Below are 57,671 nucleotides of genomic sequence, written 5' to 3' on the forward strand. Positions count from 1 at the left end.
CAATAGGGCGCACCGATCACATCACTTGGAAAAGCCTTCGCGTCATCCCGCCAATTTTCGACAGCCCCGACATTGATATAACAAATCGGATACTGCCCGGCCGCGCGCCAAGCCGCGACCTGATCGGCGGACACATCAAAAAGATCGGCCCCGACAATGCGGATGGCGTCATCGACATCAAGCGTGCCTTGAAGCTGCCAGAGAAACGGACCGTTTGGGACGGGTGTCCATTCTTTTGTGGTATCCGCCTGTGCGGTTTGCCCATGCAATAGCAGGCCGAGGAGGATGCCTGCCCACAGACAAAATGATTTGGGAATTGAGTTTTTCACGCGATGCATCTGCCCTGAAGTGTTGGGCAGTGAGTTTGCCCGCGCAAGCAAACCAAGACAATCCCGCAAACAAAAAGCGCGATCCAAATGACCGCGCCTTTTGCTCTTCTTGATCAATCAGGTCTTACCAATTGGCGCTTTGACCTGTTGTCAGGCCAAGGTCACTGGTCACCAGATCCGCCCATTTATCGGGTTCGCGCATGTCGATATTGCGCAATTCCGGGCGGCGCATCCGGGCCTTGTTAAACAATTGCAAGCGATCCCCGGGCGACATGCGGCGCAGGCGGTCCAAGGCCTTTCGCACGGCCTCGTTGCGCGCGCCGGCCGGGCTTTGGAAGCTTTTCTCGATCACCTCAAGGCGCTTTTCCAGCCAGTCACGGCTGATCGCGACCTGTTCGATCAGGGTTTTGAATTCACGCACCACCGGGAAATGATCCAGACGAAGATGGGCCACCGCAATAGCCGTGCGCCAAACCTGACGTTCGACCCCTTGCAGGTAGCGCCAGTAAATCTTCACCTTGGCATTGATTTCGAACTTGGTTTGGTCCGGACCCGGAAGGTGATGGGCAAGCTCTGTCATGCCGGCATGGAATTCATCAAACGTTACCGGCCGATGCACGCCGTTGAAACGTTCACGAACATCCAGAACTGCGCGAATGGCACCGCGCGCCGGGCGATAGCGCCCGTTGCCGTGCAAATCTGCACGCAACCATTCTGGCATGTTGAAATCAGAAAGCAGGGAGTTGACGATATCTGCATGCCTGTCATGGGCAGGCATTGGAGTTTGCAGATAATCTGGCAAACGAACGTTGGTCTTGATATCCATCGCGGCCTCCGATCTGTTCAATCAACCTGCTTCCCATGCAGGCGATCCGATAGGGGTGCCCCGTCCCTCACAACTTATTAACAGTTGGTTAATTGAGATATGGTGCGAAAACGTAACGTTTCAACTGCCCGGTTTGTTCCGACGGTAAAATTCCCGTGATTCCAATAACAAGCAACAGTTGACGCGTTAGCGTCCCAGATCGACGGAAACACTGTTGCGACGCGGCTGCCAAAGGCCGCGCTCGATCGCCTCATTCAGGCGGTCCTTGATGTCTTGCAACGCATCGGGATTGTGATCGGCGATAAATTCGCGCACCTCGGCATCGCCGAGATAGGCATCATAGACCAGATCGAAGTGATGATCGGCAACGCAGCGCGCGGTCGCGGCGAAAGCAAACAGATAATCGACTGTTGCCGCCATTTCGAACGCGCCCTTGTAGCCATGGCGCATCACACCCTTGATCCATTTGGGGTTCACGACACGCGCCCGAACGACACGGGCAATTTCCTCCTCCAGGGTGCGGATTTTCGGGCTTTCCGGGCGGGAATGATCACTGTGATAAACTGTGGGCTGTTTGCCGGACAGACTGCGCACAGCAGATGTCATTCCGCCTTCGAACTGATAATAGTCATCGGAATCCAGCAAATCATGTTCACGGTTGTCCTGATTGTGGACAATCGCATCGACCTTGGCGAGGCGGGTTTCAAACAGATCGCGTGCCGCCGTGCCCTCGGCGCCATTGCCATAAGCATAACTGCCCCAGGCAAGGTAGGCATCAGCAAGATCGTCTTCGTCTTCCCAGAGTTTTTCGTCAATCATCGCCTGCAAACCGGCCCCATAGGCCCCCGGCTTGGAGCCAAACACCCGGAAACCGGCCTGCCGCGCCGCCTGATCCGCATCCATTCCCTTAGCGCGAAGTTTCTCGGTTTCGGCCCTGATCCGCACGGCAATCGGATTGAGATCATCCGGCTCATCGGTTTGCCCGGCCACCGCCCTTACCGCACTGTCAAACAGGTCAATCAGACCGGGAAAGGCATCGCGGAAGAAGCCAGAAATACGCAGGGTGACATCAACACGCGGTCGGCCCAGAACCGATGCCGGCATAATCTCAAAGCCAGTCACCCGGCGTGACGCACTATCCCAGGTCGGGCGCACCCCCATCAGGGCCAATGCCTGTGCGATATCATCACCGCCGGTGCGCATGTTGCTGGTTCCCCAGACAGACAAACCAAGCGCGCTTGGCCATTCGCCGTGATCCTGCACATGGCGTTCCAGCAATAGCTCAGCCGATTTCCACCCCAACTGCCAGGCGGCTGGCGTCGGGACAGTACGGGTATCAACCGAATAGAAATTTCTGCCAGTTGGCAAAACATCCGGGCGGCCACGGGTCGGCGCACCGGACGGGCCAGGTTCGACGAACTTCCCGGCAAGGCCACGCAAAAGACCCTCGATCTCGGCCAGACCGCAACCAACAACGGCCGGGCGAATAGTCGTTTCGATATCAGAAATAACTTCACAGACGGCCGACCACGCCGGATCGGCCTTCACCGTTCCGTTGACCAGATCACGTGCCAAAAGCTCGATCCGTTCCACAGTATCGCCGGTGGTGCGCCATGGTCCGATATCTTCGCCGTCATAATGCGCGAGAATTTCGGGCTTGGATCCCGGCCAGAATTCGGCAAAGGCACAATCAAGCGGATCAAACGCCGGATCATCAAGGATATCCTTGGCAATCGCGCGATGCAGGGATGCCTTGGGCCCACTGTCCGACCCGCGCGGCAGGCGTGCCAATGCGACCAGAAGATCGGTCAGAAGGTCACCCTCAGGCGCCTTGCCGTAAATATGCAGACCATCACGGATCTGAAGTTCCTTGAGCTCGCACAAATAGTTATCAAGCTTGGCCAGTGCGCTTTCTTCGTCCTCGTCGGGCTCGATGCCGCAATCACGGTCAAGGCCGATGCGGATCGCCAGTTCAAGGATGTCACGTTTCAGGATCACAAGGCGACGGGGATCAACCGCGGCCGCGTCATAATATTCATCGACCAGCGCTTCGAGATCCTTAAGCGGCCCATAACTTTCCGCCCGGGTCAAAGGCGGGGTTAGATGATCAAGGATCACCGCCTGGGCGCGGCGCTTGGCCTGTGTGCCTTCGCCCGGGTCATTGACGATAAAGGGATAGAAATGCGGGGTCGGGCCAAAGACCGCCTCCGGGAAGCAATCCTCGGAAAGCGCCAGTGACTTGCCCGGCAGCCATTCCATATTGCCGTGCTTGCCAAAATGAATGATGGCATCGACGCCAAACACATGGCGCAGCCAGATATAAAAGGCGAAATAGTTGTGTGGCGGCACCAGATCGGGCGAGTGATAGCTTTCAAGCGGATCAATGTTGTAGCCACGCGCGGGCTGTAACCCGACCACCACATTGCCAAGCGGCAGGATCGATAGCGCAAAGGCATCCTGACCCGCCAGATAAAACGGATCGTTCTTCGGGTCGCCCCAGGCCTCAAACACCTGATCCCGGATGGCCGGTGGCAGCGCATCAAACGCCTTTTGATAGTCTGCACGCGGTAAAGTCACGCGAATTTTGCGACCGGCAAGGGATTTGAAATCATTGGTCGGCCCGACCTTGATCGCAGCAATCAGCGCATCGCCATCTTTTGGCAGATCACTGACCCGGTATCCTTCGCCCTGCATGGCGCGGAGTGTTTCGATCATGCCGGCCGGGGTATCAAGCCCAACGCCGTTGCCAAGGCGAGCATCCTTGTTGGGATAGTTCGCCATAACCATCGCCACCTTGCGCGCGCTGGTATCTGATTTGCGCAAGCGCACCCAATTGGCGGCAAGTTTGGCGGTAAAGGCCACGCGATCGCGCACGGGGATGTATTTCACCAGATCAATCTGGGTCAGGTCATCCTTGCCAGCCGATCCCTTGAACGACACCGCACGTGATAGGATACGGCCATCAACCTCGGGAAGCGCCACATTCATCGCAATATCGCGCGCGGCCAGACCATTGACACCGTCGCGCCAAGCGTCCTCGCCACCGCCTGACAGCACCACCTGAAAGACCGGGGCATCGACCGCGTCAAACGGACCATTTTTTCGTTCTGATCCCGGAACAGATATCGCAAAGCCGGTGGTATTCAGGATCAAATCTGCACTGGTTTCTGCCAACCAGTCCTCAACCAATGCCGCTGCCAACGGATCCTTGAGACTGGCAACAAAAATCGGCAATGGATTCAGTCTATTGGCAACCAATTCCTCAACCAGCGCGTCAATAACATCGAGGTTGGCGGCCTGCACCAGAGACCGATAGAAGACAATCGGCGTAACCGGTTGATTTGCAATCCAGTTAACCCGGATTTCATCAAGGCTTGCCTGCGCCTTGCCGGGCCAATAGCCCCCGGCCTTGACCAGGGGGGCCGCTGGTGACCAGTTCCAGTTCACGCTTGAATTTAAGTTTTCGTATATAAGACGAAGTAAATTCTCGGAATTTTGCGGTCCGCCTTCGATCAGGTAACGCCAGATATTCTGATATTCGCGCCCCTTGACGGTCGAAAGCGTCAGAAGCTCCGCATCGGGTTGATCATCACCGGGCAACAGGACCAATGGAATGTCCTTGGCACGTGAAAGCGCAACCAGTTGTTCGATGCCATAATCCCAATAACCGCGCCCGCCCAGAATGCGCACGATGATGAATTTGGCATCGCAAAGTACATCGTCGATATAAAGATCGACCGACATGTTGTGGCCAAGCTGCAGCAAACTTGCCAGACGCAGTGACGGGGTTTCGTCGCCAAATGCATCGACCAGACGCCCTTGCGCCCCTGCAAGACAGGCAAGTTCGGACTCGGCCGCAGACAGGATCACCACATCGCCGGGTTGCTGTCCAAGGTCGACGGCCTCACTGCCATCTGTGACCATTCCGGGCTGGGCTGCCAATAGATGCATCGCGGGATCCGTATCCTTATGCGTTTGGTCTTAAAACAGGCTGAAACCGGATGATTTTTAGCATCCGGTTTCAGGTGGCTTGATCAGGTTAACTTGGATCAGGCGGCTTTGATGGCGGCCTCGATCGCAGTGCGGTCCAGACCATGCAGGCCAATCACCACCAATTCCGAGCGGCGGGTTTCGCCATCCGCCCACGGACGGTCGAAATAGCGCTGAAAACGTTCACCAACCCCCTGAACCACATGGCGCATCGGTTTGCCCGGCACATCAACGAATCCTTTGATGCGCAGCACGTCAAACTGACGCACGACATCAATCAGGCGCTTCTCAAGGTTGGCCGGATCACTGATCGCATCAAGCGATACGACAAAACTGTCGAAATCATCATGATCATGTTCGTGGCCATCGTCATGATGGCTTGGGCGACTATCAAGGTCATCCTCGGCGGCAGCCCCCAGACCAAGCAGGATGGCGTTTTCAACCCGTGAATGTTCGGTCGCGATAATCTTGACTGACGGCTTTTTCAGCTCTGCACGGATATCGGCTTCGACCTTGCTGCGTTCGGCATCGGTCAGAAGGTCCGTCTTGTTGAGAACCACCATATCGGCACAGTGAAGCTGTTCTTCGAACAGTTCTTCAAGCGGGCTTTCATGATCAAGATTTTCGTCTGCTTCGCGTTGCGCCTGTACCGCGTGATGATCATGGGCAAACAGACCATCACGCAGGGCCGCGCCATCAAGAACCGCCACAACGCCATCAACGGTCACACGCGACCGGACTTCGGGCCAGTTAAACGCCTTTACCAACGGTTTTGGCAGGGCAAGACCAGATGTTTCGATCACGATATGATCAGGCGGCGTTTCACGGTCAATCAGGCCCTGGATGGTAGGCAGGAAGTCATCAGCCACGGTACAGCAGATGCAACCATTGGCCAGTTCAACAACGTCATCTTCTTCGCAGCCTTCAATGCCACAGCCATTGATGATGCCTCGATCCACACCCAGATCGCCAAATTCATTGATGATCAGCGCGATGCGTTTGCCATTGGCATTTTCCAGCATATTGCGGATCATGGTTGTCTTGCCAGCGCCCAGAAAACCGGTAATGACGGTTGCCGGGATTTTGCCCAATTGTGCCATTTCTGAAATCCTTAAAATTCAATAATTTATGTTGTTATTTGACCGACATCGGAATGCCGGCCACCACAAGGGTGACCTTGTCTGCAATCTCTGCAATGCGTTGATGCAGGCGTCCGGCATGATCGCGAAAGGCCCGCGCCATCGCATTTTCCGGCACGATGCCAAAACCAACCTCGTTTGAGACAAAAAGCACCGGCACGACAAGGGTTGGCACCAGATCACAAAGAGCTGCGATCTCGGCATCAATGTCGCGGTCTTCAAGCATCAGATTGGTCAGCCACAAGGTCAGACAATCAACAAGAACAGGCTTGCCGCCTGTGACATTACAGGTCTGCAGCGCCGAACAAAGTTCGACCGGTTCCTCGAGTGTCTGCCAAAGATCGCCGCGTGATTTTTTGTGAAGATCTATGCGGTTGGCCATTTCGTCATCCCAGGCACGCCCGGTTGCGATATATGTGCCACCGCCCGCCTGATTAATGATGTTTTCGGCAAACCGGCTTTTGCCGGATCGCGCCCCGCCAAGGATCAGATGCGTCCCGCCAGAGGGGCCGTCAGGGGGTAAAGTCTGGGTCATCCCGTTTCTTCCTCGCCATGGCCTCCCACCGAGGCCCGATTGCGTCGTCACCTTCCTTCGAATAGTGACACCTTCGGCAGGTTTCCTGGCTGCGGGCATGAAAGCGATCCGCCTTCCCGGTTTCCCGGTGGCTGGTCTGGCGCGTTGGCACCGACCCGGATCTCCCAACCCGATACAGTTGCGGGGGCAGCATCGGCCTTGCACCGATTTCCCATCACCGAACGATGCGCCGAACCTAGCAGGTTTGCCAAAAATGCCAAAGGTCATTCTCGGCACTTAACCCTTCGTTACCACCCCACCCTAATCGGAAGGTCAGTATTTGTAAGAATTGTCTGCTTGAGAGGTCATACCATTTCAGCCAACATCAAGCCGTTGCGCTGGAACTAGGGTCAGGACCTATTAATTTGATTTGAATGGCAGACGTTATATTTGCGAAATCCAAGGAAAAGCCCGCCGGGCGGGTTGGTATCCCGCACAAGGGATTTGACGCTGGAGTTTGCAAATATAACGTCTGTCCTTCGGATTAATCGGATTTGCACGGACTACTTTGTCGTAAAACCTTGAAAGATAAATATCTTCCTGCAGTTTTACTCCGCGTATCCGCGCAAATCTGTTTAACCATTCAAACCAAATTAATAGGTCCTGACCCTAAAGACGGAACAATCCGCAATCTGGCGAAAACCCGGGAAGTAGACTCATCACCCGGATGGCTGCAGGAAATACTGCAACCGAAACTCTTGGGGTAATCTGGATTTTTCAAGACCAATGGCAATACGTTCTCACCTATCCAAAATCCGACAGATGAACGCGCCAACCTGGACCACATCGTCTCGCAAGGACATGTGGCTGGGATTGCTGGACCGTCTGAACAGTCCTGATCGGTCATTTCAGGATTTTCTTGAACAGCGCGCAGCCGATGGCGAGATCACTCTGGCACGCCGCGATGTGCGTGACATCTTTGCCGAGGATGCCTCAAAGGGTGTAATCGCAACCATCATCTGGTCCCATGAACGTGGCATTCGCGTCAATGCGCTTTCGTTGCTTGTGCGCGATATGCCAACCCTAGTGACCCTGATGTCGATCTCGGATTTCGGACAGGACGAGTTGAACGAGCTGCTTTCCCAGCCGGGCATTTCCGTTCCGACTGCCAGCAAGATGTTGTCTGCCTGCGGCAAGACTTATTGCGGAATGCCGGCTGCCATCATTGATGACACCATCATCCAGGTGATTGAAAACGCATCCTTTGCCAGTGATTTCCCGAATGTCGCCAAATTGCGAAGCAAATCACGCAGCCGCCCGGTGCCCTATTATCAGGCCTATCTGCGCGATGTTTTCGACATCTGCGAAAAACATGATCTGAATCCGGATATGGTTGACCGCTATCTGGCAGAACACGCGCTTGATGACATGGCATCCGATATCGAGCTGGCCTCTGCCTGACGGAACATGCCTTAAGCTCCTTAAAAGCGCTGATTGACAGCGGTCACGCGCCAGCCCGGTTCGTCGACACCGTCGATATATTCAAGCGTGGTCAGACCCAACGTGTCGATATGAAATGCCAATGCGGTTTCAAGGGATAAACCCAGTGCATTGGCAAGCATGGCACGCACTGTGCCGCCATGAACGACAGCGACAATGTCGCGCCCGGCCCAATCCGCACTCAATCGGCCAAAGACGGGTCCGACACGGGCAACCACATCGGCAAAGCTTTCACCCTTTGGGGGGTGTTGGCGGGCAAAGTCGGTCCAGAACCGTGTTGTTTCCCCCTTGGGCAAATCATTCCAGTTCTGCAATTCCCAATCACCAAAATGCTGTTCGGCAAAGCCGCTTTCAGCCTGCGGCGCTATGTCTTTATCCATGAACGCCTGCAGACTGCGCGCCGTATCATGCGTACGTGACAGATGGCTGGTTACCCAGACGGCATCACCCGGCAGTTGCCCGGCAAGGGCAGCCAGTGCCTTTTCATCGGAAAGGTCGGCAGGCATGTCACTTTGGCCATAGACCAGCCGTTTCGGATTTTGGACGGGCGCGTGACGCACCAGCCACCAGCGGGTTATTTTCAAACTGCTCACGGCATTCCTTCTTGTTGCTGTGCTGGTTGATCAAAGGGCGGCAATAAAGGCGATACCAACAAACAGTTCGGTCACGATCTGGGTTGCCCCCAGGACATCCCCTGTCTGGCCACCGATCTGCCATTTCGCGACCGCCGCAACAATACCCACCGCCAAAAGTCCACCCATTAGAATGGCCATCGTCGCAAACAGACCCGATAAAACAAGCGACAGGATCAAAGCAAGGCCAACACCCAAACCGACCATCATCAAATTTGGCGTTCCGGCCCCCTTGCCCAAACCATCGGCGCGCGCCGGAGGCAGGATATGCATCACGACTGGCATTGCCGCCCGTGATGTTATTGCCATCACCAGAAACAGGATCGCTGCCTGCCCGGCATCGCCCGCCGCAGAAAGTAAAATCAGACGCAGGCCAAAACACAGGATCAGGGCAACAACGCCATATGTACCGATCTGGCTGTCGCGCATGATTTCAAGCTTGCGCGCATGCTCAAACCCGCCGCCAAACCCGTCGGCACAATCTGCGATGCCATCTTCATGCATTGATCCGGTCAACAAAACCATGCCTGCCAAGGCAACAATCGCAAAAATCAGGATATTGGCTGTCAGGGAATAGACCAGCATCGCCGGTAGCATGGCAAAACCAGCCAGCAACAAACCGACCAACGGCCAAGACCAGACCGATCTTGCAATCACCTCAGCGCGGAAATCCTCGATACCCTTGACCGGAACACGGCTAAGTAACGCCAGGGCGCGCCAGAAATCGGAAATAGGCGAAACCTCGACGGGGGCATCTGTCGCTGTGTCTGGGCCGGGTTTGTCAGATGAATCCGAGCTTTGCATATTTGTTTCGTTTTGGTTATGATCTTTGGATAGCATAAATTTCCGATTTTCAAACTGGCAATCTGTTGCGCACAGGCCTAGTTTGGCCCGACTTCCTGAACCGCCTTACAAAATTGGTTTCCGAGCCTAATCCTTACCACCCCGGAAGCCAAGCGGAACACTAGTTAGGCACCTTTGTCGCCAGCCGGAGACCAAAATGTTCAACCCGAAACATCCGCCCCAAAATCTTGAGGAAATTCGTGCGCTTCTCGCCGAACTTCCCGAAGTCGATCAGGAAGCGCAGGCCGCCGTGGCCCAGCGCGAACCAACATTGACCAAGCCTGCCGGATCGCTTGGACGACTTGAGGATTTCAGCCTTTGGCTGGCAGGATGGCAAGCAACATCACGCCCACGCATGTCGCGGCCGCGCGTTACAGTTTTTGCCGGCAGTCACGGTGTCGTTGCGCAGGGCGTTTCGGCCTTCCCGGCCAGCGTGAACCAGCAGATGGTGGAAAACTTCATCAATGGCGGGGCTGCGATCAACCAGATTTGCAAGTCTGTCGATGCCGAACTCCGCGTCATGGAGGTCGCCCTTGAAATCCCGACCAACGACTTTTCCCATGAACCTGCGATGGACGATGAAGGCTGTGCCGAGGCGATGGCCTTTGGCATGAGTGCGATTGAAAAGGGACTGGATCTTTTTGTTCCCGGTGAAATGGGCATTGGCAACACCACATCGGCGGCGGCAATTTCCCATGCACTTTATGGCGGGAATGCTGCGGACTGGACCGGCCGGGGAACAGGGATCGATGACACTACCCTTGACCGCAAGACGCGCGTCGTAGGTGATGCCATCATCCTGCATAAAAACCAGATGCATGATGGATTGGATGTTCTGCGCTGTGTTGGCGGACGCGAAATTGCTGCTATGGCCGGTGCCATCATTGCAGCGCGCTTTGCACGGGTTCCGATATTGCTTGATGGTTATGTATCCTGTGCGGCGGCCGCTGTTCTGGCTGCGATGCGTGCCGATGCACTCGATCATTGTCTGGTCGGGCATGTATCGGCAGAACCGGGACATGCGCGGCTGATTGAGAAACTGGGCAAGGAAGCACTGATCAATTTCGGCATGCGCCTTGGAGAAGGATCGGGTGCGGCACTTGCCATCCCGCTTTTACGCGCAGCCGCAGAATGCCACACTGGCATGGCGACCTTTGAAAAAGCCGGAATTGATGGCAAGGAAGAGGCCTGATTCCCAGCCTTACAAGTGAGCCCACCCAATAGCGTCAGCAATCTGGCGCTATTTTTTCGTCCGTTCGTTCATCAGGTGCTCGACATGGCGGCCCTGGAACATGGTGATATTGATTGAATGACCAAACTTGATGGCGCGTTCGTCATCACAACGGCACAAAATAACGCGGGTATCGCCGGACTCTGCCACAGCGGCGCGCATGGCTTCACGATGCTCTTCATCCATGTTTTCCATTTCCGGATCCCAGAGCATCTTGATCATATCAACGCCAAGCTTGTTACGGTTGATATAGGGAAGCGACAGATAGCTGATGCCATCGATACAGATGCGATAACCGCGATCACGACAGAAGTCGCGCGCGAAGAAGAATGCCCCAAGGTCTGCAAAGATATCGATCTTCTGAAGCTCAAGAACGATTGTCCCGCGCTGCCCAGCCTTGACGTTACTATCAAACGTCAGGAAGTCCGGTGACAACAATGTCGAGACGTTCAAATTGATGCTGACAGAGCCGGTCACCGATGCGTCATTTGATCGGGTCAGAAGCGACAACATGCGCCGATCCAGAATTTCGGTCAGATGCTGAAACAGCCAACGGTTCGAGAGAACATTGACATCTGGCAGCAGCGTATCCTGCAAATCCTTGATCGAGATGAACAATTCATGGAAAACCGGCGTCGGGTTCGCATCACCCACCACGGCACAAATGGCCTGTCGACGCATCAGGTTGGACAGATCCGCACGCCGCAGCGACTCATCAATGCGCCCCAATATCTTCGGGGTCAGCGGCGCGCGATCATCGCTGAGTTCGGGATGGTCATTGTGGCGCTCGGCTGCCTTGCTGACGATTTTGGGTCGATTGGCGTTGGCGCGGACCAACAACTGTGTCAGATGCAGGAATTCTTTGTATTGCTGCCCGACATCGAAATAGTCGGTAAAGGTCGCGGGCGCGCCGCTTTCATCCTTGCCATCACTGATCAGCGGATCGTCGTTGAACAGGAACTTCAGCCGGAAAATGACAGCATTCACCTCGTCCATCTCTGCGGCATCAAAGATGAAAATCAGATCCTGGTTGGACAGGGTGAAAATACGCCCGGTGACTTCCGGTACGATCTCTTCAAACGCCGTAATCGCCGTACGGATGTGATGGTCACGGCGGTTAAATGGCAGCAATTTGGAAAAATGCACATGAATCGCACCAACGCCGTCCTTGCGCCGCTCAAGGCGCCGCACATAGTCAACGAGGAAGGCTTCGGGCGATGGAAGTGAACTATCAGACATAAATGCAATGACCAGAGAATTGTTTCGACGGAATCACAGCCGCTAATCTGCCCGAACCACGATAACGCCGGTGCATTAACAGGTTATGTATTTAGCATTCATGCATGTTGAAACCAAACCCGAATATCGGGGAATTTCAGACATGTCTAAGAAAAGATAAGTCATAGCTTTCCACCATCCAAGCTGCTAGTTTCAGCCCGTTTTGATATCAGAGTAACAAGGTCAGAGACGATATGTGGCGACGCAAGCGCGTTTTGGTAACCGGTGGCGCAGGTTTTCTTGGTTCTCATTTGTGCGAACGCCTGCTTGAAGAAGGCAATGACGTTCTGTGCGTCGACAATTTTTTCACCGGCACCAAGGACAACATTGTCCATCTTCTCGATAAACCGCATTTCGAGCTGATGCGCCACGATGTTACCTTCCCGCTCTATCTCGAAGTCGACGAGATTTACAACCTTGCGTGCCCGGCTTCGCCGATCCATTACCAGCACGATCCGGTCCAGACGACCAAAACCAGTGTGCATGGTGCGATCAACATGCTGGGTCTCGCCAAGCGCGTTGGCGCCAAGATTTTCCAGGCCTCGACCAGCGAAGTTTATGGCGATCCTGAAGTCCATCCGCAGACCGAAGATTACCGCGGCAATGTCAATCCGATCGGCCCGCGCGCCTGTTATGACGAAGGCAAGCGCTGTGCTGAAACGCTGTTCTTTGATTACCACCGCCAACACGGCCTGGATATCAAGGTTGCCCGTATCTTCAACACCTATGGCCCGCGCATGCACCCGCAGGACGGCCGCGTGGTATCGAACTTCATCATTCAGGCGCTGCATGGCGAAGACATCACCATTTATGGCGACGGCCAGCAAACCCGATCCTTCTGCTTCTATACTGACCTTATCGAGGGCTTTGTCCGTCTGATGGCAACCGACAAAACGGTTACCGGACCGATGAACCTTGGCAACCCATATGAGATCACCATTCGTGAGTTGGCAGAGCGCGTCATTGAGATGACCGGCGCCAAATCAAAGCTGATCTTCAAAGACCTTCCGGCCGATGATCCGCTGCAGCGCAAGCCCGACATTACCTTTGCGCGAAACACACTTGATGGCTGGGAACCGAATGTAAGCCTTGAAGATGGCCTCGGTTCGACAATTGAGTATTTCCGCAATCTGATTGCGAAACACGGCTAATACGACGACTTCTTTTGGATTTGGACGCGTGATGGATATCAAAGCCTTTTTCGATGCCGAGTTTGACGAGCATCTTGATCTGGTCAACAAGACCCGTGAGGCCACCCGCGATGCCTTTATCGAACTGGTCGAGATTTGCACCGACGCCCTAAATGACGGCAACAAGCTGCTGTTTTTCGGCAATGGCGGGTCGGCCGCGGACGCGCAGCATATCGCAACCGAATTCACGGTTCGCTACATCAATGATCGTCGGGCGCTTCCGGCGATTGCGCTGACCACTGACAGCTCGGCCTTGACCGCGATCGGCAACGATTTCGGGTTTGATCACCTGTTTTCACGCCAGATCGAGGCGCTTGGCAATCCGGATGACGTTGCGATTGGCATCTCAACATCCGGCAGCAGCAAGAACGTAAATCTCGGTCTGGCCAAGGCCAAGGAAATGGGCCTGATTGCGACCGGCTGGACTGGCAAGACCGGTGGTGACATGGTTGATCTGTGTGATCCACTGATGATCGTGCCGAGCAACACCACAGCCCGCATCCAGGAAATGCATATCCAAATTGGCCAGATGCTGGTCGGTGCGCTTGAACATACGCTCGGCCTGACGAAGAAATAACCGGCGGCCCAGAAAATCCGCCTGAATACTCTGACAGCATAAAGAATTGCGACCATGACCGATCTTAGCCATCTGGCCCGACAGGTTGAACAACTGATCGATGCCAAAGTCCTTTGCATTGGCGATGTCATGCTTGACCGGTTTGTCTATGGTTCGGTCACCCGCATCTCGCCAGAGGCGCCTATCCCCGTCATCCGGGTTGAGCGCGAAAGCGCCATGCTTGGGGGTGCCGGTAACGTCACGCGCAACGCAACAGCCCTGGGCGCATCGGTTCAGTTCCTGTCGCTTGTTGGCGATGATCTGCCCGGCCGCGAAGTTATGGAATATGTCGCCGCTGACAAGGGTGTTGAGCCCTATATCCAGACCGAGCGCAACCGTCCGACAACGATCAAAACCCGCTATATCGCGGGCGGGCAGCAATTGTTGCGATCTGACAATGAAACCACCAGCGCCATTGCACCAGCATCGATTAGCAATCTTTCGACACTCGCAGGTCAGCTGGCAGGGGATGTTGCAGCGATCATTCTGTCTGACTATGGCAAGGGTGTCTTGCATGCCGATGTCGTTGCAGCCGCGATCAAGGCCGCACGCGCAGCCGGAAAACCCGTCATCGTCGATCCAAAGGGCAATGATTACAGCATCTATCGTGGTGCCACGGTGGTGACGCCGAACCGCGCAGAGGCCGAAGCGGCAACCGGCATTGCCATAAACAGCGACGAAGATGCCATCGCCGCCGCGGCCAAGATCATTACCGAATGCGGGGTCGAGAATGTCCTGCTTACCCGCAGTCAGGATGGCATGACGCTTGTCACCAAGGATGGCGAGGCTTTGCATCTGCCAACCGAAGCCCGCGAAGTATTCGACGTTTCGGGTGCCGGAGATACGGTTGTCGCCTGCCTCGCATCCGCCGTTGCAGCGGGATCCAGCTTGGCTGACGCGGCACGCATTGCCAATGTTGCCGCCGGGATCGTGGTTGGCAAGATCGGGACTGCGGTTGTTTATCCGGACGAGCTGATTTCCACCCTGCATCATCATGATTTGATGATCGGTGAAGCCAAACTGATGCCGCTTGACCGCATGGTCGATCGCGCAGAACGCTGGCGGCGCAAGGGATACACGGTCGGTTTCACCAATGGTTGTTTTGATCTGTTGCATCCAGGCCACCTCAGCCTGCTCAAACAGGCACGGGCAAATTGTGACCGGCTTATTGTCGGACTGAATTCCGATGCATCTGTCAAACGCCTTAAGGGCGAAGCCCGCCCGGTCCAGTCCGAGGCCGCACGTGCAGCCGTGTTAGGGTCGCTTGAAACCGTTAGTGGCGTGGTGATTTTTGGCGAAGACACCCCGATTGAACTGATCAAGGCGATCAAACCGGACATTCTGGTCAAGGGGGCGGATTACACCATCGACAAGGTAGTCGGGGCCGAAATCGTCCATGGCTATGGCGGCAAGGTGGTTCTGGCCAACCTTGAAGATGGCTTTTCCACCACATCGACCATCGCACGGATGAACAAGGGCAACCACTAAGCGTCTGAATTAAAGCGGACTTTCTTTTTCCGGCCAAGGCGCAATCACCAGATCCGGCCATGTCTTTTGCCAACGCCCAACCTTGACCTCATAGACCTCTTTGACCGGTAAAACCGCGTTCGGGATCACCCGACCTTCCATGACAGCAGCAAGGCCAAACGGCCCATAAATGCGATAGGCATCTATTCCGCTTTTGCCCGCATCCTTGCGCACGCCAATGGCAGTTGTCTGGTAGGCAAAGCGATCAATGCCATCACTGGCAGCAGTCACAGTACCGTAAGGTACACCGAATTTTTCCAGATACCAGATCGGTACACGCGCCTGATTGCGGATTTCAACGGAAACCGGGATATCAGCAAACAGTTCAGCACCTTGGACAATAACTTGATCTTCCGCCTGCCATGACGTATCGGGATCGAAATAAAAAAGATCATAGTCGGCAATATCGGAACCCGGGGCGCGATTGGCCTTGATGTTCCAGATCGTCTGCGCAAGGCATCCGGCGGTCAGCCACCAGTCTTTAATCCCGAATGCTGAAAACCGGTTGAGAATGATTTGGTTGGTGCGGTTTTGCAGGACAAGTTCAAGAAATTCGCGGCCCAACGGAATATCATTGGCACGCTGCCCGGCACTCATAGCCCGACCCAAAGAACTTTAAGAACAATCGGCCATGCCGCATTGATCAGGCATGAGGTCGTGAAAAGTCTCAGCGCGCGGTCGATATCAACAGCGGTCAGATCGGAACGACCGTTGCCAATATAAGGATCATCAACCATTTCACTGCCATACTGGCGCGGCCCGGCAAGGGCGATTTCAAGCGCGCCAGCGAAGGCTGCTTCCTGCCAACCGGCATTGGGCGATTTGTGCTTTTTCGCATCCGACACCATGGTCTGCCAGGCAGCTTTGCCACTTGTTTTCTTACCGATTACGGCGGCAAGGCAAATCACACCGCCAGCAATCCGTGCGGGGATAAAGTTCGCCACATCGTCAAGTCGCGCGGCGAACCTGCCGAAATAAAGATAGCGTTCGTTGCGATGACCAATCATCGAATCAAGTGTGTTGATCGCCTTGTAGGCACAAATGCCAATCGGCCCGCCAACTACATACCAGAACAGTGGGGCGACCACCCCGTCAGAAAAGTTTTCAGCACAGCTTTCGATGGCTGCCCGGCTGACGCCTGCTTCATCAAGCGTTTCGGGGTTGCGCCCGACGATCATCGAAACTGCCTTGCGGCCACCAGCGATGCCCTCTTTCTTAAGCGCGTTTGAAACGGCCTTTACGTGTTGATAAAGGCCTTTTTGAGCAATCAGAACCGCCACCAAAAGGACTTCGGGCGCTCTGAAAACGTCGCCAAGTGATGAGACAAACTGCACAGCACCACCGAAAGCCGCGGCGACCACAATCACCATCAGACTGGTCATAGCACCGCGCAAAAGGCGGTCCGGGTTACTGCGATCTGTGCGGTTCAGGCGCTTTTCGAACCACGCAATCAGATTGCCAATCCACACCACCGGGTGCCCGATCCGGCTAAACAGCCACGGGAAGTCACCAAACACCGCATCCAGCAGCAGTGCCAGCACCAGCATTGAAAAAAGCGGCCCGAAAAACGCAGGTTCCGGGATCAGAAAATCGGTGAATGTCGGTTCCATCGCGGCAATGTGCGCGGTGATCGCCAACCCGTCAATCAGAATGACATGGTGAATGCGCGAACCAAATTGATACCGCACAATTTGCCATCGGGTTTTCGCTTTGATAAAGAAATTTCATACGAATTTATATTTTATCATAACTTATGTTGGTCAATCCTGTTTGCCCGGCAGTGCGTAACGCAAAACACCGCAACCTGATCACCCGCCAGAACCGAAGGACAGAGCCCGCCCACAACATATTCGATACCAGACCATAACCGGCCCACAATAAGTAGTATTTTCATCACCCAAGCCCCTTGTGCACCCTGTTGGCGTAGCTGCCGCTTGCATTCCGCAAGCCAATCGGTGAAAACGGGGGTGGCATCGGGTACCGCATGGCAACAATGTCATGTGAAGAACACCATCAAAGAGAGACAAAGGAGCAGCCTTTTATGTCCCCCAAAGGCGCAGTAATGATTTGCGGTCATGGTTCGCGCGACGAACGCGCGGTTTCACAGTTCAACGCCATGGTTGAAGCTATGAAACAGACCCATCTGGCCGACTACGATGTCGAAAGCGGCTTTCTCGAATTTGCCCACCCGATCCTGCGTGATGGTTTTGAAAAGCTCAAAGCCATGGGCCACAAGAAAATCTACGCCCTTCCAGGTATGCTGTTTGCCGCCGGTCACGTCAAAAACGACCTGCCGAGCGAAGTGAACAATTTCGCCCATGAAAATCCCGATATCGAAGTGCTTTTCGGCCGCGATCTTGCCATTGATCCCAAGCTTCTGATGGCGGCAAAGGAACGTATCGAAGAAGCCCTTGCAGGGGCTGATGACAGCGTAGATCGCAAAGACACCCTGTTGATGGTAGTCGGGCGCGGCACCAATGACCCGGACGCCAATTCCAATGTCTATAAGGTTGCCCGTATGCTTCAGGAAGGCATGGGCTTTGGCCGTACCGAAATCAGCTATTCCGGTGTTGCGCATCCGCGCGTCAATGCGGGCCTGCGCGAAGCGATGAAACTGGGATACAAGCGCGTTGTCGTTTTCCCGTACTTCCTGTTTGCCGGCATTTTGATTGACCGCATCTATAGCCATACCGACGAAGTCGCGGCGGAATTTGGTGATGTCGAGTTTATCAAGGCAGGCTACCTCAAGGACCACCCGATGGTTCTTGAAAGCTTTGCCGAACGTCTGACCGAGATTGATAACGGCGACAACAACATGAACTGCCAGCTGTGCAAGTATCGTGAGCAGATCATCGGTTATGAAGGCGATGTCGGAACCCCACAGGTCGGACACCATCACCATGTGATGGGCATTGGCACCGATGGACACAGCCATGATCATGGCCATCACCACCATGGTCACGGCCACGGGCATCACCACAACCATGATCACGGTCATAGCCATGGCCACAGCCATGATCACGGGCACAGCCATTCCCATGATCACGACGACGCGAAGAAATCGACCGGTTCCTGACCGGTCGACCCCCATCCTCTGAAAGGCGCGGCAATGTTTGACTATCTGCGTGACCCGCAGGAAATCTATGCCAAAAGCTTTGCCACCATTGAGGCCGAGGCGAACCTTGCGCGCTTTTCAGACGCTGAGCGGCCGGTTGCCATTCGTATCATTCATGCCTGCGGCATGGTCGAAATGGCCGATCAGATCGCCTTTGGCGGTAATGTGGTGAATGCTGCCACAGCGGCATTAAGTCGCGGAAAACCGATCCTGTGTGATGCGGAAATGGTCCGTCATGGCATCATTTCCCGGCTTCTGCCCAATCAGAACCCGGTTCTTTGCACGCTCAATGATGGCAGTACCCACGATCTTGCCGCCCGAATGGAAACCACACGATCTGCCGCCGCGGTTGAAGCCTGGGCCGATCATATCGAAGGCGCAATAATTGCCATCGGCAATGCGCCAACCGCCCTTTTCCATTTGCTTGAAGCGATCCATGACGGACGATTGAATAAGCCAGCGGCCATTGTCGGCATGCCAGTCGGCTTTGTCGGGGCGGCTGAAAGCAAGGATGCCCTGATTAAACATGCCAATGGCATTCCCTTTGTCACGCTGCGCGGTCGATTTGGCGGCAGTGCGGTAACGGCCGCCACGATCAACGCCCTAGCGCGTCTGGCGCGCGATGACGAAACGACACCTGATGGAACCTTTGACCGCAAATCCGGGGGTGCATCATGAACGAACAGGCACCGATCAAGGGACGGATCACGGTCATTGGCATTGGTGAAGATGGTTATGACGGCCTGTCACCAATCGCACGCAGCATCCTTGAAAATGCCAGCATCATTTTTGGCGGTACACGCCATATCGCCATGCTGCCCGGTTCCAACACCGCAACCCAGAACAAATGGATTACGCCGTTTGAGGCCAACCTGCCGCTGATCGAAGATTGCATTGATCAGAACCCGGTCGTGCTGGCCAGCGGTGATCCGATGTATTTTGGTGTGGGCAACACGCTGATTAAATATTTCGGACCCGAACCAATATATGCAATCCCGGCGCCATCAAGCATTTCTCTGGCCGCATCGAGACTTGGCTGGCCACTGGCCGAGTGTGATGTGATTACACTGCATGGCCGTGATCCGGAAACATTGCGCGCCCATTTGCGCCCGCATGGCAAACTGATCGCACTCAGTGCAGACGGCTCGACCCCAGCCCTTGTCGCCGTCATGCTGTGCGAGGCAGGTTTTGATCAAAGCCGCATGTCGGTTTGCGAGCGGCTTGGCGGCCCCGAAGAGCGCATTACCACACAAACCGCGCGCACCTGGCAATCCACCGCCACCTCGATGCCCGATATCAAATCGGTCGACCCGCTTAATCTGATCATGATCGATCTTGAAGCCGGGCCAAACGCCAAACCGCTGCCCAAGGGACCGGGACTGCCCGATGATGCCTTTATCCATGATGGCATGATCACAAAATCGGAAATCCGCACGCAGACGCTGTCATCCCTGGCGCCGTTTGACGGCGGTGTTTTGTGGGATCTGGGTGCCGGGTGCGGGTCGATTTCGATTGAATGGAAACGCATGGGCGGTCGGGCTGTTGCGATTGAACGCGACGGCGAACGCTGCGCGATGATCAAAAAGAATGCCATTCGACTTGGCGTCCCGACCCTTGCGATTGAACAGAAATCCATTGAAGAAGCACTGAGTTTCGCCGATCGCCTACCTAAACCCGATGCGATTTTCATCGGCGGGGGCATTACGATTGATGGGTTGCTTGAAAGCTGCTGGAATCTGTTGCCGCCGCACGGGCGGCTGGTCGCCAACACGGTGACGCTTGAAGGCGAAGAAAAATTATTACGGTTTTACAATAAAAACGGTGGCAGCTTGTCGCGCCTGTCGATTTCACGACTGGTGCCGCGCGGCAGCTTCAAGGGCTGGAGCAACCTTGCCCCGGTCACCCATTACCTCGGAGTAAAAGCATGAGTGCGGAATTTCCCGCAAGCGATAGCCTTCCGGTTGCCGGAACGGCCTATGGCCTTGGCATTGGACCGGGCGAGCCTGACTTGATCACGCTTAAGGCCTATAACATCCTGCAAAAGGCCGATGTGATCGCCTATCCCGCCCTTGAAGATGGCGTCAGCCTGGCACGTCAGATCGTTGATCCACACATCCCAGAAGGTCGGATTGAAATCGCCATTCGCATTGAAATGGGCAAACCGGCCGATCCGATCTATGACGCGGCTGCCATCGAAATCGGCAAGCATCTGGCAGATGGCAAAACCGTTGCCGTTCTGTGCGAGGGTGACCCGTTCTTTTATGGCAGCTTCATGTATCTGTTTGGCCGTTTGGCCGAGGCAGGCCACCCAGTCAAAACCGTTCCCGGTGTCAGCTCAATGATGGCCTGCGCCGCCCAGCTTGGAGCACCATTGGCCGCGAAAAACGACGTGTTGCAAGTCATCCCGGGACCGCTTGATGCCGACCGCCTGCGCGAACAGCTGGCCAAAACCGATGCGGCCGCCATCATCAAGCTTGGTCGTCATTTCGCCAAGGTTCGCGGTGTGATCAACGAACTCGGCCTGACGGATCGGGCGCGCTATATCGAACGTGCGACGCTTGAGACCCAAAAAATGGTCCCGCTGGGCGATTTGCCAGCCAACGCCAAGGCACCGTATTTTTCCATGATCCTGATCCACCGTCGCGGAGACGCATGGCGATGACCGCCCAGAACACCCAGAATAAAACCGCATTGCCGACTGCACCAATTGCCCCGATTGCGGTCATCTGCCTGACACAGCGCGCCCTTCCGACCGCACGTAAAATTGCATCCAGCCTGCAGGGTGCATCGGTGCATGGCCTGCGCACACGCGTGTCGGTCAAGGATGTTGATGTCGCCTTTGATGATACCATTGCGCATCTGCAACAAACCTTTTCATCCGATCATGTCATCATTGGTGTCTGCGCGTCAGGCATTCTGATCCGCGCACTCGCACCGCTTTTGGCGGGTAAATGGCAGGACGCCGCCGTGCTTGCCGTTGACGAAGCCGGTGATAACTTCATCCCGCTTTTGGGCGGGCATCATGGTGGGAACCGACTGGCGCGCGATCTGGCTGATCGTCTTGGTGGCAATGCCGCTATCACCACGCCGGGCGATGCGATGCTGGGCCTTGCGCTTGATGAGCCGCCAGTTGGCTGGACACTTGGCACGCCCGAAACCGTCAAACCCGCCACAGCGGCCCTTTTGGCTGGTGCCTCTGCCCGGATTGAGGTTGAGGCAGGCTCGGCTGCGTGGTTGACCAATAGTGCTATTGCCCAGTCCGAAGATGGCAGCATCCTGATCACCGCCACCGCCCGCGAGGGTGCCAATGAAGATACGATCAGCGATGGCGCTGAAACCGCGATCACCTATCACCCGCCGGTCCTGGCACTTGGTGTCGGCTGTGAGCGCGGCTGCCCGGCCGATGATCTGTATGATCTGGTGATGGAAACACTGGCTGGTCAGTGCCTGAGCCCGAAGGCGATTGCCTGCGTGGCCTCGATCGATCTGAAGGCCGATGAGGCCGCAGTCCACGAACTTGCCAAACGTCTGGGCGTTCCGGCCCGGTTCTTTGATGCCCAAACCCTTGAGGCCGAGGCAGACCGTCTGGTAACACCATCAGACGTCGTATTTGCCGAGACCGGCTGCCATGGTGTCGCCGAGGGTGCAGCACTGGCCACGGTCGGTCCGAACGGCAAGCTGATTGTTCCCAAACACAAAACCAAAAAATCCACCTGTGCCGTCGCCCTTTCACAGGATGACATCATCCCCGAGAAAGTCGGCACTGCGCAGGGCAGGCTTTCGATTGTTGGCATCGGTCCGGGCCAGATCGGCTGGCGCAGCCCCGAGGCAACCGCCCTGATCGGTCGCGCAACCGATATCGTCGGCTATCAGATGTATCTTGATCTGCTTGGCCCGCTGATTGACGGCAAGGATTGCCATCATTCCGATCTTGGCGCCGAAGAAGCCCGTGCGCGCCACGCGCTTGAACTGGCCGCGACCGGTAAGGACGTTGCCCTGATCGGGTCGGGGGATGCCGGCATCTATGCGCTGGCAACGCTGGTGTTTGAGCTGTTGGATCGTGAAGATCGTGCGGACTGGAACCGGGTCGCGGTTCAGGTATCACCCGGTATTTCCGCGCTTCAGGCGGCGGCATCACGCATTGGCGCGCCACTTGGTCATGATTTCTGTGCGATTTCGCTTTCTGACCTTTTGACACCGCGCGAAGACATCCTGCGCCGTCTGAAATCAGCAGCCGAAGGCGATTTCGTGATTGCGTTCTATAACCCGGTTTCCAAACGCCGCCGCGATCTTCTGGCCAAGGCGCGTGATATCCTGCTTGAACACCGCAATGAAAACACCCCGGTGGTTCTGGGCCGTCAGCTTGGCCGCCCGGATGAGGAAATCACAGTCGTTCCACTTTCGAAACTAGAAGTCGACATGGTTGATATGCTGACCACGGTTCTGGTCGGATCAAGCAATAGCCGCCACATCACCCGCGGCGAGAACGAATGGGTCTATACCCCGCGCGGCTACGCCAAAAAGGGCCCGGATGCGGCAAAGGCCCCAGTTCTAAGCACATCTTTTCACAGCAGCACTGACACTTCCAAAAACGACACTTCCAAGAAAGGCGGGGCAGAATAATGACTGTTCATTTCATTGGCGCCGGTCCTGGCGCCCCGGACCTGATCACTGTGCGCGGCCTGCGCCTGATCGAAAAATGCCCGGTCTGCCTTTATGCCGGATCGCTGGTGCCCGAAGAAATCGTGACTGCGGCCCCGGAAGGCGCGCATGTAGTAGATACCGCCCCGATGAACCTTGATGAAATCATGGCCGAGATCGAAGCCGCCCACGCCAAGGGACAGGATGTTGCCCGCGTGCATTCCGGTGATCCGTCAATTTATGGCGCGATTGCCGAACAGATCCGCCGTCTTGATGATCTTGAGATTCCCTATGACATCACGCCGGGCGTTTCGGCCTACGCAGCGACGGCTGCTGAAATTGGCGCGGAATTGACCCTGCCCGATATTTCGCAGACCGTGATCCTGACCCGAACCGCCATGCGGTCGTCCAGCATGCCGGACGGCGAGAGCCTTGCTGAACTTGGCAAGTCGCGTGCGACGCTGGCCGTGCATCTGTCGATCAACAATCTGGCCAACGTGGTGCGTGATCTGACCCCGCATTACGGCGAAGACTGCCCGGTTGTGATTGCCTATCGCGTGACCTGGCCCGACCAGCAATTCATTTTTGGCACCCTTGGCGATATCCGGGCCAAGGTCAAAGGCAGTGGTATCACGCGCACGGCGCTGATCATGGTGGGTGAGGTTTTCGGTCGGAAAGATTTTACCGACTCTAGACTTTATGCCGCCGATCACACGCACGTTCTGCGCCCGGCAAAAGCATGATCTGATCGGGCGGACTTCGTGTCCGCCCGTTTTTTGTACAAACCCTCTGATCAGCAAGTTTATTTTTTCGGCAGAACAGCAATTTGCTGAAAAATATGTCATTTCAACTGTGAACATCCTTGACCGCCCCCTGTCCGGCACCCTTTAATCAAAGGGAAATAAAGGGGAGAATGCATGTTCAACGAGATGAGTGTTGACGACCAAATTCGCGAACCTTATCGCGCCTTGGTTGACTGGATGGAAGCAAGCGGCCCCGAGGTTCTCGAACAAAAGCGCCTTGAAGCTGAAACGCTGTTCCGCAAGATCGGCATTACATTTGCTGTTTACGGCGAGGGCGGAGATCCCGAGCGGCTTATTCCCTTTGATCTGATTCCCCGTATCTTCACATCGCAGGAATGGCGCAAGCTTGATCGTGGCGTCAAACAGCGTGCCCGGGCGCTGAACGCGTTTCTCTATGACGTTTACCATAATGCTGAAATCATCAAGGCGGGTATCGTCCCGGCCGATCTGGTGTTTCGCAACGATGCGTTCGAACCGGCCGTAATCGGCATTGATCCGCCGCGCAATGTCTATAGCCACATTGTGGGTGTCGATATCGTGCGCACCGGTCCTGACGATTTTTATGTTCTCGAAGACAACTGCCGCACGCCATCTGGCGTGTCCTACATGCTTGAGAACCGCGAAATCATGATGCGCATGTTCCCCGATCTGTTCAAAAGCCTTCGGATTGAGCCGGTCGAAAGCTATCCGGACATGTTGCTGAAAACGCTAAAAAGCATCGCACCGCGCAAATGCGACCGCGACCCCAATATCGTCGTCCTGACGCCGGGTGCGATGAACAGTGCCTATTATGAACATTCCTTCCTTGCCGATCAGATGGGTGTCGAACTGGTCGAAGGTCAGGACCTGTTTGTTCACCAAGACCGGGTCTTTATGCGCACCACACGCGGACCAGCACAGGTGGATGTGATTTATCGCCGCATTGATGACGCCTATATCGATCCGCTGTGCTTCAGACCGGACTCGGTTCTGGGCATTCCCGGGCTAATGAATGTGTATCGCTCAGGCGGTGTTGCCATCTGCTCGGCCCCGGGTGCCGGGGTGGCCGATGACAAGGCGGTTTATACCTATGTGCCTGACATGATCCGCTTCTATCTGGGTCAGGAACCGATCCTTAATAACGTTCCGACCTGGAAATGCGGCAAGCCGGATGATCTGAAATACGTCCTCGAGCATCTGGGCGAACTGGTGGTCAAGGAAGTCCACGGGTCAGGTGGCTATGGCATGCTGGTCGGGCCGGCATCAACCAAGGAAGAACAGGCCGCCTACGCCAAACGGATCGAAGCCGATCCCGGTGATTTCATCGCCCAACCGACCCTGTCGCTTTCAGCCTGCCCGACCTTCGTTGAAAGCGGCGTTGCGCCGCGTCATGTCGATTTCCGGCCCTTCTGTCTTGTTGGCGATGACGTGCGCCTGACACCGGGCGGGTTGACTCGTGTGGCGCTGCGTGAAGGCTCACTTGTCGTGAACTCGTCGCAGGGCGGCGGGGTCAAGGACACCTGGATCATGAGCGATTAAAAGGAAAGGGTTGAGAGATGCTTAGTCGTACCGCCGAAAACCTTTTCTGGTTGTCGAGATATGTCGAACGGGCCGAAAACATGGCCCGCCTGATGGAAATGGGCTATCGCATGGCCCTGATGCCGGCTGCTGCAAGCGGCAACCGGTCGGAATGGGAGTCTGTCCTTTCTGCATCCGGATGTGCCGCGGGATATGATCCCGATGCGCCGTTGCGCCAGGAAGAGGTCGCCAATTTCCTGATCTTTAACCGCGACAACCACTCATCGATCATCAATTGCTTTGAGTATGCGCGCGCCAATGCACGCGCCATGCGTACAGCCATTACCGCAGAAATGTGGGAGGCGCTCAATAATGCGCTGATGGAACTGCGGCGCCCGTCGATGCACAATCTGGCGAAGAACGAACTGCCGGAATTCATTGACTGGGTCAAAAAGCAGGGCGCGCTGTTCCGCGGGGCCACCGATTCCACCATCTTGCGCAATGACGGTTATGACTTCATCCGTCTGGGCACCTTTATCGAACGCGCAGACAACACCGCACGACTTCTGGACGTCAAATATTATGTCCTTCTGCCGGAAACCAGCATGGTCGGCGATGGTGTCGATAACTATCAATGGACAACGGTTTTGCGTGCAGCATCTTCGCTCCGCGCATTCCACTGGGTCTATCGTGATGATTATTCACCACATCGCATCGCGCACTTCCTGATCCTTAATCCGTTCAGTCCGCGATCGCTTGCCCACTGTTCCGAACAGATTACCCAGCATCTTGAAAGGCTTGCCCGCCATTATGGTCAACGCCACAGCGTTCATCGCCAGGCGGTCGAGATGTATTCCTTGCTGACGCAAAGTGACATGGACGAGATTTTTTCAGGCGGGTTGCACGAATTCCTGACCGACTTCCAGGGACGCAACCGTATCCTGTCGCTTGCCATTGCTGACGCATATCATTTTGGGGGACAGTAAGATGCGCTTGACCGTCGAACACAAGACCCATTACCGCTATGAGTATCCGGCCTATCACGCGGTGCAGAGCCTCAAACTGACGCCCGCTGAGTTCGAAGGCCAAAAGATCCTGAGATGGTCGATCACAGCCGAAGGCTGCAACATCGGTGCAGAATTTACCGATGGCAATGGCGATATCATCAGCACCCTGACATCAAACGGCCCGGTCGAGGCGATTGAAATCGTCGTCACCGGTGAGGTCGAAACCACTGATACCGCAGGCGTTTTGCGCGGCCACAAGGAACGCGCCTTTCCGGCCGTATTCCTGCGCACGACGCCCATGACCAAATCCAGTGCCGCCATTCGCAAGCTTGCCGACAAGGTCGCAAAGAAAACCAAGGACGGTACGGTGTTGGAACTTGCGCACGGTCTTGCCGCGGCGGTCGCCGATGCCATTGAATATGCGCCGGGTACAACCCATGTGCACACAACGGCTGCCGATGCGATTGCTGATGGCAAGGGTGTTTGCCAGGATCATGCCCATGTGCTGATCTCGGCGGCACGCCATCTTGGCATTCCGGCCCGCTATGTATCGGGATATCTGTTTGCCGATCATGAAGGCAAACCGCATGAGGCATCCCATGCATGGGCGGAGTTACATCTGCCAGAGTTCGGCTGGGTCGGGTTTGATCCGGCCAACAAGTGCTGCCCGACGGATAGTTATATCCGGCTTGGATCAGGACTTGATGGTCAGGTCGCCACCCCGATCCGGGGCGTACATACTGGTGGCGGAAACGAAGATTTGGATGTAACAGTCGTCATTGCGCAGTCACAACAATAGTCGGACTACAAAAAGATGACCTACTGTGTCGGGTTGATGCTGAACGAAGGGCTGGTTTTCCTTTCGGACACGCGGACCAATGCGGGCCTTGATAACATTTCACGTTATCGCAAGATGTTCACCTGGGAAGTCCCCGGGGAACGCGCGATTGTCGCACTTTCAGCCGGCAACCTTGCCATTACCCAGGCGGTGATGAGCACCTTGCACGAGGCCATCGACGATCCCGAAACCGAGCCGGGTAACTGCATCCTGAGCGCACCAAGCATGTTCCGCGTCGCCGAACTGGTTGGCGAAGCCATGCAGAAAGTGCAGCTGAAATACCATGACACCCTTGAACAGCATCATGAAAGCAGCGCTGCGTCGATCATGATTGGCGGACAGCGTAAGGGCGGTGATCAACGCCTGTTTCTGGTCTATGCCGCGGGTAATTTCATCGAAGCCACATCCGATACGCCTTACCTTCAGATCGGCGAACACAAATACGGCAAACCGATCCTTGATCGGGTGATCACGCCCGACACACCAATTCAGGACGGGGTCAAAGCGGTATTGCTGTCGATGGATTCGACGCTTCGCTCCAACCTGTCGGTCGGTATGCCACTTGATCTGGCTGTTTTGCCTGATGACGCTTGCAAATTTTCTGAGATCCGTCGGATCGAGGCCGAGGACAGGGGCTTCCGCGCACTGTCTGACGCCTGGTCGAACGCGCTTCGCGATGCCTTTGCCGACATGCCCGACGAACATTGCGATATCGCCGCAGAATAGGCACGATAACCACGAATACCCAAAGCCGGACCCAACAAATGGTCCGGCTTTTTGTTTGTGGATGTGCCGATCTTATCGGTGGCGATGAAGCGATCCTTCAACCCGGGCCAGATGGCTGTGATGACTGTGATGGCGATGGGTCAGAAGCCGATAGACCCAAACCTTGATACAGCCCGCCACCACAAACCAGCACAGCGCATATCCCCAAACCACCAGCGCATGGTACCAGCCAATCGGTGGCACAAACCAGCCATAGACAGCCGCCAGCGTGCCAATGATCTGGGTGACCTCGGTTGCGAGAAACAGCTTCATGCTAGGATAGGGTTTTTGCCAGAAGAATCCTTTGTGCCGGGTAAGATAAATCGTCAGATGCCCCGCCACCAGAAGCTTGAGGAACACCAGTGTCTGGACTTCTTCCGGCGGCAAGTGCAGCAACGTTTCCGACACCCAAAGCAAGGCAAAGGATGATGTCACCCCGGTAGCACCCAAAAGGGATGCCATGGTGAGCGTATTACCCATGTTCCATCGCACCGGGTGTTCGGCAACCTCGGCATTGTCGTAGGCAATCATCATGATCGGGAAATCATTAAGCAACGCCAGCAACACGATCATCACCGCCGTGACCGGGTAGAAATCAAACACCAGAATTGAAATCGTCATGAACAACAAAACCCGGATCGTCTCGGAAATCCGGAAAGTGGCGTAACTGCCCATACGTTCGAAAATACGCCGCGATTCTTCAATCGCGCTGGTAATCACCGAAATGCCCGGCGCGGTCAGAACAAGGTCGGCCGCCGCCCGCGCCGCATCGGTGGCATTTGAAACAGCAATACCAATATCGGCCTGTTTCAGGGCAGGGGCATCATTCACCCCGTCACCGGTCATGCCGACAATATGGCCGCGGTCCTGAAACTGGCGGACAATCGCGTATTTATGTTCAGGAAAGACGCGGGCAAAGCCATCTGCCTGCTCGATCATTACCTGATCAAGTGCCTGATTGTTGCGATCAAACACGGCATCTGCGGGCAGGATGTTTTGCCCCAATCCAAGCTGGCCGGCGACTTCGCGGCCAATCGCCTCGTGATCGCCGGTGATCATGCGGATATCAACACCCTTGTGGCGCAGTTCCGCAATGGTTGATGCCGCGTCCTCACGCGGTGGATCAAACAGCGGCAGCAACCCCAGAAACTGCCAATTGCCGTCTTTATCGGTGCGCGCGACACCAAGCGCACGGTAACCGTGCTCTGCCATGGTTTTGATCGCATCCATCACCGCACGATAAGCGGCGACACTTTCGATATCCGATATCTCATCCTCACACAGCAAAGCCAGAACCGCCTGCGGCGCCCCCTTGGCAACCATGATGGTCTGGCCATGCTGCGTAACCTCCGCCTCGGCCCGTTTGCGTACCGGATCAAACTGCCGGAAACTGGTGATGTCATAGCCATCAAGCTTTGCGCGATTGCCAAGGATGGCAAAAACCGCACTATCAATCGGGTCGTGGCTATCGGCCTCTGATGCCAGTGCGGCGGTGCGGATCAGATCGCTTTCATCCTTGGCATCAATCAGGACCGGGGTTCCGACGGTTAAATGGTTTTGCGTCAATGTCCCGGTCTTGTCAGAACACAGGATATCCATCCCGGCCAGTTCCTCGATCGAGACAAGGCGCGATACAATCGCCTTCATCCGCGCCAGTTTTTCGGCCCCGACCGCCAGTGTCACCGAAAGAACAGCTGGCAAGGCCACCGGAATTGCCGCCACCGCCAGGATCAAGGCAAACAGCAAGGTTTCCATCAACGGATCACCACGATGCAAGGCAACCGTCATGATCAACGCAATCAGGCCCAACGTGATCAGGATCAGGAAGTTGCCAATGCGCAGAACCGCGCGCTGAAAATGCGATTGTTTGCCAGCACCTTTGACCAGACTTGCCGTCCGGCCAAGATAGGTCGCCATGCCTGTCGCGGTGACCATTGCGGTCATCTGCCCCTGCCGGGCAATGGCGCCGGAATAGACCTCATCCCCGATTTTCTTATCAATCGCTAGCGACTCACCGGTCAGGGCAGACTGATCGACACGCAAATAGTCGCCCGCCAACAGTTTGGTATCGGCGGGAATGATATCGCCAAGCTTGATGCGGATAATGTCACCCGGCACCAGTTCACGGGCCGGAAGATCCGACCAAGCACCATCGCGCAACACGCGTGCATCCGGCGCAAGGCGCTGTTTGAGCGCAGCAATGGCGTTGTCTGCCTTGAATTCTTGCCAGAACCCGACCCCGGCATTGAGCAACAGCATCACGATGATGATCGCAAAGTCCGACCAATGCTGCACAACAGCCGAAAGGATGGCGGCAACTTCGATCATCCACGGGATCGGCCCCCAAAAGAACGACAGAAGCTTTTTAAGCGCGCTGGTTTGATCATCGCGAAGGCGGTTTTCACCGAACTGTTCGGTGCGACGCCTTGCTTCGTCTGTTCCAAGTCCAGTGTTTGGATCTGTGCGAAGCAATGAGCGGTCAATTTCGGGAAAATCACGCTTGGCCGTCTGTTCCATCATGATGGTGCCCTCCGAGCCACAATTAGCGATACCGGAAACTCCAATACTTCTAGAGTATATTGCACCGCACAACATTGTTGCACATCAATCAGGTCGACAAATCAGTTGTCACAAATTATCTATAAAACATGACAAAGAGCACCACAGACACCACGGTCGCGGGCCGCATTACCCGGGCGCTGGCCGAACGGATTATTTCGGGCGAATTCGCACCGGGCATGAAACTGCGCCAGGACCACTTCGCCGAGGAATTCGGCGCAAGTCACGTTCCGGTGCGCGAGGCGTTTCGTCGGCTGGAGGCACAAGGCCTTGCGGTCAGCGAACCACGGCGTGGTGTTCGAGTTGCCAGCTTTGATGTTGCCGAGGTACGCGAAGTTGCTGAGATGCGGGCGTCCCTCGAAGTTCTGGCACTTCGCCAAGCTGCCCCGCATTTGACACCTGAAATTCTTGATGTGGCAGAGGCCCATAATCGCGCAGGCGAAAATGCCACTGATGTCCAAGGCTGGGAACAGGCCAACAGGGCGTTTCACCGTGTCATCCTGGAACCTTGTGGCATGCCTCGGTTGCTTGCGACGATTGATGATCTGCATGCCGCCAGTGCGCGATTTTTATTTTCGGGCTTTCGCATGGAATGGGAAGCCCCGACCGATCAGGACCACCGCGCGATCCTTGCCGCGCTCAGAAGCAATCAGATTGATGTTGCCGCCGCCACCCTTGCCCGGCATGTGAAATGGATCGGCAATAAATCCGGCAAAGCAGCACGCCCGCAAACCACTGCCTGACGACACTTCCCCGAAATCATATGTTCGCCATGTATGCCCGGTTTTCGACCCCAAAGGGAAGGAACGACGCACGAAAAGCGCCGATTCAGGACGACACGCACAGAAAATGCGCGTCTCAACCATCCCTATCGTACTTACGGTGCGATTTCATAGATAATATTTATAATTTAAAATCAATAATTTAGAGTGGAATGCAGTGAACTCAGCGAAGAATCACCCCTTTCCTTCGATTTTGCAGTTGATTTCAGCACTCGATCCCGGCGTAATTATCATAGAAAACGTCGTTTTATAGATAATTTTAATTCAAGGCGTGCCATAGGGGATCAGTGATTACCTGTCGTGCCGGGTGATCAGTATCGAAACGGATGCTCGAAATCACATCGCACCGTGATCCTGCTCTGCCAGAAAGGCGTTTTCGGCAAGCCTTGTCGGGTTCAACCCCCGAACCCGTGCCGCCCGCACGGGTTTAATTGGCGAAGCTCTCTATCCGTGGGGGCTTCGCCACTTTTCTTTCGTGATGTCGGGCGGGTTTTTGGCCAGCGGGGCGCCAGCAGCGCAGTGGCTTAGTTCGCCTCTGCAGTCTCGCGCGGCTGATAGATGAAGCCGTGGGCTGGATACATGCTGCCGAATGTGCCAAGCGTGTTCATCATCCGCACTTCGGACCAGTCATTGTTGGGGGATACATCAACAACCGGCTGGCGATAATGCACCTTGCCGCGGGTACGCGAATCGCTGCCCCAATTGGCATGGTTTACAAGGATCTTGCGGCTATCAAGTATGGCTGAAACCACCGCTACGTGGCCCAGTTTCAGGCGCGATGTCTTGCGAAGCGCAAGAACGGCACCGATTTGCGGGCGGTTACCGCGCTGGAAATTTTTCTGCCCAGCCTGCGCCCACCATGTCCAGGCATCTCCATAAATCTCGATACCCGATACTTCGCGGGCATAGGGCACGCATTGCAGGAACTTGTTGGTCGGGGCGAAACTGTTCAGGCGTGAGGACGGCAGATTGACGCTGGCAAGGGTCTGAACCGTGTCACTTGGCATCGGGCCGGACGCACGTGGTGCCGAATTACCAGTGCTAAAACACGCCGAAAGCAACAAACACAGTCCGACAATACCAAGCAAACGCATCTGGAAATCCCCGATCCTCTCACAATGAGCCACCATAGGTCGGCAGGCCTTAACAATCCTTTACCGCAATGCACCCGAACGCGCCAGCGCCCCGATGCGATAAAGCCGCCAAAGCCCGACACAGGCCGCACACAGGATCAAAACGCCAGAACCACGCGCCGTATACTGAATGTCACCGGCCTCTGAAATCGCGCCAAGAAGCGTCCCGCCCAGCGCCATGCCACCAAAGCTGGTCGCACTCCAGAAACTCATCACCCGACCCCGCAGGCGATTATCAACCGTCAGCTGCAAGGCCGTTTGTGATCCCACCCCGACAAGGGTCAGACCGCCCCCCGTCAGGGCGACCAACGGCACAGCAAGCTCGTACCACGGCGCAAAACCAAGGCCAGTCATGCCAATCGCGGCGGCAAACGCACCAATAATCGTGACCCTTTGATAGGCAATGGCATCTGATGAAATCCGCGACAGGATAAAGGTCGATGTCACCGCCCCAATTCCCGCACTCGATGCCAGCATGCCAAGTCCCGTAACCCCGCGGTCATAAACCGCCTCGGCAAAGACCGGCATCAGTTCAACCATGCCGGTCCCGACCAGCGAGACAAAGCAGGACAGCGCAAGGACCGATCGGATCATCGGATGATTGAGCGCATAATTTGCCCCATCGACAAGCGATGTCCAGATACGACGGCTTTTGGCATCGGGCGCGCGTTCCATGTGAATGGTCACCACCGAAATGACAAACACCATCGGAAGATAACTGATCGCGTTGATCATAAAGGCCGCCCCTGTGCCCCAGGTGGCAATCACCACCCCACCAACCGCAGGTCCGACCAGACGAGAGATATTGAAATTCATCGCCGCATAGGCGACCGCGCGGTTCATGAAGGCACGCGGTACAATCACCGGCACCAGCGACAACCGGATCGGCGTCATCGCACTGCCAAGAATCCCCATCGATCCGGCAAGTGCGACCATCCACGGTAACGTCATCATGTCGGCATAGGACAATCCCATCAAAAGAAAGGATACCGCCGCCTGCCCAAGATTAAGCAGCATGGCCGTACGCCGTAAATCGACCCGATCGGCCATCACGCCGAAAATAGGCCCAAGGAAAAACGCCGGGGCAAAATTAAGCGCGGCAATCACCCCGGTCCAGAAGGCCGATCCGGTCAAAGACCATGCCAGCCACGACATGGCGATTTTCTGAATCCACAATCCTTGTGTCGTGATGCATTGCCCGACAAGAAACAGCACAAAATTCCGATCGGAAAAAATCGATCTTTGTCCGCCATCCTGATCAGAGGTGAGCACAGAATCAGGATTGTTTTGGTCCGAGCCTTTGGATGGATCTGGGGCAGGGTCGGGAACGGGCACAAGGCCTCCAATCATGGGTGGGCGATCACAAACCGGGGTTGCGGTCATCATATGGGTGGCAGAGGATATGACCGGCCCGGATTTGATGGAAACCAGCGGGCAGACTAGCACGCCGATGTTTCATTATACGAAAGACGTGCCGTTCTGACACCAATTCGTGACAAATCGAAGATTGCACGCCTTCTAAAACCGGGGATTGCAACACATATCTATCTTAACCGACACGTTATAAAAAACTGATAGAATCGTCCAAGAAACCAACGCCTTATACTGGGTTAGACCTCCGGCCGGGATATTTCCACGCATGGTTCAGACATTCCGCGATATCGAACGTGAAAAGTTCGCCATCAATCCGAAGACCTGCGAATGGACCCTTCGCGCGATGACCGCTTTGCGGGCCAATATCGATATCAACATCAAGATGCACGGGCCGCGCGACCATTTGTCGCAGGGCGACATTTTCATGTTCAATCACTTCGCCCGGTTTGAAACCTTTATCCCGCAATACCTGATCGCGCTCGAAACCGGGGTCTATTGCCGGTCGATCGCATCGGGCGAGTTTTTTGTCCAGGACAATACCTTTTCACGCTATCTCCGGGCGCTTGGCGGGGTTCCCAATAACTATGAACGCCTGTTGCCGTTTCTGGCCGAGGAAGTCCTGCGTGGTGGCAAGGTCGTTGTCTTTCCCGAGGGCGGCATGGTCAAGGATCGCCGGGTTCTGACCGACATACGGCCACACCCCAAACGCCCTGATTACAGCGTCTATTCCAGATCGGCAGATACCAGACGCGCCCACCATACCGGTGCGGCCTTGCTTGGGCTTTGCATTGATGGCTTCAAGATCGGCCTATCAACCCTGATTGATCGGGGCAAAACCGACGAACTCAGCCGTTGGGCCGACCTTCTGGAACGCAGTGAAGATGACCTGAGCACAAGCCTTGCCAAGCCAACCTTGATGTTTCCGGCCAACATTACCTTCCATCCGCTGCGCGTTGATCAGAACCTTCTGGCACGCGCAGCTGACATGTTTACCGGCGGTCTCAGCCCCAAAATGGCCGAGGAAATGATCATCGAAGGCAACCTGATGTTCAAGAAGACCGATATGGACATCCGGTTGGGCGATCCGGTCAATCCGCGCGATCAGTTTAATTGGCTGGACCGCAGGCTGCTTGCCAAGCGGGTTGAGCAGGCCACCTGCATTGATGATCTGTTCAAGCCGGCCAAGACCCTTGAAAAGATCACCGAACGCGTCCCGCAATTTGCCATCACCCGACATATCAAGCCGCTGCGCGATCATTGCATGTCGGTGATGTATTCCAATCTGACGATCAATGTCAGCCACCTGGCATCGCGCCTGATCATGATGTGGCTTGAGGATGGCGTAACCGAAGTTGATATAAGCCACTTTGACAGAACACTTTATCTGGCGATCAAGAATATCCAGCAGGCCGAAAACGTCCATTTGCATCGCGGCATGCGCAATCCCGCCGACTATGTCGGTATCTTTGAGCTCAATTGTCCGCAAATCCGCTTCTTTATCGATAGTGCGGTTCAGCTTGGCCTGATTGAACGTCGCGATCAGAAATATTGCTTCCTGCCAAAATTACAGGCCGAGGCGACGTTTGATCAGATCCGCATGGACAACCCGATCATGGTCTATGCCAACGAAATGGCCCCGATCCATGCCGCTTGGCAGGCCCTTGAACGCGCGCGGATCGAGGTCGACCACCTAAGCCCCACCGACATCGCCCATCGCCGTTTTGATGATGAAATTCTGGCTTGGCAGTGGAACCACACCAAGTTCCAGAAACCGAAATATGACGCAATCAACGCCCAGGAAACCGCAACGGCTGACAGCCGCCCCTATTTGCTGCTGCCCAACGGACAAAAGCAGTTTGCCTGTGGCGTATTGCTTGTGCATGGCTTTTTGGCATCCCCGGCGGAGCTTCGCGAACTGGGCGAAAAATTTGCTGCCATGGGTCATGCGGTGATGGGGGTTCGTCTTGCCGGGCACGGCACATCACCCCATGAGTTGCAAAAACGCAAATGGACCGATTGGCTGGCATCCGTGCGCCGTGGCTATGAAATCCTGGCCCCGTTTTGCGATCAGGTGATCATTGTCGGATTTTCAACCGGAGGCGCCCTGTCGGCCATTCATGCCGCTGATCATCCTGAAAAACTGCGGGCACTTGTCCTTGCCGGAACGCCGCTTAAATTCCGTAACCGCAATCTGATGTTTGTGCCACTGCTTTATGGTGCGAACAAACTGATGGGATGGATGCCATCCGCGCAGGAACTGCTCAGTTTCCGGCCCAACGAATCTGAGCATCCCGAAATCAATTATCGCAACATTCCGATCGGCGGATTGCATCAGTTGCGCCAGACCGTGGCCGAGATGCAGCGGCGCCTGCCGGATCTCGATTGCCCAACCCTGATCCTGCAGGGTGATGGCGACAAGGTCGTCGATCCGGCCAGCGCAACCATGATCCGGCGTCTGGCAACCAATGCCAGCGACATTAACGTCCAGATGCTGAAATCCGATCGTCACGGCATTGTTAACGAAGACATCGACGGCGCACATGACCGGATTATCGCCTTTGTGCAAAGCCACTGCGACCTGCAGGACGCTCATACAGAAGCCATCCCCGCAGAGTGATACTGCGCTCTGTTTTTCTTGACGAAAAATCTGACGTATCATAGTTTGGATCCATGGATACAAACTTGATCACAACGGCACTTCGCGAAGAGATCGAAGCTGGTAGCTTGCCCCCCGGCACGGTGCTTAAGCAGGAAAATCTCGCCGCGCGCTTTGGCGTAAGTCGCCAGCCGATTCGCCACGCCCTGGAACGGCTTCACGAATCCGGTTTGCTCGAAAAACGCCCGGATAGAAGTCTTGCCGTCACTGGACTGCGCAGCAAAGACGTGCAGGAGCTTTGTCAGATTCGCATTTCGCTTGAGGTCAGCGCACTTGAGCTGTCTGCACCTAACCTCAGCCCATCAGCACTGCGTAAGGCGCGTCGCCTGAACGAAGATCTGTTTGAAGAAGAAGATCGCGACATGCTGGCAGCGCTTGATCAGGAATTCCATACAACCCTGTACGGCGCATGCGGCAATCAAAGGCTGCTGTCGATGATCGATGGATTTCGTGGAGAGGCCAAACGTGCCTACGCCCTGCAGCCCAAGGGGTCACGACCGCGAAGCGCGTTCTATGAAGAACATCAAAAGATCCTCGCCGCGCTTGAGGCCGGGGACATTGCGACCGCGCGCAAGGTTTTGACCACCCATATCGGCGTCACCGCCGGAACACTGATCCCGATTGATCAGTCCTGAAGTTCAAGGAGCCCCACCATGAGCAGTTTTGGCGCAGAAGTGATCTGGAAGCGCAAGGAAAGCGAAGTTTTCACCGATCGCCGATATTCGCGTGGTCATGTCTGGCGCTTTGATGGCGGGGTCGAAGTCCCGGCATCCTCATCCCCGCATGTGGTACCCCTGCCGTATTCGTTGGCAGAAAATGTCGACCCGGAAGAAGCCTTTGTTGCAGCCCTTTCAAGCTGCCACATGCTGTTTTTCCTGCATTTCGCATCCGATGCGGGGCTTTTGATTGACGCCTATGTCGATGACGCCACCGGCATCATGGAAACGGTCTATGGCAAGACCATGATCACAAAGGTCACCCTAAAGCCAAAGGTCACCTATGGTGGCACTGCCCCTGATGTTGCGCTTGAGGATGAGCTGCATCACCGCGCCCACGAAGCTTGTTTTTTGGCCAATTCGGTCAAAACCGAAGTCGTGACCGAGCCGGTCCGGTAAAACCCAATTTTTTTAGCAGCCTAGGCTTCCAACGGTTTTTGCGCGCAGATGGCATAGCGATGCTGTGCGCCGCGCTCCAGGCCCTTGGCGAAGCTGATGTGTTTTTTCTGCGCGCTGTGAATGCGTTTCAGATCGAAATCCACCGCAATCGGATCGAACCCGGTTTGGCGCAGCATGGCCTCAACAGCATCTGCCCGCGCCCCGTTTGAAAAATGCACGCGGGCCAGAATATCTTGATGGGTCTGCATCTGCGGGATCGCCTCGACCGGTTTGCGCAGACCCAGACTTTCAAGAAAGCCTGCCATTGCCTTGTTGAATTTCGTCGCCCAGGTCGGGGAGACAAAGTCACCATCAACCACCAGAAGCTTCCCACCGGGTTTAAGAACCCGGAACCATTCGGCAAAGGATGCTGCCGGATCAACCAGCGTCCAGACCAGATGACGGGTGACGATCACGTCATAGCTGTTGTCTGCTTCAAGGGTATTCTCGGCATCGCCCAGCAGGAACGTGATTTTTGATCCGCGTTGCCTTGATTTGGCGCGCGCCTTTTCAAGCATCGCCTCCGACCAGTCCATGCCGGTCACGTTAAATCCAAGATCATGCATCAGATGGCTGATAACCCCGGTGCCGCTTGCCAGATCAAGCGCCTTGCGCCCGTCGCCCTTGCCGAAATGACGTTCAAACAAGGTATGCCACGCACTGCGTTCGGCTTCTGAGAAAATCTCGTGGCCGGGCTGCTCGTCAAATGTGGCTGCACGCATTGACCAATATTCCTTGATCTCTTCGCGCAGGTTGAAGTTGCTGGCCTGGTTCATGGTCTTGATGCTCTCTTGGCGGAATACCCGGATTTCTGCGGGCTAGTTAATCTCACAACGATAATTGCGCAATCATAAAAACAAATGATTTGCATTATCATTGCGAAAAAGATTGATTTTCATTCTCAATAACTGATAAATCGCTCGACAGGCAATCCTAATCTGAGGGAACGGGAATGAAATTTTTGGGTGTATTTGCTGCTCTGACCATGCTGGTCACGGGCACCGCACAGGCAGCAGAATCGGTCACGGTGACCGACGTTACCGGACGTGAAGTTACAGTCGAAGTACCAGTTCAGAAGGTCATTCTGGGCGAAGGTCGCCTGATCTATGGTCTGGCGACACTCGACAGTGAAGACCCGTTCCAGCGCGTTGTCGGCTGGCGCGATGACCTTAAAAAGGCTGATCCGCAGACCTACGACATCTATGCTGCGAAATACCCGCGCATTGACGACATTCCGACCTTTGGCGGTATTAAAGACGGCACGTTTGACATCGAACAGGCCATCTCGGTCAATCCGGACGTCGTGATCATGAACCTTGAAGCCAAGGCTGCGACCGAAGACGGCGGTTTTGACGAAAAACTGGCTGCTGTTGGCATTCCGCTGGTCTATATCGACTTCCGCGAAGCGCCGATGAAAAACACCGATACCAGCATGAAGATCCTTGGCCAACTGACCGGCAAGGAAGATCGTGCGGCCGAATTCATCAAATTCCGTTCTGACAGCATCAAGAACGTGACCGATCGCATTGCCAAGGCAAATCCGGAAAAACCGCAAGTCTTCATTGAACGTGCTGCGGGTTATTCCGATGAATGCTGCATGTCGTTTGGCAACGAGAACTTCGGCACCATGGTCGAAATGGCTGGCGGCGTGAACATCGCAGCATCCATCATTCCGGGCACCTTTGGCACGATCAACCCGGAACAGGTTGTGGCCTCCAACCCCGATCAGTTCGTTGGCACCGGTGCCAGCTGGGAAGCCTATTCCCCGGGTGGCGCATGGGTCGGTCTTGGCCCGGATGCCGATATGGTTGAAGCACGCCGCAAACTGGTTGGCTTGATGGAACGCCCGGCCTTCACCGGCATCAAGGCGGTCGAGAACGGCGAAATTCATGCTGTCTGGCACCAGTTCTATAACAGCCCGTACCAGTTCGTGGTGATCGAACAGATGGCAAAATGGTTCCACCCGGACCTGTTTGCCGATATCGATCCGGAAGCAACCTTCAAGGAACTGCACGAACGCTTCCTGCCGCTGGATTACCAGCCGGGCTACTTCATCTCGATCAGCGATACAGCCACAAACTAATGACGACCAACCAACTCAGTATCGAAGCCGGGAGCGTGCATTACAAGGCACGCTCCCTGCGTCGTTTCATGCTCCTGCTTGCAATGGCGGGCGCATTGTTTCTTTCATTTGCCATCGATCTGGCAACGGGCCCGGCGAACTATCCGTTATCAGACGTGATCGCCACCCTGCTTGATCCTTCGTCGGCGACTGATCAGTTACGCGTGGTGATCTGGGATATCCGCATGCCGGTCGCCCTCATGGCGCTGACCGTGGGCGCGGCGCTGTCGACCGCTGGCGCACAAATGCAGACCATCCTTGCCAACCCGCTGGCAAGCCCGTTTACGTTGGGCATTTCGGCCGCCGCCGGGTTTGGCGCGGCGCTGGCGCTTGTGCTGGGGGTCGCACTTCTGCCGGCCTTTGTCGAATTCATCATTCCGCTCAACGCCTTCATCATGGCGATGGGCACCGCCCTGATCATTCATTTCTTCAGCCGCATGCGTGGCGTGACGGTTGAAACCATCGTGTTGCTTGGCATTGCACTGGTCTTTACCTTCAATGCGCTTCTGGCCCTTTTGCAGTATCTGGCAAGTGAACAGGCCCTTGCGGCCGTTGTGTTCTGGACGATGGGGTCACTGGTCAAGGCAACCTGGACCAAGGTGGCGGTCACCGCCATCGCGGTCGTTATCGCCATTCCGCTGTTTGCCCGTCAGGCATGGGCACTGACCGCCCTTCGTCTGGGTGATGCCAAGGCGGAAAGCTTTGGGGTGAATGTGCAGGGGCTTCGTCTGCGCACCATGCTGATTGTCAGCCTTCTGGCCGCCATTCCGGTTTCCTTTGTCGGCACCATCGGCTTCATCGGCCTTGTCGGGCCACATATTGCCCGCATGCTGGTGGGTGAAGATCAGCGCTTCTTCCTGCCGGCATCGATCCTGTGTGGTGCCCTGATCCTGTCGGCAACGTCCGTGTTGTCAAAGCTGCTGATCCCGGGCGCCATCCTGCCCATCGGGGTGATTACCGCCCTTGTCGGTGTACCCTTCTTCTTCTCGCTGATTTTCGCAAGTCGGAGGAAATCATGGTAACGCTGCGTCTCGAAAATATCGGAACCCGTTATGGCAAGGTGCAGGTGGTATCTGACGTTACCACCCCAACAATTCAGCCAGGCACTGTCACTGCCGTGATCGGTCCGAATGCGGCCGGCAAATCCAGCCTGTTTCGCCGGGTGGCCGGCCTTGCAAAGGGCGATAGTATTGTTGACCTCGGATCACACCGCAAGGAACGCAATACGATTTGTTATATGCCCCAGGATACCGGCTCAACCGCGGTGCTGTCGGTCTATGAATCGATCATTCTGGCCGCCAAGCAGGGATCAAGCCTGCGCGTGCGGGCAGATGAACTGGCACGGATTGACGATATTCTGGCCGCCCTTCGTATTGGCGATCTCGCGGCGCGTAACTTGGGCGAACTCAGCGGCGGGCAACGCCAGCTGGTCGCGATTGCCCAGACCCTGGTGCGTGATCCGAAAATCCTTTTGATGGATGAACCGACATCAGCACTTGATCTGCATCGCCAGATGGAAGTCCTGTCCTTTATGCGTGATGTCGCCAAGGGCCAGAACATCATCGTCCTGATCGCCATTCACGACCTCAACCACGCCCTGCAATATTGTGATCAGGCCATGGCCATTCGCAATGGCAAAATGGTCGCGTTCGGTCCGTGTTCTGATGTCATCGACAGTGACCTTCTGCGCGATGTCTATCAGGTCGATGGGCATGTCGAACTCAATTCGCTTGGCCATCCGCATATCGTCCTGCGCGGCCCGAGTGATGAAACCAACAGTCGGCACAATACGGCCACGGCCCGCAAGACCCTGACGGAGGTCGCACAAGCTGCACAATAGAAAGGCGCGCCTTTCCTTGTGATTAAAAACTTTGCATTTGAGGCATTTTCTGGTTCCATGGACAAATGATGATCATGCATCGCAACAGCGTCATGTTTGGCGCTGTTTTCCTTTGCGGACAGGGGCAAAAATCTCTGGCGATGTCTTTCATGCTTCAGGAGGCAGAACTTGCACACCGGCGCGCCATTCAGTTTTGAACGCTTTACCTTTCCCGACCTGAAAACCCTGTTGGCAAAGGCAAGCCCGCTTCGGTCCGGCGATTTGCTGGCGGGGCTTGCGGCAAGCTCGGATGAAGAACGGGTGGCGGCGCGCTTTGCGCTGGCCGATGTGCCACTCAAACAGTTTCTGAGCGAGGCACTGGTCCCTTACGAGGATGACGACGTCACGCGCATGATTATTGATGATCATGATGCAGATGCCTTTGCACCGGTATCCTCGATGACCGTTGGTGATTTTCGCAACTGGCTTCTGACCGACGATGCAACCCCCGAAGCACTTAAACATCTGGCCCCCGGGCTGACGCCGGAAATGGTCGCGGCGGTATCAAAACTGATGCGCAATCAGGACCTGATCGCGGTTGCCAAAAAATGCCATGTGGTCACGGCCTTTCGCAATACGATCGGCCTGCCCGGCCATCTATCAGTCCGTCTGCAACCCAATCATCCGACCGATGATCCAGCCGGTGTTGCGGCCTCGATCCTTGACGGTCTGATGCATGGCAGCGGCGATGCGGTGATTGGCATCAACCCGGCCACCGACAGCCCCGAAGCCATGATCGAGCTTCTCAAACTGATTGACGAAGTTCGCGAACGGATCGACATCCCGACCCAGTCCTGCGTTTTGGCCCATGTCACCACGGCAATTGATGTGATGGCGCGCAATGCCCCGGTTGATCTGGTCTTCCAATCCATCGCCGGCACGCAAAAGGCCAATGAAAGCTTTGGCATCACCCAGGCCATGCTGGCCGAGGCCGAAGACGCCGCCAAGGGGCTTAAGCGCGGCACAGTCGGCCACAATGTCATGTATTTTGAAACCGGGCAGGGGGCTGCGCTTTCGGCAGATGCCCACGAAGGCATTGATCAGCAAACTGTCGAGGCCCGTGCCTATGCTGTCGCGCGCAAATATTCGCCGCTTCTCGTCAATACGGTGGTCGGCTTCATCGGTCCGGAATATCTGTTTGATGGCAAGCAAATCACCCGTGCCGGGCTCGAGGACCATTTCTGTGGCAAGTTGCTTGGCGTACCGATGGGGTGTGATGTTTGCTATACCAACCATGCCGAGGCCGATCAGGATGACATGGACAACCTGCTGACCCTGCTGGGAGTTGCTGGCTGTAACTTCGTCATTGGCGTCCCGGGCGCGGATGACATCATGCTCAATTACCAAAGCACAAGCTTCCATGATGCGATGTATCTGCGTTCTGTGCTGGGTCTGCAACCGGCCCCTGAATTTGCCGCCTGGCTGCGCAAGATGGAAATCCTTGATCAGCATGGTCGCACCCGCCCACAACTTGACGGGCAGGCAGCGCAAAACCTTCTGGCATGGTCGGGGGCCGCTTAAATGAGCAATCTGACCAACAAGAAAATCCCGAGCGGCCTTGATCCCTGGAACACGCTTCGTGCCCACACAGATGCCCGTATCGGCCTTGGCCGGGTCGGCGACGGGTTGCCGACCGAAAGGTTGCTTGAATTCCAGATGGCACATGCACGCGCCCGGGATTCGGTGCATATGGCCTTTGAACCCAACTCCGTGCGCGACCAGCTTGATGGGCTTGATCACAGGATCCTTGATGTCCATTCGGCCGCACCGGATCGACCGACCTATTTGCAGCGACCCGATCTTGGCCGATTGCTGGACGAAGACTCTGTTACAGCACTTGGCAAGCATGCCGGGGACTATGACGTTGCGTTCATTCTGGCCGATGGCTTGTCTGCCCGCGCGACCCATGACCATGCAGCCAATACCTTAAAGCTGATCCTTGATCACTTGGGGGAAAGCTGGTCGGTCGCCCCGATCACACTGGCCACCCAGTCACGTGTCGGACTGGGCGATGAAATTGGTGCAGCACTGGGCACCAAGCTGACCGTGATGCTGATCGGCGAACGCCCGGGGCTTTCGAGTGCGGATTCGCTTGGCTGCTATCTGACCTGGGGGCCAAGGCGCGGACGGTCGAACGCAGATCGCAACTGTGTTTCCAACATTCGCCCGGCGGGATTAAACCCGGAAAAGGCCGCGAAAAAGATCGCTTATCTGATGGTCGAATCGCGCAAGATGGGTCTGTCGGGTGTGGCGCTTAAGGACAACTCATCCAATCCCGAGCTGATTGAAGGCTAGGCACGCGGGGCGGCGGGGCGCTAAGACAGGCCCCTTGTTTGCCATCAGCCCTTAAGCGCCTCAAGACCGTCTGCCACCATCACCGGATCAAATTCCGTGATGTGGTAATCGGCCAGGTCATGTTGATGGAACGGATCGCGGGTCAGTTCATCTTCCAGTGCAGCACGATCCCCCTTGGCAAGGATAACCCCGCCATCGCGCGGTATCTTGCGCCCGGATGCCAGAAACATGCCCTTGGCATAGGCCTGCTTTAGCCACGCGATATGGTCGTCAATATGCGCATTGACCTGTTCAAGCGGAACCTTGTAGTTCAGCGAGACAACAAACATTGCTGATTTTCCCTGTTAGAGTCTAAGGGTTTGGGTTGCGCACAATCCGGCGTTTCGACGCTGATCACAAATCACATTTTGGGGATCAAGCAGCTTTATGCACCGTCCGTTTTGCTCCCCATCCGGGTAAGAAGACGTTCGATACGATCTGCATGGGCGGCTTCCACGCGGGCCAGGCTTTCAAACCATGCAGCGATATCTTCTAAGCCCTCTTCGCGCGCAATACGGGCCATTTCCGGATAGGCCGTTTCGGCCTCGTCCTTTTCCTGTGCGATGGCCGCTTCAAGGTTCAGGCGGGTGGTGCCCAGTTCTTTGCCAGTCAACGGATCGCCAGCCGTTTCAAGAAATTCCAGATGGCCGAATGCATGGCCGGTTTCGGCCTCGGCCGCCGTGCGAAACAGTTCTGCTGCCTCGGTATAGCCTTCGATGTCGGCCTGCTGGGCAAAGTAAAGATAACGACGATTGGTTTGTGCCTCGGCGGCAAAGGCCGCGCGCAGGTTTGCCTCGGTACGTGTTCCCTTAAGCGCCATGTGCGCTGTTCCTTGTTATTGTTCGCCCAATACAGCGTTGTTGTATGAGCCAAAGTCGCAAAAATTAAGGCGGCAAAACCAAGTGGTCTTGCCGCCCTTTATGTGTCGTGAAATCCGCCACCGTCAAGCAGAGCAGGGGCAATTGCACTGATCAGGTGTCAGATTTCATCTGCCTGTCACCTGCGCAAGGCTTGCGCAAATAACGGCCGCGCGATGTCTTAGGCTGCGTCCTTCGCCGCCTGGTTGCGACGCAGTCGGAATACCAGATCAACCGATGCCAGTTCCGTGCCGTTGGGCATGTTCGGAATGTTGGCGATCTTGACGTCACCTGCCGGAATGTCGGACAGCATGCCGTCTTCTTCGCAATAGAAATGGTAATGCGGTTCGGTGTTGGTATCGAAATAGGACCGACCCGAATCAATCACGATTTCATTGAGAAGGCGCGCATCGGTGAACTGGTGCAGGGTGTTGTAAACCGTTGCCAGCGATACCTTGATATTGTTGCTCATGGCTTCGGAATGCAGCTGTTCTGCTGTGACATGACGATGGCCGTCATCAAACAGCAAACGTGCCAGTGCCAGACGCTGACGCGTCGGACGCAGATTGGCATCCTTGAGCCGGTTAAGCGCGTTGGTATATGGACGCGATGTATGTCCCATAGCTTTGCCCCTTTGTCGTGGTCGGGCCAAAATCATAATGGCCCTAATGAATGCTGGGGACAGACTAAAGAACCCGGACGCGTTGTTCTTTGATTTTGATCAACTATAATCGCGGGATGAAATACTGCGAAAAACAAACAAAAAGGGCCGGTAAAAACCGGCCCTTTTTTATTTGGTCTGACGTCAGGATCAATCGCCCGTCATGATGCGGTCGACCAGTTCCTTCACAGTCGGAATATTGCCGTTGGCGTAGAACGGGTCTTCGCCAAACTTGTAGGCATTGTGACCGGCAAACATCAGTTCATTTTCGACTTTGGCGCCATGGGCAATGCTCTGGAGCGTCTTCTGGATACAGAAGGAACGCGGGTCAGCACGTTTGCCAGTGGTGCCTTCATGCTGTTCCCAGTTGGAGAACTGGCACTGTGACAGGCACCCCATGCAGTCGATCTGGTCTTTCTTGATCGTCAGTGCGCTTTCCGGGGTGACAAACACCATGGTGTCATCCGGGGTCGGCATGCCTTCGGTATAGCCAGCTTCAAGCCAAGCCTTGACCTTGTCGGCATCGTCTTCACGCACATAGATCGGACGACCACGACGGCCCAGCGGAATACCGACATGCAGATCCGCCTCGGCGGTACGTGAATAGCGTACCTGACGATCAGAACGCTGATGCAGATCTTCAAGGAACGCATTGCGCACAGCCGAGCTATAGAAACCAGTCGGGCTGAATTTATGCAGCGACACGTCACCATTCTTAAGACTGGTCAGGCGCTGTTTCCATTCGTCGGAAATCTCGCTTTCCTGTGTCAGAAGCGGACGAGTCCCGAACTGGAAGGCCACCGGGGCCACTTCGGGATTGTCGATCCAGTCTTCGAAATCACGCAGGAACCAGACACCGCCTGCCATGATGATCGGAACATCATTCAGACCAACGGAGTTCATGAATTCACGAAGGGCTGCAACACGCGGGAACGGATCCTCGGGCACAAGCGGATCTTCGGAATTCGACAGACCATTATGACCACCAGCGCGCCACGGATCTTCGTAAACCACGCCACCCAGCCATTCCGGGGTCTTTTTATAGGCCCGCAGCCACAATGCGCGGAAAGCACGGGCTGACGAGACAATCGGATAATAGTGAACGCCGTATTGCGCAGAAATCTGAGCAATCTTGTAGGGCATGCCGGCACCACAGGTTACCCCGTGGATCAGGCCTTTGGCACCTTCAAGAACGCCGTGAAGGATCGGTTCGGCACCGCCCATTTCCCACAATACGTTCATGTGCAGACGGCCTTCGCCGTTCCGCATTTCATGTGCGATCTGTGCTTGTGCAATACCACCACGAATGCCGTAGGCAATCAGTTCCTGATGGCGGTCACTGCGGGTTTTTCCTGCATATTCGATCGGGACCAGATTGCCGTTCTCATCATAAGAATCGGCATTCACAGCGGAAAAAGTCCCGATACCACCGGCAGCAGCCCATGCGCCGGAACTTTTACCCGTCGATACAGCAACGCCTTTGCCACCTTCGATAACTGGCAAGACTTCTTTACCCGACATGACGAGCGGTTTAAGGGCTTTCAAATTCGTCTCTCCCATTCGGCCTTTGCCCGCGATGCTATGGCATCGCGCAGAGTGCCGGACGACGTCGCGTTTTTATCGTCGTCCGGCATCCCGTTTGCTTTATTCGGCGTCGCCTGCGTCGAGGTCGGCACCGGTTTCCTGGTCAACACGTTTCATCGACAGTTTGATTTTGCCGCGATCATCGAAACCGATGACTTTGACCTTAACCTGGTCGCCTTCTTTCACGATGTCCGAAACCTGTTTGACACGCTCAGGTGCCAGTTCGGAAATGTGAACCAGACCGTCACGCGCACCAAAGAAGTTCACGAATGCGCCGAAATCGACAGCCTTAACGACCTTACCATCATAGATATGATTCAATTCAGGTTCCGCAACGATGGATTTGATCCAATCCACGGCCTGCTTGCCTTTTGCACCGTCGGTATGTGCGACAGTGATCGAACCATCATCTTCAATATCAACCTTTGCACCGGTCTCTTCGCAGATTTCGCGAATGACCTTACCGCCCGAACCGATGACATCACGAATTTTGTCTTTCGGGATCGAGAACTGGGTGATGGTCGGGGCGTTACCCGAAACTTCACCACGTGCTTCCGGAAGGGCTTTGGCCATTTCACCAAGAATGTGCAGACGACCATCGCGGGCCTGCTTCAGGGCGATCTGCATGATGTCCGGGGTTACCGAGGTGATCTTGATGTCCATCTGCAGCGAGGTAATGCCGTTTTCGGTACCAGCAACCTTGAAGTCCATGTCACCAAGGTGATCTTCATCACCCATGATGTCGGACAGAACTGCGAAATCTTCGGCTTCCTTGATCAGGCCCATGGCGATACCCGCAACCGGGCGTGCCAGCGGAACACCGGCATCCATCATCGCAAGCGAGCTTGCGCAAACGGTTGCCATCGAGGAAGAACCGTTTGATTCGGTGACTTCGGAAACGATACGGGTGGTGTACGGGAAGGCATCCTTGCCCGGCATCAGCGGGTGCAGGGCACGCCATGCCAGTTTACCGTGACCGATTTCACGACGGCCCGGCGAACCCATGCGGCCAGCTTCACCAACCGAGTAGGGCGGGAAGTTGTAATGCAGCATGAAGCTTTCACGGTATTCACCGTCCAGCGCGTCAACGATCTGCTCGTCCTGACCGGTACCAAGGGTAACAACAGCCAGTGCCTGGGTTTCACCACGGGTGAAGATCGAGGAGCCGTGCGAACGCGGCAGAACCGAAACTTCGCCCATGATCGGACGAACGTCGGCACCGGTACGACCATCGATACGCTTGCCGGTTTTCAGGATCGCACCGCGAACGATGTCTTTTTCCAGATCCTTGATGATCGAGGAAACTTTGCCTTTCAGCGCATCGGGAACTTCGTCGCCAAGTTTCTCGACGATGTCTGCCTTGGCAGCAGAAACAGCAGCCGAACGCTCCTGTTTGACAACATGTGCATAAGCAGCGGTCAGGCTTTCGGTGCCCAGCGCAGCAACTTTTTCGACCAGTGCGTCGTAGCCTTCCGGAAGTTCTGCAACGTCACGCGGCTCTTTGGCTGCTTCTTCGGCCAGATCAATGATCAGGTCGAGAACGCCCTGGAACTGTTCGTGACCGAACTTCACGGCGCCAAGCATGATTTCTTCGGACAGCTCGGATGCTTCGGATTCAACCATCATCACGCCATCACGGGTACCGGCAACAACCAGATCCAGATCGCTTTCCTTGACCGCTTCGGTCGACGGGTTGAGCAGGTATTCACCATCCTTGTAACCAACGCGGGCAGCGCCGATCGGGCCGAGGAACGGCAGACCGGAAATGGTCAGGGCCGCCGAGGTACCGATCATGGCAACCACGTCCGGATCGTTTTCCATATCGTGCGACAGAACGGTACAAACGATCTGGGTGTCGTTGCGGTACTGCGGGTGGAACAACGGACGGATCGGACGGTCGATCAGACGCGAGACAAGGGTTTCTTTCTCAGACGGGCGGCCTTCACGTTTGAAGAAGCCACCCGGGATTTTGCCAGCGGCAAATGCTTTTTCCTGGTAGTTAACCGTCAGCGGGAAAAAGTCGACATCCGGGCGCGGCTGTTTGGCGCCAACAGCAGTACACAGGACAACGGTTTCACCGTAGGTAACCTTGACGGCACCATCTGCCTGACGGGCGATTTTACCGGTTTCGAGAACCAGTTTGGCATTGCCCCACTGCATTTCCTTACGGACGACATTAAACATTATTTTCTCTTCCTCTTACAAACCTCTGGCGGACCCGAAAGTGTACACGAGTTCCGAACACATTACTCATGAGGCTTACATGACAGCGCCATGAGTAATGGGTCCGGCGTAAGCATCGGGTCGGCCCATCCGACCCTGCTTCTCGTGTTCCGATCCGCCGGAACAATAAAAAAAACGACGGCGGAGGTCACCCTCCGCCGCAGTTCGATATCAGCGGCGAATACCGAGGCGTTCAATGACGCTCTCGTAACGCGACTGGTCTTTGCGCTGCAGGTACTTCAGCAGACGACGACGCTGACCAACCATCATGAGAAGACCACGACGGCTGTGGAAGTCGTGGTTATGTTCTTTCATGTGCTCGGTGAGGTTCTTGATCCGTTCAGTCAGGATAGCAACCTGGACTTCGGGGGAACCGGTGTCACCGTCTTTCTGACCGTATTCCTTGATCAGCTCAGCTTTGCGTTCAGCAGTAATCGACATCAGGCATCCTTTCGCCTTTAGAGATTAAAAACACGCACAGGTCGAATTTCGCCACCAGTGATCTCAGCCAACGCAACAGCGCGGTCATGGAGCATGGCACAGACGATTTCGTCCTGCACGACGGGGTTTTCAAGGGCATTGCGCTTTGCCACCGGCAACAGCCCGACAGGCTGGCCAGAGGAAAGGCGTTGCGCCTCGACTTCGGTCAGGGCCAGCGCCGGGATGTCGTCCAGCGCGGTCTCAACCGGAAGCAGTTTCTTCATCACCTCGTCCGGGTCCATATCCAGCAGTTCCTGCAGGGGAATGGCGTTCCCTTCCGAAAACGGCCCCGCCGAAGTCCGGCGAAGCGCGGCGATATAGCCCACAGTGCCTAGGCGCAGCGCGATATCGCGCGCCAAAGATCGCATATACGCGCCCTTGCCTGACACAACGTCAAACACGGCGTGATCGCGATCTGGCATGTCGACCAGTCGAAGATCCTTGATCAGAATCGGACGTGGCTGCAACACCACATCTTCATCGCGGCGCGCAAGGTCATAGGCACGCTTGCCATTGACCTTGATCGCCGAAAACTTTGGCGGCACCTGCTGGATTTCACCGATGAATTCACCCAGCACAGCCTTGATTTCGTCTTCCGTCGGACGATGGTCGGAGGTTTCAATAACCTCGCCTTCGGCATCGTCCGTACTGCGCGCTTCGCCGAATTTCAACGTTACGCGATAACTTTTGCTGCCATCCATGACATATGCAACCGTTTTGGTTGCTTCGCCAAAGGCAATTGGCAGAACGCCAGACGCCAGCGGGTCAAGTGTCCCGCCATGTCCGGCCTTGTTGGCATCAAGCAGACGACGCACCTGATTGACCACGGTTGATGACGTGATCTCCAGGGGCTTGTCCACCGCCAGCCAGCCATTAATGCTTTTACCGCGACGGCGACGCGCCATCAGTCGTCCTCATCTTCCGGGTCGCCCGACCGGTCATCCACAAGATCCTGCGCAACATGCGGGTCGCGCAGCAGGGCACCAATATGGTCAGCGACATCAAAACTCTTGTCTTCGACAAATCGCAATGCAGGCACATATTTCATGTGCACCGTGTTGGCCACATGACTGCGCAGGTGACCTTTCTGACGCATCAACGCCTTCATCGACGTTTCTGCCTCTCCGCCGCCAAGCGGGGTGAAAGATACCATGGCATTGCGCATATCCGGTGAAAGATTGACACCCGTAATGGTTACCGGGCGCCGTGTCAGATCCGGATCGTAAATGTCTCCACGCTCCAATGCCTGCGACAGCGCCTGGCGGATTTCTTCCGCCACGCGGAGCTGTCGCTGACTTGGTGCTTTGGCTGGTTGCTTCGCCATTTCAGTTCCTCACCGTCTTACAGTTCGACGGCAATTTCCTCGTTCTCGAAGCACTCGATCACATCGCCCGACTGGATATCGTTATATTTGGCGAACGACATGCCGCATTCATAGCCCTCGCGGACTTCCTTGACTTCGTCCTTGAAGCGACGGAGCGTCGAAAGTTCGCCAGAGTGAATGACAACGTTGTCGCGCAGCAGGCGGACGCCTGCGCCACGTTTGACGATACCCTCGGTGACCATGCAACCGGCGATCTTGTTGCCGGAAATCGTAAAGACGTCGCGGATTTCCGCATAGCCCAGGAACTTCTCGCGAACTTCCGGAGACAGCATGCCCGACAGCATCTTTTTGATGTCATCTGCAACATCGTAAATGATCGAATAGTAACGAATATCAACGTTGTCACGGCGCGACTGTTCACGGGCCTGCTGGTTTGCACGCACGTTAAAGCCGATGATCAGTGCATTGGATGCACGCGCCAGTGTGACGTCGGATTCGTTGATACCACCAACACCGCTATGCAGAACGCGGACCGAGACTTCCTCGTTACCAAGTTTCTGCAAGGTGCCGATAAGTGCTTCGACAGAACCCTGCACGTCACCCTTGATGACGATCGGCAGTTCTTTGAGGTCACCGCTCTGCGAGAACATGTTCTCAAGCGCTGATTTCTTCATTGCAGCGGCCTGGGTTTCACGAATACGGCGCTGACGGAAGTCAGAAACTTCACGTGCCTTGGCTTCGTTTTCAACAACCACAAAGTCGTCACCGGCAGACGGTACCCCGTTCAGACCGTTCACCTCGACCGGCATACCCGGAATGGCTTCTGCGACACGGTTGCCGTGATCATCGATCAGGGCACGGACACGACCCCATTCCGGACCCGTGACAAAGATGTCACCGGTACGCAGGGTGCCACGCTGGACCAGAACGGTCGCAACCGGACCGCGACCTTTTTCCATACGGGCTTCAACAACAACACCATCGGCAACGCGTTCCGGGTTGGCTTTAAGGTCAAGAACCTCGGACTGCAGCAGAATGGCTTCTTCAAGTTCGGTCAGACCGGTGCGCTGTTTGGCCGATACTTCAACGGCCTGAACGTCACCACCCATTTCCTCGACCACAACTTCGTGCTGAAGAAGTTCGGTTTTCACCTTGCTCGGATTTGCACCCGGCTTGTCGATTTTGTTGATGGCAACAATCATCGGAACGCCAGCCGCTTTCGCGTGGCTGATTGCCTCGATGGTCTGCGGCATGACCGAGTCATCGGCTGCAACAACCAGAACCACGATATCGGTAACTTTCGCACCGCGCGAACGCATTTCGGTGAATGCGGCGTGGCCCGGAGTATCGATGAAGGTGATCTTAGCACCGGTTGCCATGGTGACCTGATATGCACCGATATGCTGGGTAATACCGCCAGCCTCGCCACCGGCAACATCGGTGGAGCGCAGCGCATCAAGCAACGAGGTTTTACCGTGGTCAACGTGGCCCATCACGGTCACGACCGGCGGACGACCAACGAGCTTCGCGTCATTGTCATCTACGCTGACCAGTGACTCTTCAACGTCGGCATCAGATACACGTTTGACGTTGTGACCGAATTCTTCGACCACGAGCTGTGCGGTATCCGGATCAAGCGACTGGTTAATCGTTGCCATGACGCCAAGACTCATCAGGGTCTTGATCACGTCTGCGGCACGTTCAGCCATACGGTTGGCCAGTTCCTGGACAGTAATAACGTCCGGGATTACCACATCACGCACGACTTTTTCCTTCGGTTTTTGCGGGCCCTGGGCACGCGCTTTGGCTTTGGCCTGCTGGCGTTTGATCGATGCCATGGAACGACGGCGACCACCTTCGTCACCGCTCATTGCATTATTGATCGAAAGTTTGCCACGACGACGGCCTTCGTCACCCTTGGTGCGCGCCGCACGGCCGGCTTCTTCTTCGGCACGTTTGCGGGCTGCCACGCGGGCATTTTCCTCGTCAATTTCCTTGCGGCTTTTGGATTTGCCATCTGCCGGCGCGGAACGACGACGTTCTTCGGGGACCAGCGGCTCTGCGGGTTCGCCCTGAATAACGGTTTCTTCGGCCTTCGGTTTGGCAGCCGGTTTCGGCTTGGAAGTCTTGCCTTTTGCCGTCGAAGCGGCAAGGCGCTGTTCGACTTCTTCCACCGAAGGAGAGTCGTTTTCAGACGCAGCAGGTGCTTCTTCCTGTTTGGCTTCGGCAGCAGCCTTGGCTTCTTCTGCCTTGCGTGCTTCTTCCTCGGCCTTGCGCGCAGCTTCTTCGCGGGCGCGGATTTCCGCATCCGCCTCATCCTGCTTGCGGCGCTCTTCAGCAGCCTTCAAAGCAGCCATACGGGCAGCGCGTTCGCTGTCGGTCAGATTGCCATGATCATCAACCGCCGGACGCGGTTTCGGCTCTTCAACCGGCTCTTTTTTTGCTTCCGGTGCCGGCTTTTCTGCTGCCGGGGACTGTTCTTCAACGAGATCCTTCTTCACCTCACGGAAGCGACCGGATTCGTTCTTTTCGAATGTACGCTTCTTGCGCACTTCGACGGTCACAGATTTTGACCGTCCATGCGAGAAGTTTTGACGAACCTGCCCTGCCTCGACCGTCTTGCTCAATTCAAGCTTCGATCTGTTGAGGCTCAGCGGTTTCTTCTCCTGATCGCGATCACTCATAATCCGTTCAACTTCCTCATTTCCTGCGGGATCGGGCACATACGCCGATCCTGTCCTGTCCGTCTGGCGCTCATCTGATCTCAGACAGCGCGAAATCCTTCAAGCCGTTTGCACGAACGCCCCAACCGATTGGCAAGGCCTCCTGGCGCAACGGCCACATGTACTGCTTTTTCGCGACCAAAGGCCGCGCCGATTTCAGCAGCATCCAGAACGGAATAAATCGGCAGATCCCGGGCCTTGGCCTCGATCTTTGATTTTCCGTCTGCGGCACCATCGCGTGCCGCCAATACTAAGGCTGCGCCCTCGGCAATCTGGGCACGGGCCTTTTCAAATCCTGCAACAGCCTGTCCTGCACGCCGCGCCAGCGACAACAGATCGATGCATTTGCGCGTCAGCAGCTCTTCGATCCGGTCTGCAAGTGCGGTGTCGACCACGACTTTTTGTCGGGCCGCCCGGGCAAAGGCGTTCTTTGCACAGGCGGTATTTACCACATCCCGCGACGGGCACAACCATAATCCCCGTCCCGGCAGCCGTTCCTCAAGGTCGGGAACAACCGAACCATCCGGCCCGATCACAACCCTGAGAAGATCTTCCTTGTGCCGGACTTCGCCGGTGACAATGCACCGGCGTTCCGGAACCTCGGCTACCTTGCCGCCTTTACGATGCGACATGGCATCCTCCGATCGGCCTTAGGCCTCTTCGCTTTCCGCGGATTCTTCGGTCTCTTCTTCAAGACCTTCGAACCAGCCAAGCTTGCGACGGGCTTCCATGATCATGTCGTTGGCCTGATCCATGGTAATGGAATCGGCATCCCCGACATATTCGATCAGCTCGTCACTGGCGAGATCCGCGAAATCTTCAAGGTTTTTGACGTCGTTTTCACCAAGGCGAACAACAACAGCCAGCGACAGACCCGGGAATTCAACCAGATCATCGGCAACCTTAAGCTCTTCGCGACGTTTCTGAAGACGCTCGGCCTCTTCGGCAAGGAAGGTGCGTGCGCGGTTGCGCAGCTCTTCGGCGATTTCTTCTTCGAAACCTTCGATCTCGGCCAGTTCTGCCAGCGGCACGTAACCGACTTCCTCGATCGAGGTGAAGCCTTCGGCGACCAGGAGATGGGCGATAACTTCGTCAACATCAAGCGCCTTGATGAACATTTCCGCACGCTTGCGTGCTTCTTCCTGACGACGTTCGCTTTCGTCTTCCTCGGTCAGAATATCGATATCCCAACCGGTCAGCTGGGACGCCAGACGCACATTCTGACCACGACGGCCAATGGCAAGACTCAGCTGATCGTCCGGAACGACGACTTCGATACGGTTGGTTTCTTCATCAATCACAACCTTGGTGACTTCGGCCGGGGCCAAAGCGTTCACAACAAAGGTTGCCGGATCTTCCGACCACTGGATGATGTCGATTTTTTCGCCCTGAAGTTCGGCAACAACGGCCTGGACGCGCGAACCGCGCATACCAACGCAGGCACCGACCGGGTCAATCGAGCTGTCCGAAGACAGAACCGAAATTTTCGCGCGCGAACCCGGGTCACGGGCAACCGATTTGATTTCGATAATGCCGTCGTAGATTTCCGGTACTTCCTGGGCAAACAGTTTTGCCATGAAGGTCGGGTGGGTACGCGACAGGAAGATCTGCGGACCACGCTGTTCACGACGGACATCAAGGATAAGGGCACGTACCCGGTCACCCTGACGAACCGTCTCACGCGGGATCAGTTCTTCGCGGCGCAGGATGGCTTCGGCACGACCGATATCAACAAGAACGTTGCCAAACTCGACACGCTTGACGACGCCGTTGATAACTTCGTCGGCACGGTCCTTGTATTCCTCGTACTGGCGTTCGCGTTCTGCGTCGCGCACTTTCTGCACGATGACCTGTTTCGCGGTCTGGGCAGCAATACGACCAAAATCAATCGGCGGCAGCGGATCAATCAGGAATTCACCAAGATTGATGTTCTCGTCACGAATACGTGCCTGTTCGAGCGACATCTGGGTGAAATCGTTTTCGATTTCATCGGTGACTTCGATGTAACGAGCGAGTTTGATTTCGCCGGTTTTGCGGTCGATATGGGCACGAATGTCATGCTCGTGACCATATCTGGAACGGCCGGCCTTCTGGATGGCCTGCTCCATAGCACCGAGAACCTCGTCACGATCAATGCCCTTTTCACGGGCAACGGCATCTGCGACCTGCAAAAGTTCCGGCCGCGGCATTCCCGAAGTTGCTTCCATATCCAACCTCTATTCTGCGTTATCGTCATTCCGGCGGTCGCCGGTGACGTGCGCGATCAATTCATCTGTCAGGACCAATTTCGCTTTTGCGATATCGGCCAACGGCAACAAGACACGTTCGCCATCTACAATCAGGGCGACCGCATTATCTTCAATCCCATCCAGCACACCGCTGAAACGGCGACGACCATCCTTGGCCATCACCAGTTCGACCTTTGCCTCAAATCCCTTCCACACGTCGAAATGCGCGGCACGGGTCAGCGGGCGGTCGATACCCGGGGAACTGACTTCAAGGTGATAGGCACCTGAAATCGGGTCCTCGACATCCATCAGGGCAGAAACCGTACGGCTGATTTGGGCGCAATCTTCAACGTTGATGCTGCCTTTCGCACCCGGGCGATCTGCCATGATCTGCAGGATGTTATGGTCCTGACCTGTCATCGAAACCCGAACCAGCTCAAAGCCCAGCGCGTTGATTGACGGCTCGATAATCTCAACGATTTTCGCCATCAACGGGTCTTTTAACTGTTGTCCAATCAGCTCAGCCATAAAGCGATGCCATACCCCAAAAAGCACAAAAGAGCGGGCGCAGGGCCCACTCTTTGTCAGAATTTACAAAAAGCTTGGCGGCCTTATACAGCCGGTTTACGCAAAAATCAAGTCAGGATACCGGCTGCCGATGCCATTCAACCTAAGGATTCCGCCCGTGACAGCAAACCGCGGACATGCATCACAGACGACATCAAAACACCCGCACCCGATAGCCCGGCGGACACTGTGCGCTGCCAACCCGGCAAACGCCTGCACAGCCTGACTTTTGTCTCGTTCGAAGGCACCGGACAAAACATGTTTGGGGCGCATAGATACCTCATACACATCCAAACCGTCGGGACGAACATGCTTTGCCTATCTTCATGAAACAGTAAAGTCAGGACGCCGTGATCACCCGGTCATGCCGGAATCGCAGCTCTGCCCTGAACCTGCCGACTCCCGTCAGACAGAATCCAAAGCAGGCAAGGATCAGGACTGACGTGGCTTACGGCGGAACCGGAGATAGTTGCACTTCTTGCCCTGACGTAGCGCCTTTTGCTCATAGCGGGTTTTGACCCAATCGCTTGGCGGCGTACGCCAATCATCCGGGCCTTCGGCCAGCCATTCGAAGTCCGGATGGTTATGCATGTGCTGCAACGTCCAGGAAATATACTGCATATCGTCACTGGCGACCCGGAACTCGGCCCCGTCTTTCAGAAGACGGGCAAGCAGCGCAAGATTCTTGGGCCCGATAAAGCGGCGCTCGGCGTGGCGCTTCTTCGGCCAGGGATCGGGAAACAGCAAAAA

The 57,671-nt window shown here is 55.6% G+C and carries 51 protein-coding genes and 1 riboswitch (2 of these 52 only partly in view); of the genes, 24 read left to right on the forward strand and 27 right to left on the reverse strand.

All coding sequences use genetic code 11. From position 1 onward, the window contains the following. The 5 genes from WBY09_RS01045 to cobU all read right to left on the reverse strand — a co-directional run. Positions 1-329 carry the 5' portion of an endo alpha-1,4 polygalactosaminidase gene (locus tag WBY09_RS01045; protein ID WP_252724019.1) on the reverse strand. Its footprint begins 493 nt before the window's first position, so the window shows 329 of its 822 coding nt (coding positions 1-329); its start codon is at positions 327-329; its stop codon lies beyond the left edge, outside the window. A gap of 124 nt (positions 330-453) precedes the next feature. After that, positions 454-1,155, reverse strand: a complete 702-nt coding sequence (locus WBY09_RS01050) for a hypothetical protein (protein ID WP_197146406.1) — start codon at positions 1,153-1,155, stop codon at positions 454-456. Between the two features lie 186 nt (positions 1,156-1,341). After that, positions 1,342-5,106: a cobaltochelatase subunit CobN gene (gene cobN, locus WBY09_RS01055; protein ID WP_336231819.1), complete on the reverse strand. Its 3,765-nt coding sequence runs from the start codon at positions 5,104-5,106 to the stop codon at positions 1,342-1,344. Positions 5,107-5,204: 98 nt separating this feature from the next. Further along, positions 5,205-6,245 (reverse strand): cobalamin biosynthesis protein CobW, encoded by a 1,041-nt coding sequence (gene cobW, locus WBY09_RS01060; protein ID WP_197146404.1) that lies wholly within the window; start codon positions 6,243-6,245, stop codon positions 5,205-5,207. Positions 6,246-6,279: 34 nt separating this feature from the next. Then, positions 6,280-6,819 carry a bifunctional adenosylcobinamide kinase/adenosylcobinamide-phosphate guanylyltransferase gene (cobU, locus tag WBY09_RS01065; RefSeq protein WP_197146403.1) on the reverse strand — a complete coding sequence of 180 codons (540 nt, stop codon included), beginning with the start codon at positions 6,817-6,819 and terminating at the stop codon, positions 6,280-6,282. A 58-nt stretch (positions 6,820-6,877) separates the two neighbouring features. Continuing rightward, positions 6,878-7,068, reverse strand: a riboswitch (cobalamin riboswitch). A gap of 552 nt (positions 7,069-7,620) precedes the next feature. Here cobU and WBY09_RS01070 point away from each other — a divergent pair. Continuing rightward, entirely contained in the window at positions 7,621-8,259 is a 639-nt protein-coding gene (locus WBY09_RS01070; RefSeq protein WP_197146402.1) for a hypothetical protein, read from the forward strand. A 20-nt stretch (positions 8,260-8,279) separates the two neighbouring features. On the opposite strand, the gene WBY09_RS01075 is transcribed toward WBY09_RS01070, so the two are convergent. Further along, positions 8,280-8,891, reverse strand: coding sequence for a histidine phosphatase family protein (locus WBY09_RS01075; protein WP_252724018.1), 612 nt, complete (start codon positions 8,889-8,891; stop codon positions 8,280-8,282). 30 nt (positions 8,892-8,921) lie between these two features. Further along, complete coding sequence (gene cobS / locus WBY09_RS01080) at positions 8,922-9,734, reverse strand: adenosylcobinamide-GDP ribazoletransferase (RefSeq protein ID WP_252724017.1); 813 nt, start codon at positions 9,732-9,734, stop codon at positions 8,922-8,924. 196 nt (positions 9,735-9,930) lie between these two features. Between cobS and cobT the strand changes: the two genes are divergently transcribed. Further along, positions 9,931-10,965, forward strand: coding sequence for a nicotinate-nucleotide--dimethylbenzimidazole phosphoribosyltransferase (gene cobT, locus WBY09_RS01085; protein ID WP_197146400.1), 1,035 nt, complete (start codon positions 9,931-9,933; stop codon positions 10,963-10,965). A 48-nt stretch (positions 10,966-11,013) separates the two neighbouring features. Here cobT and WBY09_RS01090 read toward each other — a convergent pair whose 3' ends face one another. Further along, a complete protein-coding gene (locus WBY09_RS01090) occupies positions 11,014-12,243 on the reverse strand; it encodes a hypothetical protein (protein WP_008888909.1) in 1,230 nt (409 codons plus the stop codon). A 233-nt stretch (positions 12,244-12,476) separates the two neighbouring features. Between WBY09_RS01090 and WBY09_RS01095 the strand changes: the two genes are divergently transcribed. From WBY09_RS01095 to rfaE1, 3 genes are read left to right on the forward strand one after another with little or no spacing between them, the layout of a single operon-like run. Further along, positions 12,477-13,433 carry a UDP-glucuronic acid decarboxylase family protein gene (locus tag WBY09_RS01095; protein ID WP_197146399.1) on the forward strand — a complete coding sequence of 319 codons (957 nt, stop codon included), beginning with the start codon at positions 12,477-12,479 and terminating at the stop codon, positions 13,431-13,433. A 31-nt stretch (positions 13,434-13,464) separates the two neighbouring features. Beyond that, the gene (locus tag WBY09_RS01100) at positions 13,465-14,049 is read left to right on the forward strand and encodes a D-sedoheptulose 7-phosphate isomerase (protein WP_197147761.1); all 585 of its coding nucleotides are present in this window, start codon (positions 13,465-13,467) and stop codon (positions 14,047-14,049) included. A gap of 54 nt (positions 14,050-14,103) precedes the next feature. Beyond that, the gene (gene rfaE1, locus WBY09_RS01105; RefSeq protein WP_197146398.1) at positions 14,104-15,576 is read left to right on the forward strand and encodes a D-glycero-beta-D-manno-heptose-7-phosphate kinase; all 1,473 of its coding nucleotides are present in this window, start codon (positions 14,104-14,106) and stop codon (positions 15,574-15,576) included. 9 nt (positions 15,577-15,585) lie between these two features. Here rfaE1 and WBY09_RS01110 read toward each other — a convergent pair whose 3' ends face one another. After that, positions 15,586-16,212 carry a nucleotidyltransferase family protein gene (locus WBY09_RS01110; protein WP_197146397.1) on the reverse strand — a complete coding sequence of 209 codons (627 nt, stop codon included), beginning with the start codon at positions 16,210-16,212 and terminating at the stop codon, positions 15,586-15,588. Continuing rightward, positions 16,209-17,303, reverse strand: coding sequence for an adenosylcobinamide-phosphate synthase CbiB (gene cbiB / locus WBY09_RS01115; protein WP_245227759.1), 1,095 nt, complete (start codon positions 17,301-17,303; stop codon positions 16,209-16,211). The genes WBY09_RS01110 and cbiB overlap by 4 nt, the downstream gene beginning before the upstream one ends. A gap of 353 nt (positions 17,304-17,656) precedes the next feature. Here cbiB and WBY09_RS01120 point away from each other — a divergent pair, with 353 nt between their 5' ends. The 10 genes from WBY09_RS01120 (at position 17,657) to WBY09_RS01165 (ending at position 28,242) form a co-directional block, all read left to right on the forward strand. Beyond that, the gene (locus WBY09_RS01120; RefSeq protein WP_197146396.1) at positions 17,657-18,691 is read left to right on the forward strand and encodes a sirohydrochlorin chelatase; all 1,035 of its coding nucleotides are present in this window, start codon (positions 17,657-17,659) and stop codon (positions 18,689-18,691) included. Positions 18,692-18,724: 33 nt separating this feature from the next. Further along, positions 18,725-19,408 carry a precorrin-8X methylmutase gene (locus tag WBY09_RS01125; protein ID WP_197146395.1) on the forward strand — a complete coding sequence of 228 codons (684 nt, stop codon included), beginning with the start codon at positions 18,725-18,727 and terminating at the stop codon, positions 19,406-19,408. Continuing rightward, a complete protein-coding gene (gene cbiE, locus WBY09_RS01130) occupies positions 19,405-20,658 on the forward strand; it encodes a precorrin-6y C5,15-methyltransferase (decarboxylating) subunit CbiE (protein WP_197146394.1) in 1,254 nt (417 codons plus the stop codon). Before WBY09_RS01125 ends, cbiE begins: the two co-directional genes overlap by 4 nt. Further along, the gene (gene cobI, locus WBY09_RS01135; protein ID WP_336231820.1) at positions 20,655-21,392 is read left to right on the forward strand and encodes a precorrin-2 C(20)-methyltransferase; all 738 of its coding nucleotides are present in this window, start codon (positions 20,655-20,657) and stop codon (positions 21,390-21,392) included. Before cbiE ends, cobI begins: the two co-directional genes overlap by 4 nt. Further along, on the forward strand, positions 21,389-23,353 hold the full coding sequence (cobJ, locus tag WBY09_RS01140) for a precorrin-3B C(17)-methyltransferase (protein ID WP_336231821.1): 1,965 nt from the start codon (positions 21,389-21,391) through the stop codon (positions 23,351-23,353). Before cobI ends, cobJ begins: the two co-directional genes overlap by 4 nt. Further along, entirely contained in the window at positions 23,353-24,114 is a 762-nt protein-coding gene (gene cobM / locus WBY09_RS01145; RefSeq protein WP_197146391.1) for a precorrin-4 C(11)-methyltransferase, read from the forward strand. The genes cobJ and cobM overlap by 1 nt, the downstream gene beginning before the upstream one ends. 174 nt (positions 24,115-24,288) lie before the next feature. Further along, positions 24,289-25,692 carry a circularly permuted type 2 ATP-grasp protein gene (locus tag WBY09_RS01150; protein WP_197146390.1) on the forward strand — a complete coding sequence of 468 codons (1,404 nt, stop codon included), beginning with the start codon at positions 24,289-24,291 and terminating at the stop codon, positions 25,690-25,692. A 17-nt stretch (positions 25,693-25,709) separates the two neighbouring features. Then, positions 25,710-26,657, forward strand: a complete 948-nt coding sequence (locus tag WBY09_RS01155; RefSeq protein ID WP_008888896.1) for an alpha-E domain-containing protein — start codon at positions 25,710-25,712, stop codon at positions 26,655-26,657. Position 26,658: 1 nt separating this feature from the next. After that, the gene (locus WBY09_RS01160) at positions 26,659-27,477 is read left to right on the forward strand and encodes a transglutaminase family protein (RefSeq protein WP_063086062.1); all 819 of its coding nucleotides are present in this window, start codon (positions 26,659-26,661) and stop codon (positions 27,475-27,477) included. 15 nt (positions 27,478-27,492) lie between these two features. After that, positions 27,493-28,242 (forward strand): proteasome-type protease, encoded by a 750-nt coding sequence (locus WBY09_RS01165; RefSeq protein ID WP_008888894.1) that lies wholly within the window; start codon positions 27,493-27,495, stop codon positions 28,240-28,242. A gap of 72 nt (positions 28,243-28,314) precedes the next feature. Here WBY09_RS01165 and WBY09_RS01170 read toward each other — a convergent pair whose 3' ends face one another. Continuing rightward, complete coding sequence (locus WBY09_RS01170) at positions 28,315-30,801, reverse strand: plasma-membrane proton-efflux P-type ATPase (protein WP_252724016.1); 2,487 nt, start codon at positions 30,799-30,801, stop codon at positions 28,315-28,317. Positions 30,802-30,929: 128 nt separating this feature from the next. Here WBY09_RS01170 and WBY09_RS01175 point away from each other — a divergent pair, with 128 nt between their 5' ends. Next, entirely contained in the window at positions 30,930-31,583 is a 654-nt protein-coding gene (locus WBY09_RS01175) for a GntR family transcriptional regulator (protein WP_197146388.1), read from the forward strand. 563 nt (positions 31,584-32,146) lie between these two features. Here the strand turns inward: WBY09_RS01175 and WBY09_RS01180 are convergent. Then, entirely contained in the window at positions 32,147-32,716 is a 570-nt protein-coding gene (locus WBY09_RS01180) for a CHAP domain-containing protein (protein ID WP_063086066.1), read from the reverse strand. Between the two features lie 60 nt (positions 32,717-32,776). Then, on the reverse strand, positions 32,777-34,027 hold the full coding sequence (locus tag WBY09_RS01185) for an MFS transporter (RefSeq protein WP_252724015.1): 1,251 nt from the start codon (positions 34,025-34,027) through the stop codon (positions 32,777-32,779). Positions 34,028-34,394: 367 nt separating this feature from the next. Here WBY09_RS01185 and WBY09_RS01190 point away from each other — a divergent pair, with 367 nt between their 5' ends. Genes WBY09_RS01190 through WBY09_RS01200 form a run of 3 tightly spaced genes read left to right on the forward strand, consistent with a single transcriptional unit; the run spans position 34,395 to position 37,900 of the window. Then, the gene (locus WBY09_RS01190; protein WP_197146386.1) at positions 34,395-36,746 is read left to right on the forward strand and encodes an alpha/beta fold hydrolase; all 2,352 of its coding nucleotides are present in this window, start codon (positions 34,395-34,397) and stop codon (positions 36,744-36,746) included. A gap of 53 nt (positions 36,747-36,799) precedes the next feature. Beyond that, positions 36,800-37,420: a GntR family transcriptional regulator gene (locus WBY09_RS01195; protein WP_197146385.1), complete on the forward strand. Its 621-nt coding sequence runs from the start codon at positions 36,800-36,802 to the stop codon at positions 37,418-37,420. Between the two features lie 18 nt (positions 37,421-37,438). Further along, complete coding sequence (locus WBY09_RS01200; RefSeq protein WP_197146384.1) at positions 37,439-37,900, forward strand: OsmC family protein; 462 nt, start codon at positions 37,439-37,441, stop codon at positions 37,898-37,900. 20 nt (positions 37,901-37,920) lie between these two features. Here the strand turns inward: WBY09_RS01200 and WBY09_RS01205 are convergent, their stop codons facing one another. Continuing rightward, the gene (locus WBY09_RS01205; RefSeq protein WP_197146383.1) at positions 37,921-38,715 is read right to left on the reverse strand and encodes a class I SAM-dependent methyltransferase; all 795 of its coding nucleotides are present in this window, start codon (positions 38,713-38,715) and stop codon (positions 37,921-37,923) included. Between the two features lie 176 nt (positions 38,716-38,891). On the opposite strand from WBY09_RS01205, the gene WBY09_RS01210 reads away from it, so the two are divergent. From WBY09_RS01210 to eutC, 5 genes are all read left to right on the forward strand, one after another. Next, positions 38,892-40,022, forward strand: a complete 1,131-nt coding sequence (locus tag WBY09_RS01210; protein ID WP_008888885.1) for an ABC transporter substrate-binding protein — start codon at positions 38,892-38,894, stop codon at positions 40,020-40,022. Further along, positions 40,022-41,083, forward strand: coding sequence for a FecCD family ABC transporter permease (locus WBY09_RS01215; protein WP_008888884.1), 1,062 nt, complete (start codon positions 40,022-40,024; stop codon positions 41,081-41,083). Before WBY09_RS01210 ends, WBY09_RS01215 begins: the two co-directional genes overlap by 1 nt. Then, the gene (locus tag WBY09_RS01220) at positions 41,077-41,901 is read left to right on the forward strand and encodes an ABC transporter ATP-binding protein (RefSeq protein WP_336231822.1); all 825 of its coding nucleotides are present in this window, start codon (positions 41,077-41,079) and stop codon (positions 41,899-41,901) included. The genes WBY09_RS01215 and WBY09_RS01220 overlap by 7 nt, the downstream gene beginning before the upstream one ends. Before the next feature lie 168 nt (positions 41,902-42,069). Continuing rightward, entirely contained in the window at positions 42,070-43,461 is a 1,392-nt protein-coding gene (locus tag WBY09_RS01225; protein WP_197146382.1) for an ethanolamine ammonia-lyase subunit EutB, read from the forward strand. Next, positions 43,462-44,235 carry an ethanolamine ammonia-lyase subunit EutC gene (gene eutC, locus WBY09_RS01230; RefSeq protein WP_197146381.1) on the forward strand — a complete coding sequence of 258 codons (774 nt, stop codon included), beginning with the start codon at positions 43,462-43,464 and terminating at the stop codon, positions 44,233-44,235. 44 nt (positions 44,236-44,279) lie between these two features. Here eutC and WBY09_RS01235 read toward each other — a convergent pair whose 3' ends face one another. From WBY09_RS01235 to trmB, 13 genes are all read right to left on the reverse strand, one after another. Then, a complete protein-coding gene (locus WBY09_RS01235) occupies positions 44,280-44,564 on the reverse strand; it encodes a YciI family protein (protein ID WP_197146380.1) in 285 nt (94 codons plus the stop codon). 95 nt (positions 44,565-44,659) lie between these two features. Then, positions 44,660-45,094, reverse strand: a complete 435-nt coding sequence (locus tag WBY09_RS01240) for a rubrerythrin family protein (protein WP_064787992.1) — start codon at positions 45,092-45,094, stop codon at positions 44,660-44,662. 218 nt (positions 45,095-45,312) lie between these two features. Further along, positions 45,313-45,753, reverse strand: coding sequence for an iron response transcriptional regulator IrrA (irrA, locus tag WBY09_RS01245; protein WP_063086087.1), 441 nt, complete (start codon positions 45,751-45,753; stop codon positions 45,313-45,315). A 189-nt stretch (positions 45,754-45,942) separates the two neighbouring features. After that, positions 45,943-47,337, reverse strand: coding sequence for an NAD(P)H-dependent flavin oxidoreductase (locus WBY09_RS01250; RefSeq protein ID WP_008888877.1), 1,395 nt, complete (start codon positions 47,335-47,337; stop codon positions 45,943-45,945). A gap of 99 nt (positions 47,338-47,436) precedes the next feature. Then, positions 47,437-49,560 (reverse strand): polyribonucleotide nucleotidyltransferase, encoded by a 2,124-nt coding sequence (gene pnp, locus WBY09_RS01255; protein WP_197146379.1) that lies wholly within the window; start codon positions 49,558-49,560, stop codon positions 47,437-47,439. A gap of 210 nt (positions 49,561-49,770) precedes the next feature. Continuing rightward, entirely contained in the window at positions 49,771-50,040 is a 270-nt protein-coding gene (gene rpsO, locus WBY09_RS01260) for a 30S ribosomal protein S15 (RefSeq protein WP_008888875.1), read from the reverse strand. A 17-nt stretch (positions 50,041-50,057) separates the two neighbouring features. Continuing rightward, a complete protein-coding gene (truB, locus tag WBY09_RS01265; protein ID WP_064780279.1) occupies positions 50,058-50,984 on the reverse strand; it encodes a tRNA pseudouridine(55) synthase TruB in 927 nt (308 codons plus the stop codon). Then, the gene (rbfA, locus tag WBY09_RS01270) at positions 50,984-51,403 is read right to left on the reverse strand and encodes a 30S ribosome-binding factor RbfA (protein ID WP_064780278.1); all 420 of its coding nucleotides are present in this window, start codon (positions 51,401-51,403) and stop codon (positions 50,984-50,986) included. Before rbfA ends, truB begins: the two co-directional genes overlap by 1 nt. A gap of 17 nt (positions 51,404-51,420) precedes the next feature. Then, on the reverse strand, positions 51,421-54,087 hold the full coding sequence (infB, locus tag WBY09_RS01275; RefSeq protein WP_063086823.1) for a translation initiation factor IF-2: 2,667 nt from the start codon (positions 54,085-54,087) through the stop codon (positions 51,421-51,423). An 80-nt stretch (positions 54,088-54,167) separates the two neighbouring features. Next, positions 54,168-54,758, reverse strand: coding sequence for an RNA-binding protein (locus tag WBY09_RS01280; protein WP_008888871.1), 591 nt, complete (start codon positions 54,756-54,758; stop codon positions 54,168-54,170). A gap of 18 nt (positions 54,759-54,776) precedes the next feature. Next, complete coding sequence (nusA, locus tag WBY09_RS01285; protein WP_063086093.1) at positions 54,777-56,333, reverse strand: transcription termination factor NusA; 1,557 nt, start codon at positions 56,331-56,333, stop codon at positions 54,777-54,779. Positions 56,334-56,342: 9 nt separating this feature from the next. Continuing rightward, positions 56,343-56,843 (reverse strand): ribosome maturation factor RimP, encoded by a 501-nt coding sequence (gene rimP, locus WBY09_RS01290; protein WP_008888869.1) that lies wholly within the window; start codon positions 56,841-56,843, stop codon positions 56,343-56,345. Between the two features lie 510 nt (positions 56,844-57,353). After that, a protein-coding gene (gene trmB / locus WBY09_RS01295) for a tRNA (guanine(46)-N(7))-methyltransferase TrmB (protein ID WP_197146378.1) crosses the window boundary here: on the reverse strand, positions 57,354-57,671 show its 3' end. It continues 402 nt past the right edge of the window; only the last 318 of its 720 coding nucleotides appear in the window; the start codon falls outside the window, past its right edge; it ends in the stop codon at positions 57,354-57,356.

This window comes from Thalassospira sp. CH_XMU1458 (assembly GCF_037027205.1).
GTDB classification, from domain to species: Bacteria; Pseudomonadota; Alphaproteobacteria; order Rhodospirillales; family Thalassospiraceae; genus Thalassospira; species Thalassospira tepidiphila.

Bases quoted from the DNA above. Each gene is read 5' to 3' on its own strand.
- pnp (WP_197146379.1), bottom strand. From the start codon at position 49,560: ATGTTTAATGTCGTCCGTAAGGAAATGCAGTGGGGCAATGCCAAACTG.
- WBY09_RS01150 (WP_197146390.1), top strand. From the start codon at position 24,289: ATGTTCAACGAGATGAGTGTTGACGACCAAATTCGCGAACCTTATCGC.
- infB (WP_063086823.1), bottom strand. From the start codon at position 54,087: ATGAGTGATCGCGATCAGGAGAAGAAACCGCTGAGCCTCAACAGATCG.
- WBY09_RS01125 (WP_197146395.1), top strand. From the start codon at position 18,725: ATGTTTGACTATCTGCGTGACCCGCAGGAAATCTATGCCAAAAGCTTT.
- rpsO (WP_008888875.1), bottom strand. From the start codon at position 50,040: ATGTCGATTACTGCTGAACGCAAAGCTGAGCTGATCAAGGAATACGGT.
- WBY09_RS01095 (WP_197146399.1), top strand. From the start codon at position 12,477: ATGTGGCGACGCAAGCGCGTTTTGGTAACCGGTGGCGCAGGTTTTCTT.
- WBY09_RS01220 (WP_336231822.1), top strand. From the start codon at position 41,077: ATGGTAACGCTGCGTCTCGAAAATATCGGAACCCGTTATGGCAAGGTG.
- cbiE (WP_197146394.1), top strand. From the start codon at position 19,405: ATGAACGAACAGGCACCGATCAAGGGACGGATCACGGTCATTGGCATT.
- WBY09_RS01210 (WP_008888885.1), top strand. From the start codon at position 38,892: ATGAAATTTTTGGGTGTATTTGCTGCTCTGACCATGCTGGTCACGGGC.
- WBY09_RS01050 (WP_197146406.1), bottom strand. From the start codon at position 1,155: ATGGATATCAAGACCAACGTTCGTTTGCCAGATTATCTGCAAACTCCA.
- cobM (WP_197146391.1), top strand. From the start codon at position 23,353: ATGACTGTTCATTTCATTGGCGCCGGTCCTGGCGCCCCGGACCTGATC.
- WBY09_RS01120 (WP_197146396.1), top strand. From the start codon at position 17,657: ATGTCCCCCAAAGGCGCAGTAATGATTTGCGGTCATGGTTCGCGCGAC.
- eutC (WP_197146381.1), top strand. From the start codon at position 43,462: ATGAGCAATCTGACCAACAAGAAAATCCCGAGCGGCCTTGATCCCTGG.
- cobJ (WP_336231821.1), top strand. From the start codon at position 21,389: ATGACCGCCCAGAACACCCAGAATAAAACCGCATTGCCGACTGCACCA.
- cobN (WP_336231819.1), bottom strand. From the start codon at position 5,106: ATGCATCTATTGGCAGCCCAGCCCGGAATGGTCACAGATGGCAGTGAG.
- WBY09_RS01205 (WP_197146383.1), bottom strand. From the start codon at position 38,715: ATGAACCAGGCCAGCAACTTCAACCTGCGCGAAGAGATCAAGGAATAT.
- cobS (WP_252724017.1), bottom strand. From the start codon at position 9,734: ATGCAAAGCTCGGATTCATCTGACAAACCCGGCCCAGACACAGCGACA.
- cobT (WP_197146400.1), top strand. From the start codon at position 9,931: ATGTTCAACCCGAAACATCCGCCCCAAAATCTTGAGGAAATTCGTGCG.
- WBY09_RS01155 (WP_008888896.1), top strand. From the start codon at position 25,710: ATGCTTAGTCGTACCGCCGAAAACCTTTTCTGGTTGTCGAGATATGTC.
- irrA (WP_063086087.1), bottom strand. From the start codon at position 45,753: ATGGGACATACATCGCGTCCATATACCAACGCGCTTAACCGGCTCAAG.
- WBY09_RS01280 (WP_008888871.1), bottom strand. From the start codon at position 54,758: ATGTCGCATCGTAAAGGCGGCAAGGTAGCCGAGGTTCCGGAACGCCGG.
- WBY09_RS01190 (WP_197146386.1), top strand. From the start codon at position 34,395: ATGGTTCAGACATTCCGCGATATCGAACGTGAAAAGTTCGCCATCAAT.
- rfaE1 (WP_197146398.1), top strand. From the start codon at position 14,104: ATGACCGATCTTAGCCATCTGGCCCGACAGGTTGAACAACTGATCGAT.
- rbfA (WP_064780278.1), bottom strand. From the start codon at position 51,403: ATGGCGAAGCAACCAGCCAAAGCACCAAGTCAGCGACAGCTCCGCGTG.
- cobW (WP_197146404.1), bottom strand. From the start codon at position 6,245: ATGGCACAATTGGGCAAAATCCCGGCAACCGTCATTACCGGTTTTCTG.
- WBY09_RS01175 (WP_197146388.1), top strand. From the start codon at position 30,930: ATGACAAAGAGCACCACAGACACCACGGTCGCGGGCCGCATTACCCGG.
- WBY09_RS01195 (WP_197146385.1), top strand. From the start codon at position 36,800: ATGGATACAAACTTGATCACAACGGCACTTCGCGAAGAGATCGAAGCT.
- cobI (WP_336231820.1), top strand. From the start codon at position 20,655: ATGAGTGCGGAATTTCCCGCAAGCGATAGCCTTCCGGTTGCCGGAACG.
- truB (WP_064780279.1), bottom strand. From the start codon at position 50,984: ATGGCGCGTCGCCGTCGCGGTAAAAGCATTAATGGCTGGCTGGCGGTG.
- WBY09_RS01215 (WP_008888884.1), top strand. From the start codon at position 40,022: ATGACGACCAACCAACTCAGTATCGAAGCCGGGAGCGTGCATTACAAG.
- cobU (WP_197146403.1), bottom strand. From the start codon at position 6,819: ATGACCCAGACTTTACCCCCTGACGGCCCCTCTGGCGGGACGCATCTG.
- rimP (WP_008888869.1), bottom strand. From the start codon at position 56,843: ATGGCGAAAATCGTTGAGATTATCGAGCCGTCAATCAACGCGCTGGGC.
- WBY09_RS01165 (WP_008888894.1), top strand. From the start codon at position 27,493: ATGACCTACTGTGTCGGGTTGATGCTGAACGAAGGGCTGGTTTTCCTT.
- WBY09_RS01170 (WP_252724016.1), bottom strand. From the start codon at position 30,801: ATGATGGAACAGACGGCCAAGCGTGATTTTCCCGAAATTGACCGCTCA.
- WBY09_RS01235 (WP_197146380.1), bottom strand. From the start codon at position 44,564: ATGTTTGTTGTCTCGCTGAACTACAAGGTTCCGCTTGAACAGGTCAAT.
- WBY09_RS01180 (WP_063086066.1), bottom strand. From the start codon at position 32,716: ATGCGTTTGCTTGGTATTGTCGGACTGTGTTTGTTGCTTTCGGCGTGT.
- WBY09_RS01070 (WP_197146402.1), top strand. From the start codon at position 7,621: ATGAACGCGCCAACCTGGACCACATCGTCTCGCAAGGACATGTGGCTG.
- WBY09_RS01100 (WP_197147761.1), top strand. From the start codon at position 13,465: ATGGATATCAAAGCCTTTTTCGATGCCGAGTTTGACGAGCATCTTGAT.
- WBY09_RS01160 (WP_063086062.1), top strand. From the start codon at position 26,659: ATGCGCTTGACCGTCGAACACAAGACCCATTACCGCTATGAGTATCCG.
- WBY09_RS01090 (WP_008888909.1), bottom strand. From the start codon at position 12,243: ATGTCTGATAGTTCACTTCCATCGCCCGAAGCCTTCCTCGTTGACTAT.
- WBY09_RS01110 (WP_197146397.1), bottom strand. From the start codon at position 16,212: ATGAGTGCCGGGCAGCGTGCCAATGATATTCCGTTGGGCCGCGAATTT.
- WBY09_RS01200 (WP_197146384.1), top strand. From the start codon at position 37,439: ATGAGCAGTTTTGGCGCAGAAGTGATCTGGAAGCGCAAGGAAAGCGAA.
- WBY09_RS01240 (WP_064787992.1), bottom strand. From the start codon at position 45,094: ATGGCGCTTAAGGGAACACGTACCGAGGCAAACCTGCGCGCGGCCTTT.
- nusA (WP_063086093.1), bottom strand. From the start codon at position 56,333: ATGGAAGCAACTTCGGGAATGCCGCGGCCGGAACTTTTGCAGGTCGCA.